The 57,671-nt window shown below is 45.2% G+C and carries 51 protein-coding genes and 1 pseudogene (1 of these 52 cut by a window edge); 32 read left to right on the top strand and 20 right to left on the bottom strand.

From position 1 onward, the window contains the following. Positions 1 to 534: 534 nt before the first annotated feature. Complete coding sequence (locus tag ACJJIT_RS06155; protein ID WP_444900311.1) at positions 535 to 1,401, top strand: glycosyltransferase; 867 nt, start codon at positions 535 to 537, stop codon at positions 1,399 to 1,401. Positions 1,402 to 1,534: 133 nt separating this feature from the next. On the opposite strand, the gene ACJJIT_RS06160 is transcribed toward ACJJIT_RS06155, so the two are convergent. Beyond that, on the bottom strand, positions 1,535 to 2,689 hold the full coding sequence (locus tag ACJJIT_RS06160) for a hypothetical protein (protein WP_444900312.1): 1,155 nt from the start codon (positions 2,687 to 2,689) through the stop codon (positions 1,535 to 1,537). Between the two features lie 2,061 nt (positions 2,690 to 4,750). Between ACJJIT_RS06160 and ACJJIT_RS06165 the strand changes: the two genes are divergently transcribed. Continuing rightward, a complete protein-coding gene (locus tag ACJJIT_RS06165; protein ID WP_444900313.1) occupies positions 4,751 to 6,238 on the top strand; it encodes an APC family permease in 1,488 nt (495 codons plus the stop codon). Positions 6,239 to 6,342: 104 nt separating this feature from the next. On the opposite strand, the gene ACJJIT_RS06170 is transcribed toward ACJJIT_RS06165, so the two are convergent. Further along, positions 6,343 to 6,942 carry a hypothetical protein gene (locus ACJJIT_RS06170; protein ID WP_444900314.1) on the bottom strand — a complete coding sequence of 200 codons (600 nt, stop codon included), beginning with the start codon at positions 6,940 to 6,942 and terminating at the stop codon, positions 6,343 to 6,345. 861 nt (positions 6,943 to 7,803) lie between these two features. Here ACJJIT_RS06170 and ACJJIT_RS06175 point away from each other — a divergent pair. The 4 genes from ACJJIT_RS06175 (at position 7,804) to ACJJIT_RS06190 (ending at position 10,467) form a co-directional block, all read left to right on the top strand. Then, the gene (locus ACJJIT_RS06175; protein ID WP_444900315.1) at positions 7,804 to 9,285 is read left to right on the top strand and encodes a lytic polysaccharide monooxygenase; all 1,482 of its coding nucleotides are present in this window, start codon (positions 7,804 to 7,806) and stop codon (positions 9,283 to 9,285) included. 169 nt (positions 9,286 to 9,454) lie between these two features. Continuing rightward, entirely contained in the window at positions 9,455 to 9,814 is a 360-nt protein-coding gene (locus ACJJIT_RS06180; protein WP_444900316.1) for an alpha/beta fold hydrolase, read from the top strand. An 8-nt stretch (positions 9,815 to 9,822) separates the two neighbouring features. Next, complete coding sequence (locus tag ACJJIT_RS06185) at positions 9,823 to 10,164, top strand: hypothetical protein (protein WP_444900317.1); 342 nt, start codon at positions 9,823 to 9,825, stop codon at positions 10,162 to 10,164. A 78-nt stretch (positions 10,165 to 10,242) separates the two neighbouring features. Continuing rightward, positions 10,243 to 10,467, top strand: a complete 225-nt coding sequence (locus ACJJIT_RS06190; RefSeq protein WP_444900318.1) for a GDCCVxC domain-containing (seleno)protein — start codon at positions 10,243 to 10,245, stop codon at positions 10,465 to 10,467. Between the two features lie 88 nt (positions 10,468 to 10,555). On the opposite strand, the gene ACJJIT_RS06195 is transcribed toward ACJJIT_RS06190, so the two are convergent. Further along, a complete protein-coding gene (locus tag ACJJIT_RS06195) occupies positions 10,556 to 11,716 on the bottom strand; it encodes a patatin-like phospholipase family protein (RefSeq protein WP_444900319.1) in 1,161 nt (386 codons plus the stop codon). A 462-nt stretch (positions 11,717 to 12,178) separates the two neighbouring features. Here ACJJIT_RS06195 and ACJJIT_RS06200 point away from each other — a divergent pair, with 462 nt between their 5' ends. Together ACJJIT_RS06200 and ACJJIT_RS06205 are read left to right on the top strand one after the other, a co-directional pair. Further along, positions 12,179 to 12,661, top strand: a complete 483-nt coding sequence (locus tag ACJJIT_RS06200) for a hypothetical protein (protein ID WP_444900320.1) — start codon at positions 12,179 to 12,181, stop codon at positions 12,659 to 12,661. 259 nt (positions 12,662 to 12,920) lie between these two features. Next, the gene (locus ACJJIT_RS06205; RefSeq protein WP_444900321.1) at positions 12,921 to 13,250 is read left to right on the top strand and encodes a cupin domain-containing protein; all 330 of its coding nucleotides are present in this window, start codon (positions 12,921 to 12,923) and stop codon (positions 13,248 to 13,250) included. Positions 13,251 to 13,274: 24 nt separating this feature from the next. Here ACJJIT_RS06205 and ACJJIT_RS06210 read toward each other — a convergent pair whose 3' ends face one another. Beyond that, positions 13,275 to 14,318: an alpha/beta hydrolase gene (locus ACJJIT_RS06210; RefSeq protein WP_444900322.1), complete on the bottom strand. Its 1,044-nt coding sequence runs from the start codon at positions 14,316 to 14,318 to the stop codon at positions 13,275 to 13,277. Positions 14,319 to 14,842: 524 nt separating this feature from the next. Here ACJJIT_RS06210 and ACJJIT_RS06215 point away from each other — a divergent pair. Together ACJJIT_RS06215 and ACJJIT_RS06220 are read left to right on the top strand one after the other, a co-directional pair. Next, the gene (locus tag ACJJIT_RS06215) at positions 14,843 to 15,031 is read left to right on the top strand and encodes a hypothetical protein (protein ID WP_444900323.1); all 189 of its coding nucleotides are present in this window, start codon (positions 14,843 to 14,845) and stop codon (positions 15,029 to 15,031) included. 72 nt (positions 15,032 to 15,103) lie between these two features. After that, entirely contained in the window at positions 15,104 to 15,427 is a 324-nt protein-coding gene (locus ACJJIT_RS06220; protein WP_444900324.1) for a hypothetical protein, read from the top strand. Here the strand turns inward: ACJJIT_RS06220 and ACJJIT_RS06225 are convergent. Both ACJJIT_RS06225 and ACJJIT_RS06230 read right to left on the bottom strand, forming a co-directional pair. Then, positions 15,408 to 15,851 (bottom strand): annotated as a pseudogene (locus ACJJIT_RS06225) (IS5 family transposase); the annotation flags it as partial. The gene ACJJIT_RS06220 and the pseudogene ACJJIT_RS06225 overlap by 20 nt on opposite strands. Beyond that, positions 15,737 to 16,186, bottom strand: coding sequence for a transposase (locus ACJJIT_RS06230; protein WP_444899177.1), 450 nt, complete (start codon positions 16,184 to 16,186; stop codon positions 15,737 to 15,739). The gene ACJJIT_RS06230 and the pseudogene ACJJIT_RS06225, both read right to left, overlap by 115 nt. 165 nt (positions 16,187 to 16,351) lie before the next feature. Between ACJJIT_RS06230 and ACJJIT_RS06235 the strand changes: the two genes are divergently transcribed. After that, the gene (locus ACJJIT_RS06235; protein ID WP_444900325.1) at positions 16,352 to 17,779 is read left to right on the top strand and encodes a jacalin-like lectin; all 1,428 of its coding nucleotides are present in this window, start codon (positions 16,352 to 16,354) and stop codon (positions 17,777 to 17,779) included. 53 nt (positions 17,780 to 17,832) lie between these two features. Here the strand turns inward: ACJJIT_RS06235 and ACJJIT_RS06240 are convergent, their stop codons facing one another. After that, positions 17,833 to 18,735 (bottom strand): EamA family transporter, encoded by a 903-nt coding sequence (locus tag ACJJIT_RS06240; RefSeq protein ID WP_444900326.1) that lies wholly within the window; start codon positions 18,733 to 18,735, stop codon positions 17,833 to 17,835. Between the two features lie 142 nt (positions 18,736 to 18,877). On the opposite strand from ACJJIT_RS06240, the gene ACJJIT_RS06245 reads away from it, so the two are divergent. Together ACJJIT_RS06245 and ACJJIT_RS06250 are read left to right on the top strand one after the other, a co-directional pair. Further along, entirely contained in the window at positions 18,878 to 20,281 is a 1,404-nt protein-coding gene (locus ACJJIT_RS06245; RefSeq protein ID WP_444900327.1) for an aminotransferase-like domain-containing protein, read from the top strand. Between the two features lie 197 nt (positions 20,282 to 20,478). After that, positions 20,479 to 21,252 carry a hypothetical protein gene (locus ACJJIT_RS06250; RefSeq protein ID WP_444900328.1) on the top strand — a complete coding sequence of 258 codons (774 nt, stop codon included), beginning with the start codon at positions 20,479 to 20,481 and terminating at the stop codon, positions 21,250 to 21,252. Positions 21,253 to 21,823: 571 nt separating this feature from the next. Here the strand turns inward: ACJJIT_RS06250 and ACJJIT_RS06255 are convergent. Further along, positions 21,824 to 22,450 carry a hypothetical protein gene (locus ACJJIT_RS06255; RefSeq protein ID WP_444900329.1) on the bottom strand — a complete coding sequence of 209 codons (627 nt, stop codon included), beginning with the start codon at positions 22,448 to 22,450 and terminating at the stop codon, positions 21,824 to 21,826. Between the two features lie 566 nt (positions 22,451 to 23,016). Between ACJJIT_RS06255 and ACJJIT_RS06260 the strand changes: the two genes are divergently transcribed. The 3 genes from ACJJIT_RS06260 to ACJJIT_RS06270 all read left to right on the top strand — a co-directional run bounded on the left by ACJJIT_RS06260 (position 23,017) and on the right by ACJJIT_RS06270 (position 27,850). Continuing rightward, the gene (locus tag ACJJIT_RS06260) at positions 23,017 to 23,481 is read left to right on the top strand and encodes a GNAT family N-acetyltransferase (RefSeq protein ID WP_444900330.1); all 465 of its coding nucleotides are present in this window, start codon (positions 23,017 to 23,019) and stop codon (positions 23,479 to 23,481) included. 781 nt (positions 23,482 to 24,262) lie between these two features. Further along, a complete protein-coding gene (locus ACJJIT_RS06265) occupies positions 24,263 to 26,131 on the top strand; it encodes a carotenoid oxygenase family protein (protein ID WP_444900331.1) in 1,869 nt (622 codons plus the stop codon). Positions 26,132 to 26,188: 57 nt separating this feature from the next. Continuing rightward, a complete protein-coding gene (locus ACJJIT_RS06270) occupies positions 26,189 to 27,850 on the top strand; it encodes a D-arabinono-1,4-lactone oxidase (RefSeq protein ID WP_252082302.1) in 1,662 nt (553 codons plus the stop codon). A 65-nt stretch (positions 27,851 to 27,915) separates the two neighbouring features. On the opposite strand, the gene ACJJIT_RS06275 is transcribed toward ACJJIT_RS06270, so the two are convergent. From ACJJIT_RS06275 to ACJJIT_RS06285, 3 genes are all read right to left on the bottom strand, one after another. Further along, positions 27,916 to 28,698 carry an alpha/beta fold hydrolase gene (locus ACJJIT_RS06275; RefSeq protein ID WP_444900332.1) on the bottom strand — a complete coding sequence of 261 codons (783 nt, stop codon included), beginning with the start codon at positions 28,696 to 28,698 and terminating at the stop codon, positions 27,916 to 27,918. A 96-nt stretch (positions 28,699 to 28,794) separates the two neighbouring features. Continuing rightward, on the bottom strand, positions 28,795 to 29,235 hold the full coding sequence (locus tag ACJJIT_RS06280; RefSeq protein WP_444900333.1) for a hypothetical protein: 441 nt from the start codon (positions 29,233 to 29,235) through the stop codon (positions 28,795 to 28,797). A gap of 253 nt (positions 29,236 to 29,488) precedes the next feature. Next, on the bottom strand, positions 29,489 to 29,971 hold the full coding sequence (locus ACJJIT_RS06285) for an Lrp/AsnC family transcriptional regulator (protein WP_152456185.1): 483 nt from the start codon (positions 29,969 to 29,971) through the stop codon (positions 29,489 to 29,491). A 569-nt stretch (positions 29,972 to 30,540) separates the two neighbouring features. Here ACJJIT_RS06285 and ACJJIT_RS06290 point away from each other — a divergent pair. Further along, positions 30,541 to 34,053 (top strand): indolepyruvate ferredoxin oxidoreductase family protein, encoded by a 3,513-nt coding sequence (locus ACJJIT_RS06290; RefSeq protein ID WP_444900334.1) that lies wholly within the window; start codon positions 30,541 to 30,543, stop codon positions 34,051 to 34,053. 112 nt (positions 34,054 to 34,165) lie between these two features. Here ACJJIT_RS06290 and ACJJIT_RS06295 read toward each other — a convergent pair whose 3' ends face one another. Continuing rightward, positions 34,166 to 34,849 (bottom strand): ChrR family anti-sigma-E factor, encoded by a 684-nt coding sequence (locus tag ACJJIT_RS06295; protein WP_252082294.1) that lies wholly within the window; start codon positions 34,847 to 34,849, stop codon positions 34,166 to 34,168. Between the two features lie 7 nt (positions 34,850 to 34,856). Continuing rightward, entirely contained in the window at positions 34,857 to 35,474 is a 618-nt protein-coding gene (locus tag ACJJIT_RS06300; protein WP_444900335.1) for a sigma-70 family RNA polymerase sigma factor, read from the bottom strand. 147 nt (positions 35,475 to 35,621) lie between these two features. Between ACJJIT_RS06300 and ACJJIT_RS06305 the strand changes: the two genes are divergently transcribed. From ACJJIT_RS06305 to ACJJIT_RS06345, 9 genes are all read left to right on the top strand, one after another. Then, positions 35,622 to 36,053: a nuclear transport factor 2 family protein gene (locus ACJJIT_RS06305; protein WP_252082292.1), complete on the top strand. Its 432-nt coding sequence runs from the start codon at positions 35,622 to 35,624 to the stop codon at positions 36,051 to 36,053. A gap of 3 nt (positions 36,054 to 36,056) precedes the next feature. Continuing rightward, a complete protein-coding gene (locus tag ACJJIT_RS06310; RefSeq protein ID WP_444886651.1) occupies positions 36,057 to 36,833 on the top strand; it encodes an SDR family NAD(P)-dependent oxidoreductase in 777 nt (258 codons plus the stop codon). After that, positions 36,833 to 38,086, top strand: a complete 1,254-nt coding sequence (locus ACJJIT_RS06315; RefSeq protein WP_444900336.1) for an NAD(P)/FAD-dependent oxidoreductase — start codon at positions 36,833 to 36,835, stop codon at positions 38,084 to 38,086. Before ACJJIT_RS06310 ends, ACJJIT_RS06315 begins: the two co-directional genes overlap by 1 nt. Continuing rightward, positions 38,083 to 38,913: a DUF1365 domain-containing protein gene (locus ACJJIT_RS06320; RefSeq protein WP_444900337.1), complete on the top strand. Its 831-nt coding sequence runs from the start codon at positions 38,083 to 38,085 to the stop codon at positions 38,911 to 38,913. Before ACJJIT_RS06315 ends, ACJJIT_RS06320 begins: the two co-directional genes overlap by 4 nt. Further along, the gene (locus ACJJIT_RS06325; RefSeq protein ID WP_444900338.1) at positions 38,910 to 40,163 is read left to right on the top strand and encodes a class I SAM-dependent methyltransferase; all 1,254 of its coding nucleotides are present in this window, start codon (positions 38,910 to 38,912) and stop codon (positions 40,161 to 40,163) included. The genes ACJJIT_RS06320 and ACJJIT_RS06325 overlap by 4 nt, the downstream gene beginning before the upstream one ends. 1 nt (position 40,164) lies before the next feature. Next, complete coding sequence (locus tag ACJJIT_RS06330; RefSeq protein WP_444884339.1) at positions 40,165 to 40,671, top strand: DUF2878 domain-containing protein; 507 nt, start codon at positions 40,165 to 40,167, stop codon at positions 40,669 to 40,671. A 304-nt stretch (positions 40,672 to 40,975) separates the two neighbouring features. Then, on the top strand, positions 40,976 to 41,371 hold the full coding sequence (locus ACJJIT_RS06335; RefSeq protein WP_252082282.1) for a glycine zipper family protein: 396 nt from the start codon (positions 40,976 to 40,978) through the stop codon (positions 41,369 to 41,371). 174 nt (positions 41,372 to 41,545) lie between these two features. Next, on the top strand, positions 41,546 to 42,562 hold the full coding sequence (ahr, locus tag ACJJIT_RS06340) for an NADPH-dependent aldehyde reductase Ahr (protein ID WP_444886646.1): 1,017 nt from the start codon (positions 41,546 to 41,548) through the stop codon (positions 42,560 to 42,562). A 781-nt stretch (positions 42,563 to 43,343) separates the two neighbouring features. After that, entirely contained in the window at positions 43,344 to 46,856 is a 3,513-nt protein-coding gene (locus ACJJIT_RS06345) for an amino acid adenylation domain-containing protein (RefSeq protein WP_444900339.1), read from the top strand. Between the two features lie 208 nt (positions 46,857 to 47,064). Here ACJJIT_RS06345 and ACJJIT_RS06350 read toward each other — a convergent pair whose 3' ends face one another. Together ACJJIT_RS06350 and ACJJIT_RS06355 are read right to left on the bottom strand one after the other, a co-directional pair. Beyond that, positions 47,065 to 48,363 (bottom strand): type II toxin-antitoxin system HipA family toxin, encoded by a 1,299-nt coding sequence (locus ACJJIT_RS06350; RefSeq protein WP_444900340.1) that lies wholly within the window; start codon positions 48,361 to 48,363, stop codon positions 47,065 to 47,067. Beyond that, positions 48,357 to 48,740, bottom strand: coding sequence for a helix-turn-helix transcriptional regulator (locus tag ACJJIT_RS06355; RefSeq protein WP_444900341.1), 384 nt, complete (start codon positions 48,738 to 48,740; stop codon positions 48,357 to 48,359). Before ACJJIT_RS06355 ends, ACJJIT_RS06350 begins: the two co-directional genes overlap by 7 nt. Positions 48,741 to 49,474: 734 nt before the next feature. Here ACJJIT_RS06355 and ACJJIT_RS06360 point away from each other — a divergent pair. The 4 genes from ACJJIT_RS06360 to ACJJIT_RS06375 all read left to right on the top strand — a co-directional run bounded on the left by ACJJIT_RS06360 (position 49,475) and on the right by ACJJIT_RS06375 (position 52,343). After that, a complete protein-coding gene (locus tag ACJJIT_RS06360) occupies positions 49,475 to 49,939 on the top strand; it encodes a hypothetical protein (RefSeq protein ID WP_444900342.1) in 465 nt (154 codons plus the stop codon). A gap of 64 nt (positions 49,940 to 50,003) precedes the next feature. Beyond that, complete coding sequence (locus ACJJIT_RS06365; RefSeq protein WP_252082272.1) at positions 50,004 to 50,306, top strand: DUF1330 domain-containing protein; 303 nt, start codon at positions 50,004 to 50,006, stop codon at positions 50,304 to 50,306. A gap of 649 nt (positions 50,307 to 50,955) precedes the next feature. Further along, complete coding sequence (locus ACJJIT_RS06370) at positions 50,956 to 51,546, top strand: hypothetical protein (protein WP_444900343.1); 591 nt, start codon at positions 50,956 to 50,958, stop codon at positions 51,544 to 51,546. A 212-nt stretch (positions 51,547 to 51,758) separates the two neighbouring features. Continuing rightward, entirely contained in the window at positions 51,759 to 52,343 is a 585-nt protein-coding gene (locus ACJJIT_RS06375) for a hypothetical protein (protein WP_444900344.1), read from the top strand. A 507-nt stretch (positions 52,344 to 52,850) separates the two neighbouring features. Here the strand turns inward: ACJJIT_RS06375 and ACJJIT_RS06380 are convergent. The 5 genes from ACJJIT_RS06380 to ACJJIT_RS06400 form a co-directional block, all read right to left on the bottom strand. Beyond that, a complete protein-coding gene (locus ACJJIT_RS06380) occupies positions 52,851 to 54,017 on the bottom strand; it encodes a patatin-like phospholipase family protein (protein ID WP_444884347.1) in 1,167 nt (388 codons plus the stop codon). A gap of 126 nt (positions 54,018 to 54,143) precedes the next feature. Continuing rightward, positions 54,144 to 55,016 carry an AraC family transcriptional regulator gene (locus ACJJIT_RS06385; protein ID WP_444900345.1) on the bottom strand — a complete coding sequence of 291 codons (873 nt, stop codon included), beginning with the start codon at positions 55,014 to 55,016 and terminating at the stop codon, positions 54,144 to 54,146. Between the two features lie 157 nt (positions 55,017 to 55,173). Next, positions 55,174 to 55,716 (bottom strand): hypothetical protein, encoded by a 543-nt coding sequence (locus ACJJIT_RS06390; RefSeq protein WP_444900346.1) that lies wholly within the window; start codon positions 55,714 to 55,716, stop codon positions 55,174 to 55,176. Beyond that, on the bottom strand, positions 55,716 to 55,991 hold the full coding sequence (locus ACJJIT_RS06395) for a hypothetical protein (protein ID WP_252082264.1): 276 nt from the start codon (positions 55,989 to 55,991) through the stop codon (positions 55,716 to 55,718). Before ACJJIT_RS06395 ends, ACJJIT_RS06390 begins: the two co-directional genes overlap by 1 nt. Positions 55,992 to 56,265: 274 nt before the next feature. Continuing rightward, positions 56,266 to 56,799: a mechanosensitive ion channel family protein gene (locus tag ACJJIT_RS06400; RefSeq protein ID WP_444884350.1), complete on the bottom strand. Its 534-nt coding sequence runs from the start codon at positions 56,797 to 56,799 to the stop codon at positions 56,266 to 56,268. A gap of 389 nt (positions 56,800 to 57,188) precedes the next feature. Between ACJJIT_RS06400 and ACJJIT_RS06405 the strand changes: the two genes are divergently transcribed. Both ACJJIT_RS06405 and ACJJIT_RS06410 read left to right on the top strand, forming a co-directional pair. Further along, entirely contained in the window at positions 57,189 to 57,578 is a 390-nt protein-coding gene (locus tag ACJJIT_RS06405) for a LexA family protein (protein WP_252082261.1), read from the top strand. Further along, a protein-coding gene (locus ACJJIT_RS06410; protein ID WP_444900347.1) for a Y-family DNA polymerase crosses the window boundary here: on the top strand, positions 57,579 to 57,671 show its start. Its footprint extends 1,161 nt past the window's final position; only the first 93 of its 1,254 coding nucleotides appear in the window; it begins with the start codon at positions 57,579 to 57,581; the stop codon falls past the right edge of the window.

The raw sequence follows: 57,671 nt of genomic DNA on the forward strand, positions 1-57,671 counted from the left end.
AGCCTACCTTTGTGTATTAGGGAAAGTGTGATCATGACCACTTAAGATTCCATAATAATTGTGATGTAAAAAATCAACATCCTCTTGGTATATGCCGGCTTGTCCTTTAAGGGATAGGAATGAGAACTCCTAAATTTTTGAGCTGCAACCTATAGTTAAAAGGTGATATGATGGTTGCTATATTCATGGATATAACACTAGTGAATATCTATAGGTTGTGATATGAATTGATCTATTCACAATCTCCGCTATATTGTAGATCACTAGCTACCAAACTGCATTGATTTCATCTTGAGGCGGCTAGTATTGTATTTCTACTACTGCAGAAGTAAGATTCAAATGAGTAATATTATCTGAGAAATTGATACCTTAACGATTACTAAACCTACAGGGATGATAGGCGAGAGTGAGGGCTTGTCCCAAAAACAAATCGCTGAATTACATTCACAGGGAGGGAGTTAAGTTTGCTTAAATACTTTATTGAGTATTATGTAGTAAAAGTATATTTCATAGTAACAAGTGGTGATTGATAGTATGAAGTCTCAATTTAGCGTAATCGCCCCTTGTTATAACAATTCGGATCTCTTGCGCAACATGCTGAAAGGGTTCTCTGTCCAAAATTACCCAAAAGATGATTTCGAAGTTATTGTTGTCGATAACAATTCAAGTGATCCAGGTATTTATTCTTGTTATAAGGAATATAAGGATAAATTGAATCTAACCTTACTTTATCGCCAGATTTTAGATAATCCTTTTGCCCTTAATTCTGCTCGTAATTTAGGAGTAAGGATTTCTAGATATGACTGGTGTGTTTTTACAGATAGCGACTGTATTCCATCCTCCAATTACCTAATGCTGATTAATAATATAATTAATAACAAGGGGAAGAACATCTGTATGGCAGGGTTGAGGGAGTTCATTCACTTTAAGGATGTTGAGGTTGATATGATAGACGGAACTGATATACATCTAAGTGCTTGCCCCAGATTTAAAAGCCCATCGAATTATGGGTTAACAAAAGATAGAAGGATCGGTAAGATAGAAGACTTACCTGATACGGAGCAACCCTGGGGTCATTTCTATGGTTGTAATATGATCTATAAAAAAGAAGATATTATCAAAGTGGGAATGTTTGACGAATTTTATGATGGTACATGGGGGTATGATGATATTGATATGGCTTACAGGGTTATCAGTGAATTAAATATTGAGCCAATTTTTGCAGATAAAGCCGTTGTTTATCATCAAGATGAGGTTGCACCGGCTGAGAAAATTGACAAGTCAGTCTCAAAGACTGAAAAGCTAAATAACCCAAACTATCAGTACATTTGCAAGAAAATTAACGGATACTATGAATTTAGTACTCGTGAGTTCAGGCGTTTTGGTTTAACAGGTTTTTAATTGACTGAAGTTGCTAAAATTTTTCTGAGTTGTTTTGTGTCTATTGGGGGATAGTGCTAGATCAAAATAGCAATTTACTGGTTCTTAATAAGATATGATTCACAATATTAGTGAAGAAATGAGACTTCAGCCATTAGATGCCCGTTACATTGCATTCAACTGAAAATTTTCTTAAGAAAAAAGTTATCTTTTTTATGTCAAAGGCCGCTTTATTGACAGTGGTGTATATCCAATAGCCCTTGTCATATTTGCTTATAGTAAAGTTCAAGGTATCTCTAGCGACTGCATAGACTGCAATGAAGTCATCATCGTCAATGGGTAAGTAACTCAGCATAAAATCTATTTTTTCCGGCTGGTCAGATCTTTTCTTCACTCCAAGAACATCAAGTAAAACCATTCCGTAGTAGGCTATATCATATTTCTGCAATAGATGAATCTGCTGACGCGCAGATTTATTTAGTGTGCTGAAGGAAAATTTAAACCCGCAAGCAGTATTACCGATTCTTTTCTGAATGATGTGTTGTTTAGGTAAATTTTGTGTAAATTCCTGTGTTATTATTATATTTGCTTTTTTTCTGCCCATAAATTTTGTAAAACAAACGATAAACTTTTCAGTGATATCCTCAAGAGAAGGTTCTTCAGCTCTCACTTTAGCCGATATCATTACAATATCGTCAACGTCTCCTTTTGTATTTCTATACCCCTTCAAATGAAAAGGGTTTTTTTTAGAGTCCCTCCTGTTGTACAAAATTAGTCCAACAATGAGAAATAAGGCCTTGAGAAAATCTATTGAGTACTTCAAAAGAGAGCGATTTCTACTCCCATGGTAGAGTCTTTTTAACTTTAAATAATATTTTTCGGATCTGGCTTTTTCTCCTTGCAATATATGTTTTGCACATTTAACAACCAGTAGCCCCGTATATCCTGAGAAGAATTCGTGATTAATAATGAAGTAGGTACTATCTTCGCTAAAATGAATGTAAATTGGAGTCCTCATCTTTTCTAGGCTTCTATAAACAAAATTTCTACTTGAATTTTTGGTTGCCTGATTTTGTAATTCTTTTATTTGTGAAAGATAATAAGGCTTAGAGTGAGGAGCAGAAGTGAGCTCTACCAGATCATAAAGTATGCTCAAGCAACTCGTAACTTCTTCCTTTCCATATTTTTTAAAGCGATAAATCATTAATGTTGTTGCAGTATCATTCTCTTTTAAAAACTGCTGTACAAAACTTTTTGGAGTTTTTACTGGAGTAAATAGATTGATCAATATTTTGGTGAAAAGTTGCATTAGATCCCTCTGCGAGTGCGAGCTAATATCTCAGTTTTAAGAAACCATATTTTAAAGCTCTAAATAAGCTTAGTTTGTCATTAGAAGAATTGGAGGTCTCCTTATAGATCATTATTAAATTTATAACATTCAATGTGGAAAAAATTTCATCGAGTATTTTATTTGGGCTGTGTGTCAGATGTTGTGTTTAAATAGGTGTCTATAACTCTTATTTCAAAAAGCTATTTCCACGCTTCTTAAATCTCTTTTAGTTATTTATAATGATATTTTTTATTATTGAGAGCTATTACATAATGTGAAATTGGTTGGTCTCACGTAATCACAAAAAAATAAGACCGATAATTGAGAGCCGATTCATGTCAAGATTAACAGGTGATCATTGGTAATGATCAAACCTTGCCTTTCTGCGCTTAAAAGAGGCACAAAGTCCACTGATCGGCTAGGAAGCATGTTATGAATTTTTCCCTCCTGAGCCCAATGGAAACGTCTTCTTTTATACTATCCCCATCGAGCACTTGCTGGAAAAGGTACTAACTATAGGAAGAGCAAGGTACTTGTTAAGGAGTCGATGAAAATTTCTGGGACAACTTAATCAAAGGTTTCTGTTTGAAATGGGGCATCATTTCCGATTACAGCTTTTCTACAGCAAGAAAATGAGGGCTGAAGTTGGGAAACTATTCGGAGTTAGGATACAAAGTAGATGATAGTAGTCGGCTGCGAAGACATTTTATTACGGGTTACCGTTAACTCATTAGCTGAAGTAAATTTATTGCATCCTAATTCATATTATGCATTGAAGTAAAGAAATTGGTCGCTTTGTAAATTCTAAAGTGACTGCCCCTAACTTTCGTCGAGATTATTTAGTGAGTTATGGATTGGATCTTACTTGCCGGCAGAGGAGAAATAGGAAGCAGCACAAGACAGGAGGGTGAAAAGCTCAGAAGTTATTAGATAGCTTCGAAGTCTAACTGTTGGTTGGCTATATCGTGTTTATGCTTTTGATAGGAAATCCTCTTCTTCTCCAATAATTTTTTGGGGATGTGCCATTTAGCAATCAAATGTACTGCTTCTGTGCAAGGTTTTACATAATTATTTGTTGGTATACCCATTTATCTTAATAAATTTCTCGATAGCTGTAGTTTTAGATTTTTTAACAATGTTTGAAATCTAATACTCGACAAAAGTAGGGTGTTGTGTTTTAAGCTTGTATGTATAAGTATTTAATTTCTTTGAAATATTAAGCTAGGGAAGATGTTTGAATGGAAGTTGAATCAATCCTTGATTGATATTAATTGGTTGAAAAATAACTTAATAATTTTTCAGAGGAAACCGTACAATACTTCACTGTCTTACATAATCAATTTAAGGTGGTGATCGCACAATTTTTTAAAACAAAAGATGAACTTGTATGCCGATCTATTGAAACAGTTGCAGGTAGTTAACTTAATAGTATTACATTGCCATATGAGCTGCCGGTTTTTATAGTTTTATAATTATTAAGATGATGGCTTTTTTTGTTGATACTTACTTAAAGTCTTGAATCCAATGTTAGCCAATACAGGTGAGTTCCCCAAAAGTTATTTGCTATCAATTGTGACCCTAATACGTTTGCAATATGTTTGTACCAGTATAGATATTTTAATCAAATATATTTTCCTTATTGGGTAGGCTAAAGGTAGATAGAAAATATAAATATATTAGTAGATAAATGACGAATTCTATGCCTTTTAGAGGTATTACACGACGAATGATTCTTATTTGATGTCGGTTGATAGTTAAACAGTATACTAGGTGCTTCAATTGATCGGTATTGAATTTGTTAACCACAGAATATCTAGGGTCAATAGTTAAATATTAGGCTTTATAACTTCTTAGAGGTTATGAATCTGGTAATTTTATATAAGGTCGAAAAAAACTATTGGACGCTACGAGCTGTAGATAAGTAGATGCAAAAGCTTGTGTGTATTTTTTTGATCAGATGGGTGAATAAGAACTATTGATATTCTTCGATTGGTAAAATGGTGATCTACTCAAAATATAAATTATAAAAATCTACCAAATATGCATCATAAGAAGGGTGGTAAGAAAAAAGCGACACTGCTAAGCGCAACATTGCTCAGTGCAACTTGCATGGTAGGCTCGGGCTGGCTGTTTAGCGCCCAATTAACGGCTAGATATGCGGGTAACTGGGCATTTGTGGCATGGATACTCGCAGCAGTTTTAGTTTTGATGGTAGGTTTGTGTCTTGCGCGCGTCGTGTCGATTTATCCGGTCCGAGGTGCACTAGCTCAAGCCTGTGCTTATTCTTATAACAGTATCTTTGGTATGCCTTTTTCCTTTGCCAATTGGTTTGGCATTCTAATGGTGGTTGCAACGGAGGCTCAGGCTACTACACAATATCTTTCTTCTGCTATTGGCTCTTCTTTACTGATTGAAAGTCATAGTCTTACCATTTGGGGAAAATTACTTGCCCTTAGCATCTTAGCGTTATATCTACTGATTAATTTTTATGGTATTCGTTGGCTAACTAAAATCAATAATATTGTAACTGTACTCAAGATTTTTACTCCACTATTTGCTCTGACAGTTTTACTCATTGTAGTTTTTACCCGAAATCACATAGGTTCAAATTTTTCTCTTCCTTCCAGTCAGGAATTTGAGTTCCATAGTGCCTTTTCAGCCATCATTGGTGCAGGTTTGATCTATTCCTACAATGGGTTTCAAGTAAGTGTTGCTTTTGCTAGTGAAATCAAAAATCCTAAACGCAATATTCCTTTAGCGATAACACTGTCGATAGTAATCATTACTTTGGTTTATTTGTCATTGCAATTTGCTTTTATGGAGGCCGTTCCACATCAGGTGTTGATGGAGAATGGTGGCTGGCAGGGGTTGAACTTTGCTTCACCACTGTTAGATCTAGCCACTCTGCTTGGCCTCCACTTTTTGGCGTTAATATTACTTGCAGATAGTATCACTAGCCCCTCAGCTTCTGGATATACGTACCTTGGAGCTTCATCAAGGATTTTATTTGCGATGGCCAAGGTAGGGCAAATGCCTCGCTGGCTAGCGGTGCTAGATCCAGTGCACAATATTTCCAGACGATCCATTCTAGTTAACTGGGTATTGGCAGCTATTGTTTTGGTTAATGCGGATAGTTGGGCAGCACTTATGGTAATAGTAACAGGGTACCATATTGTTAGTTATATGGCTGCGCCTATCAGTATGGGAGCGCTTGAGCCTAACACTCGTTGGTTTGGGTTGATAGTTTTTATCCTACTGGGTTTATTAATGCAAACATTACAGTCTTCTTCGCTGCTTTTAGTATGTGCATCTTTATCAGTTTTGGTCTCTATATATGCAGGGCTTCATATAACAAAAGCTGGATTTGATAAGCTAATTATATTTACTTTTCCATTTTTGGCATACTTATGGAGCTTGTACTTTATATCAAATATTTGGTTGATAATAAGCGCATCTGCAGCTTTTTATCTGTTGATATCTTCGCGTTATTACGTTGAATTCTGCAAAAATTATAAGGCAAGAGATTGAGGGTAAAAGATGCTCTCATAAAGTGGGCATCTTCATAAAAATTAGGTCTGAAAGGTTTGACCTGACAGCATTGGTGAGATATCTGCCAGGTCAAGTTTTGAAGGTCAAAACATAGAATTAATCATCTTGTTGGCTTTCGAGTTGCCTGAACCATGATTGAGATCATCCCAGGTTACTCTTCCGCTGGCAAGATCTAACTTAACACCCTGATGTCCAACATAATTTCCACCTTGACGTAAAGTCATCTCAGTGAAAACTCCCTGGGTAGTGAAATTAAATTTTTCCATATTCGTAATATTAAAATTAACATCAAACATGCGATTAAATTCCAACACGCCACGTACGGTATCAACTAACGCTCGTGTGTGTGTCAAGCTGGATCCATTTCCAAGCATGGTTTGATGTGAAGAGCTACCATTGAGTGATACGCCACCAAAAACCGATCCCCGCCACTTTCTTCCCGGCGCAATAGGGCAGACTGCTGCCATTATCTCAAGGGCATCATTTCTTACCTGCGGAGCTTGCATTGATCCTGAAAAATGAGCGACTACACCAATCTTTCTAGGGGCGCCGCTATAGAGCACTAGCCCCACACAGGAACCATAACCATCAGAACGCAGCTCTCCTGCATTGGTGCCTGTCACCCAGGTACATTCCGGTCTGAATCGATAAGCAGCATAATTACCACCTAGCTGAACTGCCATAACATTGCCTCCTTATCGGATAATTATCAATTATTTGACTGATTGGTCAGAAACAATATAACCGTACATCACACAGTGACCTTGATCAATATCAGTTAATTACAAATTGAAAGAGAAATATTGCTTGGGATTTTATTGGTGAGTTCTTTCAGTTTTTTAAGGTGGAGATAATGTCCTTCCTGTTCGAAAGTATAGGCGTGTGGTTTCGGTTAGTGGTTTTGGGTCCTTCACTTAGAAGGCAGAGTTTTCAGAGTGCAATTGACGTTATATAGCTCTATATATTTACACTTGTAGACTTTCAACTATACATAGATGCGCTCGCTCAGATTTTATTTATATCCCGGTTCGAATTGGATCAAAGTAGAGTTGTGAAATATCTTTTTGTGTGCGGTTTGCCTGTCAGTCACTAGGATTTATTGTGCTTGCGGGTAGAAGATAACTATGGATGGGCCTCCACAATTGGGCATTTTACAGCGTAATTGTGCAGGAAATATGGAAAACATGGCTACTACTCCTTGTTTTTTATTGGCTTGTTTTTTTGCGCCAAAAATCTGGCCGTAATTGTCGTTAGTGTTCATTAATTTTATCAAGGCATTGTGAATTCGAATCATAATTTCAGTTTTTTATGCTCTCTTGGCTTTTTTAAGTGGTTTTATATTGCTTTTAATGAATTTTAGTGAGAGCAGGGTTCTATTTTTAATCTAAATGGTTTTTTGCTTGGTTTCTAGGAACCGTGTTAATCAGTGGCGGTCCATAGCTTTGTCGCTAACGCTACTTCTGAAGTAAAACCTGCTTCGGTAAGTGAAGGATCTAGCTTAACTGGGGAAGGACATCGGACAAGATTGAATAACAGGCAAAGATATGATTTACCGAAAAACCAAATTAGCTTCTGTATTTAAACAACCTTTTTTTAGTCATACATTAATGGCTGTAGTTTTAACTGGAATTAGCTCTAATGTACTTGGCCATGGTTATGTAGAAGCTGCTGATGGCGGGGTTGCATCCGCACGTGGGACACTATGTAAATATCCTCTCGACTCTGGAGAGTTGAATATAAACTGCGGTGCAGTTCAGTGGGAACCACAAAGTGTAGAGGGTAATGAAGGCTTCCCGGAAAGTGGACCCGCTGATGGGCAGATTGCCAGTGCGGGGAATAGCTCTTGGTCAGAGCTAAATGAACAGTCTTCTGATCGCTGGGTTAAGAATTATATCAGTTCTGGTTGGCAAACCTTTAAATGGCACTTCACTGCGAACCATGTAAGCAGGGATTGGAAATACTATATTACCAAAGAGAACTGGAATCCAAACGTGCCCTTAACCCGTGATCAGTTTGATCTTAATCCCTTTTGTGAAGTGGATGGAAACTATGAGCAACCTCCAACAAATATGACACATGAGTGTCAGGTCCCAGATCGTGAGGGTTACCATGTCATCCTCGCTGTTTGGGATGTTGGTGATACAGTGAATGCTTTTTATAACGTTATCGATGTTGAGTTTGATGGTGATAATGTTACCAATACTGCGTGGAGTGCTGTAGGCACAATTAATCCAACACAAGACTTAAATATTGGAGACAAGGTATATACCCGTGTGTTTGATAGCTCCGGTGAAAATAGCTCTTATTCTACACTTCTGGAGATTGCCTCAAGCGAGCAAGGGATCGCAGAAAATTGGTCTCACGACTTGGCTGAATTGATTAACCGAGAGCAAACCAGTATTAGAGCTGGTGATTATGATGGTAGCAGTAGCTTTGAACCCTTGTACGGTATTAATAGTATTTATCTGCTAGAAAATAGTGGCCTGAGAAACGTTGAGATTGGGTACGAACTTAGTGCTGATCAGGGGGATGGTACTTCAGATACCAATGACAATGATTCAGATGATACTGGAAACACCGAAGGTAGTGGGAATACTGGGACTGCCTCTTGTGCAGTATTTGAGCAGCCCTACGCTGGTGATCCGGGTTACGCGATTGGGGATATCGTTATTTTTGATGGTATCGCTTACGAATCCAAACACGAGCCCAATTGGTGGTCTCCAAGCTCGGCGCCAGCACTTTGGATTGAAACTACTTGTGAAACAGCAGGGGGTGAATCAAACAACGATTCTGATATGGGATCAGGCAATACTTCCTCTAATAACAATTCTGATGACAATACCAGCACAGAGGGCGACACGGCAGCTTCCTGCCCGGAATTTCAGCAGCCTTACGCAGGCGATGAGGCCTATCAGTCTGGTGATCGTGTAACTTTTGAGGGCCAGGTATATACTTCCACCTACGGGCCAAACTGGTGGTCTCCCACTGCTGCACCCCAGTACTGGGAGCAGAGCTCATGTGAGTAACTTAAACATTCTCAACCGCTTCCATATAATGAGAGGGAGGCGGTTGAATATAGGTGGCTCATTTCCTTAGTATTGACAGCATGAAATGCTGCTTTCCAAGTCATTTCATACCAGCCTCTTTGGCCGGTTATTACATGTAAATTCATTACGTACATAAAGGTGGCAACGGATGGCAACCTTCGTTTTGGTACATGGCGCTTGGCAGGGAGGTTGGTGTTGGCGGCGGGTTGCGGATCGCTTGCGTAATTTTGGCCATTTGGTATTTGCTCCTACATTAACAGGTCTAGGAGAGAGAGTTCACCTTTTAAATGATAAGATTGACCTGGACACACATATTCAGGATGTTCTTGGTGTCATTGAATCGGAAGAACTCTCTAACATCATTTTATGTGGTCATAGCTATGGGGGAATGGTCATTACCGGTGTTGCTGATAAGGTACCCAGCAATGTCCGCACTCTTGTTTATCTTGATGCTTTGGTGCCGGAGAGCGGGCTATGCACTTTAGAACTCTTACCTAAGGAAAAATAGGTTCTACCTTGCTTGAAAGTGCTAGGTCTACAGATAAAGGCTTTCTGGTAGCCCCAGATCAGGCTAAAAACTTTGGAGTAAATATTCATGATCAGGCCTGGGTAAATAGGCGCTGTGTAGACCAACCCCTCAAGACCTTTGAGCAACCAATCTTTTTGGAGGGGGCTTGGAAACTAATTCCTTATCGCATTTATATCTATGCAACAGGGTGGGCTCCGGGAATTGGTAAGCCATTTTATGAAATAGCACAGCGAGATAGCGGATGGCAGTCCAACTCTATTCAATGTGGACATGATGTAATGATTGATAAGCCTGAGGAATTAACGCAGATACTAATAGCCTCTATTTAAATATTCTTATCAGATTGCTGCTTGAGAAACTCAGGACTTGTCTTTATAGCCTAAGTCACAAATGTTAAAGGGATTGATATGACAAAGAGTGCGCAGGTTTTAACTTCCAGGATCACCTGCCCTTTATGTGGTCATGATCATACGGAAACTATGCCGATTGATGCATGCCAATGGTTCTATCAATGTAAGAATTGTGGAGAGCTATTAAGTCCCAAGAAAGGCGATTGCTGTGTATTTTGCTCTTATGGAACGGTTGCGTGCCCACCGGTTCAAAAAGATGGAAAACCCTGTTGCTCCTCGTAAGGGGCAGCCATAATTTTAGTGGTAAGAAAGTATAAACAGGTAGGCTGTTGGTTCAAGCGGGATCGAAAGTATAGGCGTTTAGCCCATTCTATTCTGATCTCTCCTTTAGGTGTTCAATGGCTTGATCAATTTCCGGCTTATTTTCTTCTATTAATCTATCTGCATGAATTTTTAATGAATTGATTGATTCGTAGTCAAAAATTCCGACTTTGGGATTGTTTACTTTTACGTTTAAGTAGTCAAATTCTATCCTCCCTTTTGGAGATAATAATTTTGCAATTCTTAGAGCGTAGAGCTGCTGCGTATCCATAGATCGTTGTACATCTGTGATAAGGTCAGGAAACCATTGCAGTCGTCCCCAGTTTTTTATGTCTTGATAACTATCCTTTGCGCTACGCAGAGGCGGGGTACCCGATCCCATTATAAGTATGTAATAATTTTTATTTGGGTATTTTTCAATAATGTCCAGTAATATCATGCTGGTCGGATCATTTTCTGATACCGCGGCATCTGCAAAATATCGATGACTGAGGTCCCTGTTTGATGTTATAAAGTCTACAGGAGGGAATACCCCTTCCGCGCTGGATGCAGCAACCACTAGCTGATAGACACTGTTTGAAGGGAGTTCAGCAATTTCTTCACCATAATTTTTAAAAAGATGTACCCTTCCAGTGTAGATATCAAGAGAAGGCACAATGACTGGTTTTTCTAAATCAGTAAATTTTAAGATTTCTGAGTAATGAAATTTTAAAACTTGATGGAGTCGATCTCCCATGAACCTCGGTGAAAACATTCCAGCTCCAGTCAATATTTTATGATACCAGGGTGTTGAGAATAAATATTTACTTTCAGATTTGTAAAGTTTTATCAGTAGGTCTATTTTTGAGCCGTAGTCACCATATTGTTCACGTAGTTGTTTCATGGGAATGTTGATTCCTGTAGCAATAATAGCTCCGGTGGATACTCCACTGAAAACATCAAATATTTCATTTATAGGCTTGCCTACTTGACGTTCAATATATTGAAGAACATATAGTGGGATAAGACCTCGAACCCCTCCACCATCCAAAATTAGGATGTTAATGGTTTCTTTATCCTTGAGGGGGGCTTCATAGATAATGGCTTCTTCAGTAACCGGTATCCTATGGAACTTAGTTTTTTCAGTAAAGCGATGATTGTAGATATAAATTGTGATGCCAATTGTGGCTAACAATAGAAGTATAAAGAGTGTAAGTTGCCAGGTCTTCATTGTGTCACCCAAGTAGCCTGCCAATAATTCAGGCATAATTTAAGCAATAATATTTATTTTCAAGTGGCTTTTAGCGATGTTTTTGATTTAATTTTTATTTTTCTTATTCATAAATTATATTGTTGGTAGGGTTGTTGGTGTTTTGATCGGAGTGGCTGAGATGGCTATTCCCTCTGGAATTCTATCGAAATGCATATATTGCAGAAGAGTATATAAGCTGGTTGGTCTTGTGATATCTACATAGTCAATATTCTGACTGTCTGTTAACGTTTTACACAGGTATTGAGAACAACTACCTTTCAAAAAGATGATATTTAGGATAACCTCCTAGACTCACTGTATTCTGCTGATCGAATTATGACTTATGCTAAGATAGAGTCATTATAGATGTGTACCGAACCCTAGATATAGACCCACTGGTTTTGTAAAGAATTCTAAGCTGTGAGCTCTAGGCTAATAATTATGTTTAAATATTTTTTTGTGGCCCTTTTGTTGTTGATTTTGGCTTCATGTGGCAGGCCCGAGTCACTTTCAGTTGAATCTGGGGCGGAAGCTAGGCTTGGTACTGAAGAGGTCGTTGAGGGGACGCTGGAGCAGGAAAAACAATTACAGGACTTTGTTAGTTCCAGTGAGCTATCTAAAGATGATATTTCAAGTGTAGAAGATCACACTGAAACTCCTGATAACCAACATGGCCCTCAAAGCGCTCTCGCCACTGAAAAAAGCTCTAGGCCGATAGATATCAGTGCAGCTTTCGAGAAGGGCGTATCTTCAGTTGAGAAGTATGATTTCTCCAGAAAAAGCACATTGCCTAATCTTTTTGAGACGCAGCAAAAGGCTGAGAATGTCTCTTTTAGTGGTAAGCTAATAAACGATCCTGAAAATCCTGATTACCTTCAGTCATTGGAGGGGGTGGAATTCTCAATAGAAATTAAAACACGATAGAATAAAATAGAAAGGCAATTTGCTGCATCTAAGGTGGTTGCTGTAATATGTCAATATAATTGCTTCTCTAGTGTTTGTTTGGGTTTTGCTTTATCAAGCTTTTGCCTCTCTTTGATTAACTATTTTTTCTCCATAGGTTAGATACAACCACTAATGTCTTGTGTTACTTTGTTTCGAATAGTGCGCTTTTTATCATCCTGGGCTAATATTTTATTTGCAGGAGCGAGGCTCAAAGTTTAATACATGGAGTGTATCCAGAATGTCAGGAAGTTATCCAGATAGAATTAAGCAGCTACCTCTTTATGATGGTCGGTTTGATGCCTGCAAGTTGGAGGCAAAAGGAAGTGATGTTCTTTTTGCATCATATCCGGCGGGAACGGTTATTCCAGATCATACGCATGCGACTGATAATTATGGGGTGATTACGAAAGGCGAGTTGATACTAAGTATGAATGGTGCTGTTCAGCGCTTTGGAATTGGCGATTGGTACCATGTTCCAGCAAATACTGAACATGCTGCCTCATTTGAAGAGGATACAGATGAAATCGAGTTTTGGTTTCAAGCTAAAGATAAAGAGAAAAGCCTTTAATTTCCCCAGCAAAATCTATTGAGTTCAAACAGATTGAATAACCCGAATACGGTCATTCATGGCTCTAATGGAGATTGGGATTGTAGGTGCAAATACCTCCCATGCGTGATTAACGCCTGGACGCAAGTGGAACTCTGTACTTACCTCGTCATTGGCGAGTAAGCGTGCATATTCAATATTTTCATTGCGAAAAATGTCCAATTCCCCAATTTCAATATATGCGGAGGGCAATCCTTCCGCGTTTTTTAAGTGAGCTGGAGCGGCAACAGCGGTTACTTTACTTGTACCCATTGTTTCTCCGAGATAAGCCTGCCAAGCGGTAAGGTTGTCATCATTAGTCCAAAGTACATAGGGAGCCAGCTTTGGGTCCTCAACAGTATTCCGGTCATCAAGCATTGGATATATAAGAATTTGTTTTGCTAAAGAAGGGCCATTCCTGTCCCTTGCTAAGATGGTCAGTGCCGCAGACAGCCCTCCACCAGCACTATCGCCCATAACAGCTAACCTGTCGGGGTCTACTTGCAGCAATTTGGCATTCTTATGGAGCCAGCACAATGCCGAGTAACAATCCTCAATGGGGGTTGGATAAGGATATTCTGGCGCTTTGCGATAATCCACTGAGAGAAATGGCACGCCACTCTTTGAGACATAGTTTGCGACTAATCGGTCGTATATTCCTACATCATTGAAGATCAAGCCCCCACCATGTAAGTAGAGTACCGCTGACCCCGGCGTTGAGTTTTGTTTACAGTACCATCGCAATAAGATGCTGGATTCATCGGGCAGATTTACCAGAAAATCTTCTATTGATACATCGGTTGGCATGGGATGGGTTTGAAATACCTCTCTGAGAACATGCTCACCAACCTCACGTCTTGTGGCCACATCACCTACTGCTATTGGCTCTATGGATTCCAGTAAAGCCCTAAATTGCTCGATTGCTTGGCTGAATTGGCTGTCAAGGGTATAGGCCATGATTTTTCCGTATCTTGTGGCTTGGTACTGACGGTAGGGTATTTCTATTGGAAAAGGTTGGACGCTTATAGCTTCGTCTATTTTTTCATCCATGTGTTGGAAATGCTGCCTGAATCCAGTGTTGCCTCGGGGGGTAACATTCATCCAGATGGGACGTTCAGAAGTAAAAGTGAAACTTTACAATCATACCTAAATGATAGCGTTCAGCGCTAATTTATTTGTGCCTATTGTGAAATTTTATGAAAAATAACTTTATAGATTGACTGTGAGCAGCTACTAGGTGTGTGAAGTAATAGTTAAAAATAAGAAAGATCCAGAGTGATAATTTTCAAATTACCTCTCAATCTCCTGTCCAAAAATGTGTACGCATTATGGAATGGTTAAGTAACGTTAAGGATACACTTTTACTGCGGTCTTTTAGGGTAATTTTCCTATTGAAACGCCAGCGCTAGTCAATCCCCGAAAAACTGGAGAGACACTCTGTATTTGTGTTTTCACTATCAAACATCTGTCAGGGATAAATAACGCTAAGAATAATTAACTCGTTATCTATTTTTTTACTGGGAATCTCAGTATGGATGATGGCTGCTGGAGAAATTGATTCAGGGGATGCAAAGGTGCATCGGTTGGATTTGCAGGGACAAATTGATACTAGGGCACCGTTGTCAAAAACGCTGTGGGCAGGGGCACATAATGCCTATGCTTCTTTCCAGTGGGATCAGGGAGTATATACCGATGTTAATCAATGGTATGCCCCTGAGAAGCTGTTCCATCGTGGTATCCGCCTAGTGGAGTACGATACCTAACCTTCATCCACGTTTAGCTCTACTCCACACATGTGTCATATGGGACTTGAAGAGGCCACTATGTGCATATACATGGCAGGCACAGCGGCAACTCTCGGGGATGGCTTTGATGAGATCACGGATTTTCTCGAGGATAATCAGGATGAAGTGCTATTTATAAAATTCGAGGCTTATGATTCAGATTATCATCAGAATTTTAGGAACAAAATTGGTGAAAAGATTGAGAGTCGCCTGGGGGACTATGTTTTCAAGCCAACTGACTGGGGTTACGCGGAAGGGGATTGCGCTTCATTGCCAGTGCAAACTTTAAGCAAGCAAGATGTGCTGGATACAGGGCGAAACATTATTCTTTTTACTCAGGTACCTAGAAGCTGTTTCATAACTTCTTTAACGTAATTAACATGCATGCAATATAGAAAAAAGCACGATAAGTGGACAAATATCGCTCCCATCTAACAACTAAACGGCGGTAATTTCCCAACCACGCAAAAGTCCTCTCAACTTTCCAACGGCGAGCGTACCTTCTAAGCTTTCTGCCATCCTGCCTTGAGACTTTTTTCCTATTTCTCCTGTGTGGACAGATAAGGTCAATTCCACGACTCAACAGGCTATCTCTAAGAGGATCCGAGTCCGCCGCTTTATCATAAACTAAGCGATGAATCTTTGTGTTTTTATACGTAACATCAAGTAATGGGTGTAATAACTTCACTTCTGCTGGTGAGGCCGAAGTAATGGTGCCTCCCAGTGGAATACCTTCGCCATCGACCACCACCATCCACTTTGAACCCTTGCCCCGCTTGGTTTTCCCGATTTCGAAGCCCCTTTTTTTGCTGGTGCAAAGCTGCCATCAGAAAAGACCTCCTCCCAGTTAAGCAAAGACTGCTGATCCAACAGCTCCAGAAATCTTCTCCATGCCTGTAACCAAGCTCCTTGCTCTTCCCAAAATTGAAGCCTTCTCCAGCATGTACTCGGTGATGGATAATGTGAAGGAAGATCTTTCCATCGCGCTCCAGAACGCAAAAGCCATAGGATGCCCTCAAAACAAGCTCGATTATCAATGGGTTTTGGGCCTCCCTTTCCTCGTTTTAACTCAGGAAGACAAGGTTCGATCAATTTCCATTGATCATTGGTTAACTCTGACTTGAATCGGCTCACTATTGCTGGCCTTTTTTCTATGTAATTGCGTGAGAATAGCCGATTTCAAGTTATGAAACAGCCTCTAGAGAGTATCCGCACACAGGGGATAATAATCTTTGCGATTATCATGATGAATCCAAAACAAGCAAGTATTTAAGGAATGTCTGGATTGGCGTAGATGAAATGGATGCTGCTGGCAATCTAACCTCCAATGAACCTTTGGCTCAAAATTCCAGCCAGTTGACAGCGGATTCTGATGGTAATAGCAGCGCTACCACCCACTATAAAAATGGAAATTTCAGTGTCGTACTGGATGCAACTACGGAGTACAGTAAGAACGATATCAAAATTTATGGTGATACCGTCCAAGAAAAAGCACAGGCAGGTTACCAGCTGATAGAGTTGGCTTTAGTTGAAGCCAATGCAACAACCATTGAAGCATCCAAAGCTCCACAAATTGAAGATTTCCTTTGGTCTTGGCGAGATGACTCACCGGGTACCGAGCACAGTTGTAGTTGGCTAACTAATGATGGGGAGATTAGAGATTATGATTGCTCTACGATCCGTGTATTTGCGTGTGTAGATGCTAATAGAAATTGGCACATCAGTGAGTCCACCGGTGCCTGGATTGATGGCTATAGCGCTTGTGCTGCAGAGGGCTATCAATACGGTATGCCTTATAATGCCCTTGAAAGTACTGAACTCTATGCTGAAAGAAATACTAAGGGCATAACAACTTCGGTTTGGGTAAATTATTATAAGGTATTTGAGGATTTTTGGCTTGCCAGCCAGGATGCTTACTCTGATTATGGCTACCTCAAAAAGGATGCGATTGGTGGCACTGGTGGTGCTGCATTTGATTCCATCGATTTAATCAAGCGTAAACTGCTTGGTAGCGGCACTATGAATTTGAAATCGGTACAAATTCGTTCTGGAGGTCGTATTGATGGGTTAAAGGCTTGTTATGAATTCCAGCAGGCTGTTAGCCATGCAAATGCGAGTGATCGTGAACTTTGCATTGAGTATGGTGACGGAGATGGTGGCTCAATGGGCTCTGTCCTTAGTTTTGACTCCGCCAGTGGTGAATATCTCGATGATGTTAAAATCTGCTGGGATGATGAAAAGTACAGTTCCGGTAGTATTTATTATTTAAAACTGACTTCCAGTACAGGGGAGACAGTTTCAGGTGGCATGCAGCAGGGTTCCTGTAAGAGCTATTTTTCTACCTCTACCCAGCAGATATTTGCTTTCCATGGGCGCCAAGGGGATGAAGTTATTGCTTTGGGTGTGCACAAGCTTTCCAGTTCTTTGATCAATGCTGGCTATTACGCAACGGAATGGCTCAATAATGACAACCCCTCCTCTGGTGGCATTGACTACGAAAGTTTTAATGAACACAAAGCGGCAGGTAATATCTCCAATACCTGTGAAGTGAAAGATGTCGTAAATGTTGTTGGTCGCTTGGCTGATTCCAAACTGGATTACAGGTTTATAGGAGAGAGTATATTAGTGGGGAATCACGGTTCTAATTATCGTTTCTTCTGTGCAACAGAGAATTGTAGTGATTACGAGGTAAAATACTTCTTTACTACGCCTTCTTGTTTGCCCTAGGTGGCGGAGGTGAGGGCGGGTTGGGAGGCCCAATCCGCACTTACTCTAAAACCTTATTGAATATTTATGGGCACATTTGGTTGCTTCTTTTTGCTCAATTTCACTTTATCCCACTTTATGACTCCCGCAATGAGCCCAGAAATGATCAATAAGCTTGAACAGATTTTCATTATCCCAAGAGGCTCTTGATAAACAAGCCAGCTAGCCAAGAGACCAAAAAATGGTACCAGTAAGGTAAGAGGAGCGATAGTCGATAAAGGGTAAGTGACAACCAAACGATTCCAAATCCAATAGCCTAGTAAGGTGGTGGGCCAAGCCTGAAATAGAATTGAGGCTAGGGTAATCTTATCAATTTCAAAAAGGTTGTTTAAAACCTCTTTACCTTCCAGGGCCAACGCAAGAACCAGTAAAGGGATGGGAGCAAACAGAAGGCTCCAAACAATAAAAGCGAAAACCTCCTTGGTATTGGCCGCTTTGACAATCAGCCCACTGATACCCCAGCAAGTTGCTGCCAGAATCACTAGCACCACACCAAGGGGACTGACACTGCCATCTTCAATAAGGAAAGCAATCCATAATCCTAAGATTGCCAGGCTGGATCCCAATATTTTTTGTGCACTGACCGTCTCTTTAAGGATCAGCCAGCCAAGTAATACGCTAATTGCTGCATTGAGCTGGAGCAGCAGTGATGCCATACCTGGAGAGAGCCCAGCAGTAAGTGAGCAAGTAGCAAGTCCCCAGATCCCTGTGCCAAAGACCAAGCTATAGCTGAGGATATAGCGCCAGGCAACGGGCGGCTTGGGAATAAAGAAAATGGCCGGTATTGCTGCAAGAGTGAAGCGCAGCGCGGTAACTAGTAGTGGATTGAGATTTGTCGTACTCACTTTAATGGCAATAAAGTTGACTCCCCAAATAGCCATCACGAAAATTCCAAGACTCAAATCTTTGTATCTCATAACTACTGTCCTATTGATATCGGGATAGTTTCTGTGCATTCTGAGGTTAGAGACAGATACAGATTTCAATTAAAAAAAGTATACAGTTTGTTACTTTCTGCCCAATAAGGGGCTGGAAGGTTAATTGAGTTTGGGGAGTATGATGCGGTACAAGAAAATGGCTGATCATTTAGTGGAAGATATTCGCCAGGGAAAGGTGCAGCCTGGACAAAAGCTTCCTTCTCTACGTCAGCTTGCTAGGGTGAATGAGGTTAGCCTGACTACCGCATTGAATTGTTATCGTTATCTGGAGGAGACGGGATGGATTCAGGCTTTACCGCAGTCAGGTTTTTATGTAAGAAAACCATTGGATGTTTCTGGGCCTCCTGAGATGCCCGCTTTTTCTTGCCAGACTACGACACCGATTGCGGATCATTTCTTTCATTCGGAGGAGCCAGGCCCACTGGGAATAACTCAGTTATCTGTAGAGTTGCAGCCTGTTTCTAAGTTAGAGCGAAGCTTACGTCGCGCTTCACGTAGTCAGGGGAGCCGGGTGTGTCTTTATCCTAATGTGCAAGGAGAATTGTCTTTGCGTCGTTCTCTCAGTGAGCACTTTGGCGCTTCGGGTTTCCATTTCCAAGCTTCTGATCTGGTGATAACCAATGGCTGTCTTGATGCTGTACGTACAGCACTGGAAGTAACGACAAAACCTGGGGATGTAGTAGCGGTCAGCTCTCCTTGCTATAGCGGTTTACTTCAGCTCCTCGGGGGAATGGGGCGGACTGTCGTAGAGATACCATCCACAATGGATGGTTTAGATTTGCGACAGATGGAGTTACAGATGCAAAAAGGCGGTTTTCGGGCTGGGCTTTTTACCTCTAGCCATATGAACCCAACCGGTATTTGTCTCAGTGTCGAACAGAAACAGCAGCTGGCTGGGTTAGCGAATAAATACCGAATCCCGATTATCGAGGACGACATCTACCATGAGTTAGATCACCGGGGAGCCCCTCCACTCCCAGCATGCCATTGGGATACCGGGGGATACTTATTATGGTGTGGATCTATATCAAAAACACTGAGTGCTGGTTATCGACTGGGTTGGTGTTTGCCTGGACGATATTTAAATGATTACAGACAGCAACGTCATCTCGAGAGCTTGGGAGTAAATTCACCACTCCAATTGAGCTTGGCTGATTTTATCAGTAGTGGGCAATATGCTAAGCACCTGGCGACATTGAGACCCCGGTTGCGGGAGCAAGTTGATCAGTATCGTAATTTCCTGACCGACCACCTCATCCCAAAGGTGCGGATTAGCATGCCAACAGGAGGATTGGTTTTATGGCTTCAAGTTCCCGGGTTAAATGAGGATGAATTCGCGATTCTTTTAAAGAGGCAACTCTTGGATATCCGAACCGGAGTATGCTTTAGTACCTTGAATTACTATAAAGACTGCTTGAGGATTAATTGTGGTTTTCCATTGAGGGATAATAATGGTGAGTATTCCCAGGCAAAAAAACAGCTGGAGCAGTTGGTCGAACTGATCAATCGAAGTGTTGCTGCATAAACTATACAGCTTAGTCCGGAAGGCATCCGTAAGTTTATTGTTATGTTCCTGCACCAAGTAGCTACTGACTTCAGAGGGATCAACTTTAGTTAGCAATGGCTGCTCTGTCACCATATTACAAAAATGTTTCATTCGATGGCTTCCCTTTGCTAGAATCCGCGACGATTTTGAGAGAGTAAGTTCATGGAGGATTTCGAATGAAAACCATTGCATCCTTATCTGTAGTAGCTATGGCTGTTGCTGCTGCTATTCCTGCACAGGCCAACACAACGTTTGATTTGCCGAATTTTAGCCAATGCTCCGAGGCTGCGACCCAGAGCAATACAAATGACCGTGAGGTGTATCGCATTTTTTCAGATTTCTACTATGAAATTGAAGATAAGCGCGAGTATGCCGTTACCGCGGTGAAAAACTGGGCAAAAAACTTTGCCTCTAGCTGTATCACTTCCACCACTCAAATCACATTAGATGATGTACAGTGTGATGATTTTATCGGCGGTGCGCCAGTTTGCCGTATAGAAAGTGATGAAGGTGACTATGTTGTTGTAAAAGACTACGTTGATTCCACCAATGTAGTCCTTTCCAAGCATGACCAGCAAAACTGGCCTGCAGTTCACACCTCTAATGACATGGACATGCTGTGGATGGCCAATCCTGCGAAGTGTTACTCCGACCTTCTAAAGTCTGGTGTGGATTCCCAGGCGTATTACCTGGATGCCTATAATTACCGTTACTTTGGTGATTTCCGATTTGTGTTGGCTAGAACTACACGTGATCTGGTGCAAAATCTGGCTGGACAATCTAATCAATGTGCCTATGAAACGATAGGTATTGAAGCCAATAAAATGGAGTGTTCCGAGACCTCTGGCGGTACTAAAATATGTGCTTCCAGGCACACCAATGCAGGTTATTTCGTATTTGTTAGTGATGACAACCACGGAATGCATGTGGTATTTAATCGCTGGGACTGATAAGTATTGATGGTTGTGAAAGCTCCTCAAGTGGGAGCTTTTTTGTATCCTTATAGTGGTTTCCAGCTTTTCGTTTTCTGATAGAGTAGGCTTATTGTTCTCCAATACACTTGACCCTGCCTAGTACTACTTCAAATTTTTTCTCTTCCGCCAGAATAATTAACCCTTGTTGCAAGTAATAACTACAATTCTCATGTGCTGCAAGCACATCAACTTGCAGACCCATATTGTTGTAACATGCCATCGGTCACTTTCTATGTCCTATAGGCTTGCCCAGAGTGATCTCCTCGCAAGCCAGTATTGTGTTGTAGCTCCCGACTATTCGTCGAGAGATGCCTTTCCAAAAATTCCGCAATTGTTTTCTGAGAGTGTTCAGATTGTAGGTCTGGTATCGTTCGTTTTCGCTCAGTTAGTAGTAGCTTATGAGTGTCTTTTTCTTGGTCGGGAAAGATGCCGGCTCTACCAGCTGAATCCTCCCTTGTAAATTGTACTTATTATCGGAGGCCAAGCGCACTAGAATGTGAAGAAAAACTAAATATTTAGACAGGAAGAATAACAATTTATTTGAGCATCAGTTTTCCAGGCGAAGAATTCCTTTTCGACCAATATTTTCAAGTGCACATTGTAAAATTTTTCCATTTCTAGTCAAAGTATTCTTAGTTTGTAGAACACACAGTTCCCATCCAGATCTATCTAGCCTAGTGAGATCTTTAATTGATGTGCGCATATTATCAGGATTTGTCTCGCCTGGCTTATATGCACCTAAAGAGGCCAGTATAAAGCGAGCATTTTCATATCTTAATGGGTAGCGTCGTTGAATATTCTGAATTTGACTCACTAATAGGTCGGTGCAGTTTGAGCAGGGAGTTCGGCTTACACCAAGGATTACATTGAATTTCTGGCTGAGTCCTGAAATAGAGTTGTCAATTGCTGAAGGAATCCAAACCTTCCATGTTAAAGATTTCATGAGTTTTTCTTCAGCGTGAGAACCGTTTCCACTTGTTGATGTAAATACTTCTTCAATGCTGGAAGGAGAAAATAAAAAGCTATAAGTCGGATTTTCCGCCTTTAGATACATTTTCTTGTATTCAGACCAGAATTCAACGGCACTCCATTCTACTTGCCTAGTCCCACGTTTGGGTCTCGTAATCTCTCCATGCCCATAGTGATGTACAATTTGATCCCAATGCAAAATCACCCTTAGTTCCTTCTATAATTAACAATTGATAAGTTGGCACAGGTCGATATAAGTGGTACGTAAGATTGCCTCAAAATACTTAGATGCTTGATTTCGTTAAAAACACCAAAGTTAGTACCGTTTAACTCCCTGCGACCAATTGTTTAGTGTAAATTATCATCTAATAAATTAGAATCACAATGTGATAACTTGTAATAACATTTATGGAATCTATTAATTTGAGCCTATGTTTTTAACTTCAAAATAACCACGGGTAAGGGATCCCTGATCTTTTCAATCCTGGCTGCAATTATTTGTTTATTTTTACCACATTCCAAAAGTAGCAGGGGCAGTACTACACTCATTTTCTACTGCTTACTGTAAATATAGTTCCTGTTAAGCTTTGATTGCTGTCTTTACATCCGTCTGAAAAAATACTCCCTTTCATTGGTGGTAGGTTTAAGGGTAAGCATTCGATTGGCTTGCTATAACTCCTACAGGCTGATAGCCTAAAAATGTGATCACATTTATATGGGCCAGGGAGCTCAACTAGCCCCTTTAGTACGGAAAAATTTGGGAGTAGAACTATGCAGGGTGAAATAATAACTGCCACGCCAAGGCATGCCGATATAGTAGCGCATCTAGTTGCCAAGCTATTAATGGCTTTGGTGGGGCATAAGCGTGAAATCAAACCTGATCAACTCATTGAGGCAAGTAACAAGCTGCTGGTAAGGGAGAGTGCTTATAATGCTTTTCTTTATAGAGTTGAGGGTGAGATTGTTGCTGTTATTACCGTTTCCAGGTCTGCAGCTATTTATGCTGGAGGGTATTATGGCGTAATTGAAGAGTTTTACGTAGAACCTGAATGCCGAAGTCAGTCGATTGGTAAAAAAATGCTGGACCGAGTGGTTCAGTTTGCAAGAGAGCAGGGGTGGCCACGTTTGGAGGTGAGTACACCAGAGAAAGACGAGTGGAGCAGGACAGCAGATTTTTATCGTCGGGAAGGATTTTCAGATAACTCTAATGGGGAGAGGTTGAAGCTGGAATTATAGCCCTTATTTTTCTATAAGGTTCGGTACCTTCTGTATGTCTATTTTCCTTGCGGTTTTTATTGATTGTATCGGGCCCTATATAGGCTGAGAAATCAGTGTGTATTAAGGTGGGAAAGCTTATATTAATTCGCTCTCATCGTTTAAATTTAGGACTTTGTAAGGGTGCCTCAACAAGCTTTCTCCAAATAATACTTCTATAACATTGAGCGTTGAGAGTGGACGGGAAATATATGCTATGCCGATTAATGTAAATATTTGTTTGGTGGTGAAAAACTCCCTGTTTTAGCCTTTAAGGCTGAATGAATCGTTGTGGCGTCATTAAGTTGCACGATTTTTTAGTGGTGAATATTTAGGGGGTTGCGGTGGTTGTAATAAAAATAGAGTTTGGCTCTTTGAGATTTTCTAGCCTAGGCGTTCGGAATTACAATAAATACTGAAAAAGATTCTCATTTCCGTCTGAGTTAATGCTTGGAAATATGATTTAGTAGATGTTTTATTGATATTATTTTGCCTGACTGTTTAGTTCTGTAGGGCGCTTATGCTTTACGGAAAAACTGGTTAACAGTGTCATCATCTCGTTCTTGATTTTTGCGGTTTAATATAATTAACTGCCGCTCGGGTTTAAATGTTTTCACCTTTGGTGTGTTCGCCAAGCTGGGAAATAATAAATATATATCGCTTGGTGAAAAGGGTGTTAAAAATCAAATATGAATACATTGCACTAAATTTATAAACATAAGGTCAGTTAAAGCAGTCGGCCGTTTTTATTACAAGGAAAATAATGAAACGTCGCGATCTTCTGAAAGCCGCAGGTGCTCTATCGGCACTGCCACTGGCTGGTATGACCAGTTCTACAGCTCAGGCAAGTAATCGCCTAGAGGATTCCACCTTCCCAAAGTCAATTATGCATGGCAGCCTGCAGGATTCTTCCGGTTTCCTTAAGGTGGTTCAAGGTAACTTGCCTGATGATGTTACCGGCCATTTGTTGATGGCTGAGGGGATTCCTCTCGCTCCTAACCATTTGACTCCAAATGGAAAAGGTGCGCTTACCCGGTTGGATTTCAGTGGTAGAGCCAGTAATGGCAGTGTGGCTTATACGCGAAAAATGATCAGAACCGCCTCTGCAATTATGCAGGAGCAAGATCTGAGTGGTTTCGATAAGTTTAATTTGCTGGGGGGAACTATCTATTCCAGCCCAAATCTTGGCTTTATGAATTATTGCAATACGGCCCCCAATTATATGGGGGAAAACCGCTTTGCGATGAGCTATGAGGGGGGGGTGCCCTATGAGTTCGATGCTACCACTCTGGAAATGATAACCCCTATTGGTGAGGTGGGAGAGTGGGAATCCAGTCTTCCTCCTCTATTGGATAACCTAACGCCAAAGAAGTGGTTGTTCCCACAAATTCGCACTACTGGCCACCCCTTCTTTGATTTGGCGTCCGGTGAGTGCATTACCATCAATTATGGTGGCAATATGGGTGACTCCGGTCGCTCGGGCTTTATTCGCTTGATTTCCTGGGATCAGCGGGGGGCTTTCAAAAGTTGGAATATTCGTGACCGCCAGGGAAATAACGCTTATATCGCGGCCAGTTCCCACTCCCTGGGAGTTACTCGTAACCATGTCATTATTTTTGAGACCGCGGCGAGGGTCGAATCCACTCGTATTCTCGGTACCCATATTGTGCTTCCGCAGGAGCACAAAACTCGCTGTTGGGTGATACGCAAGTCAGATATGGTGCCTGGGCGTGAGGATATTATTGCTGACTACCTGGAGCTGGGCTTTGATACCTCCGATATCGTTTGCAACTATGACGACAGCGCCGGTGAAATCACTCTCTATGGCCAGTATATGGGAGCCATGGACAAGTCTGAACAGCTGTTCCGCTATGAAATATTCCAAGAGGGTGGGCTAGTGCCCAAGTGGTTGTCCGGCTATCCGGCGGCGCCTGTGGATGTTGGAGGTCTGGTGCGGGCTAGAATTCAGGTAACGTCTGACTTTGCACGGGAGATCAAAGACGATTACCGGGTTATCCGCGATGAAAACCTCCTTTGGGATATGAATGACCCAGCTTATCGAGGGCACTTTCAGTTTCCAGAGACATTTGAGCATCTGTATTGGGCTGCGGTGGGCTACCGCCCAGATTTGGTTTCTATGCGCGTTTCCTGGGCATACCGCAATTACCCAGAACGTTTTTATAGTTATTGGGATATGCCCGAGCAAAGTAAGCCATCTGCTTTGGTGCATATGGATTGCACCCGCATGCAAATTGCCGATGCTTATCAGTTCCCCGATGACTGTGTGATGCGGACACCGCAGTTTATGGCGCGGCCTGGTTCCACTGCGCAGAATGATGGTTATCTAATTGCTGCGGTTGTTCGGAAAAATCCGAGTAGTGCGCAATCCAACGGTAAAGAGTTCTGGATATTTGATGCTGCCGCACTCAGCCGAGGGCCACTCTGTATCCTCGCCAGTGAGTCTTTGGAATTTGCTACCACCAACCATGCCCTGTGGGTGCCCTCTATCGGTCGCCGTCCAGCTATGTCTTACCGTTCTGGATACGGGGATTTCCTGCGTAGTAAAGCGCCTGATCACAGTCGCAATGTTCAGGAAATAATCGATCGGGAGCTGTTACCTAGATTTGGTTAATTTTTCCATTAATTGAAATACAACAACTCAATAATGCAACAACAAGGAAGCAAAGGCATGTACCATCCACTTCTCTCCGGGCGAAGTCATTTGTTGCGCCGGGCTACCAATTTCTTGTGTGCGGCAGGTTTGTTTTTTGCTGCGGGGGCTTCGGCGGAGCAGTTACCTCCCCCCATTGATGTACCTGAGGTTTTGAAAAACTATCAGGACACCCAGGATTGTTTTCCCGGTGTTATTCATGACCCTTCAACAATCGCTGAGGTACAGTCGATAGTGCGCGATGCTGCCGCTCAGGGGCGTAAGGTCATGACCGGCACTCGGCGCTTTAACAGCCAGATAGACGCGGCTTGTGCGGGCAACGGCGAAGTGCAAATCACTCTGGAAAATATGAACCAGGTGGTTAGCCTGGATAAAGAAAACCGCTTGGTAACTGTTCAAGCTGGTATGCGTTTTAATGATCTAGCAGCCTATTTGCGTGAGCATGAACTCAGTGTACCGATGGTTACTGAGCTGGCGATCTTCTCGATTGGCGGGATGCTCGGCAGCGGCACTCATGGATCCACCTTTACTCAGAAAAGCAATATGATTTCTGACTATGTCACCGAGATAAAGCTCGTTGATGGCAAGGGGAATCTGCGTGTAATCACTGGTGAACTACTCAATGCTGCGCGGGTTAACCTTGGTGTTTTGGGGGTTGTGGTTGAAGTGACTATTGAAGCCGAACCCGGCTACAAGGTACAAGCCAAAGTGAAGGGACACCGGGATGACAGCGATCTGGAGAATGTCATTTTGGGCTTGGCTCGGGATAACCACTCCGCAAATATTGCCTGGTTCCCAGGTCTCGGCCGCTATACGGTTACTACTTATAATAAGGTTCCTTTGGACACCCGGGGCAATGCTTATAACGCTCAAGCTGATGTCTCGGATTTTTCCGAATATCTCTTTGGCCTGATTTTTGATAGCTTGCATGAAGCCGACAGTGCTGCCCTGCAGTGCTTTGCCGCATCTCTGCGCTATACGGCCCGCTCCAGTTCTTATTTCCGCGATGTAAATACCGGTCTAAAGAAATTCATCAAGCCCACGGGGCACGCGGATCTGATGCAGCATTTTGTCTGTAAAGAGCCGAACAATTGTGTCTGGGATAAGTTGCCGATTGCCTTGCAGGAAGTGGCCATACCTTTTGAGGAGCTGCCCAACTGGATTGCCGATGTGCGCCAGATTATTGCCCACAGTGAGCGCACCTGCTTCCCCTTGAACGGTATTTACTTCCGCTTTGGTAAGGCCTCCGATAGCTATCTGGGAATGAGTGCTGGGCGCGACACCGCTTTTGTAGGTATCGAGTATACTCTGCGCCAGCGCGGTGAGGCGGTGCCTAAAAACTACTTTGTAAACCTGGAAATTGAGCAGATGTCGCTACGCAAATATGGCGCCAGACCGCACTGGGGTAAGAATTCGGTGGCTATTTTTGAGGATATGCCCTCGCGCTTCCCGAAATGGTCTCAGTTCCTTGATGCCAAGGCGGAATTGGATCCTGAGAATGTCTTTACCAATCCATTCTGGCAGCGGGTTAGTGGCCAAGACCCTCTTGAGAATTATCTAACGCCCCAATGTAATGCTGACGGGCAGTGCTATTGCAGAACCGATGCACATTGTGAGCAAGGGGCAACTTGCCAAGCAGGTAATTGGTATTCCGAGGCGCGGATATGTAAGAAAGATTAGGCTTGTATTGATACAAAAGGAGTGGTGGTTTCACCACTCCTTTTTATTTTATTGATGATTGAGTGTTAATTCTTTGAAAGGTGCTCTTTAATATACAGGCAAAACTTTTCTGGATTTTCTATTGGCAACATGTGATTTTCTGAAGCCGCTTGCAATAATTTAGATGAAGGAGTGTGACTGGCAGCAGATTTGGATACTATCTGAAAGAGATTTCTGGTATTACTGCCGTATCCAATCGTAGTGGGGATTTGGATTGTCGACAGGTGCTCTTTATCCAGGCAGGGCTTTTCAGTTTGAGAGAGTTGCAAGGGCAGGGTGTGAGCATTCTCCAGTTGCTGGGCCCGAAGCGCTGGTGCTTGTGAAGAGAAGTAGCCAGCTCTGTTCCCGGAGCCATCAATTAGAAACGTCACAGCCTCCTCAAGCTCACCATTGGCAACCGCTTCGAATACCTTGCCAAACATGGCTTCGGCATCCTGCATAAACGCCTCCATTTTCTTGGTATCCAGATGTCCTGGATAGCCAGGCTCATAGATAAATAAGCTTTTGAACAATTTGGGGGCTTTTATTGCTGCGCTTAAGGCAACATCAGCACCATAAGACCAGGCGATCAAGTGAATGGGGCCATCGCCAAGCGTGGCTGAGAAATTAATTAAATCATTGGCATGAGTTTCAATGCCAAAACTTCCACTCGAGCCTTTATTATCAACACCAAAATGTCTTTGGGTAAGAGAAGCAACCCTGTATTCTTTTGCGAGTATACGATGGTGTGGTTCCCACATTCTTTCATCGGCAAGTGCACCATGAAGAAAGAGGACAGTTTCTTTAGGTTTTTCTAGTGAGTGCTTCATCTTTGGTATATAAACTTTATTATTTATTTCTAACTTTTCACTCTCTGAATTAGAGAGCGCTAATAGCTTGGGTCTGCGCTTCTATGCCTTAAAGTTTTACTCTTTGTAAAGTCTGATAAGGGCCAAGAAGCTGATAGCGGCCAAGTTTACTCCAATCCCCCAGGTTTGTTTACTTAATGGGGAGAGTGAGTATTCAGCACCGATGCTCAGGCGATATGTATCACTGAAGGGTGGATATATCAATAAAAAGGATGCGCCTACTCCGGTGGCAAGTTTAAAACTCAGAATAGGAGATGTGATCCAGGGGATCTGTGCGATAAAAACCCGCTCAAGGTGCTTAATGTTTGAAGGGAATCTCAAAAATTTTATGCCCGCGTATACTGAGTATACAAAAAAGGCAAATACTAGGCTGCTACCAATTACTTTATTGAATGTTAATTCTCGTGAAATCATGGTATCTGCTGCAACCATAATGCTTCCAATAGAGCCGCCTGCAATTGACGTGGCCAGTAAGATCTTTCTGATTATTGCTTTCAATGACTTCCCTTAAAACACCAGTTATTCATATTCTTTTTTGCGGATAGCTTTTCCCAGACCAAGTATATTGATAATTCAATGATCTATGAGAGTCTGTCTCTCAATGAGTTAGCCTGATGGACCCCATTAACAAGAGCAAGATTAATAAACGATCTGCATCGCGAGAGCGCCCGGGTATAACTCAGGCGCTTTAAACTGGAGGATTGCCTTAAAAATTTATCAGGACAGTGGCAGGAGGGTATTTCTGTCTAATTTATTTTTCCAACAACTGATCCAACGGTAATTCAGTGCGGTAACGTACCTGTTTTAGGGAAAAGCTACTCTTAATATGATCAATACCCGGTAACTCCGTCAGTTTTTTATCGAGAAATTCCTGGTAGGCCTGTAGGTTGGGAACAACCACGCGGAGCAGGTAGTCGAAGTCACCGGTCATTAAGTAACATTCCATAACCTCCGGCCATTGGCCGATAACAGATTCAAAATCCTGTAGCTCTTTTTTCACTTGGTGGTTGAGGGTTACCTGAATAAAGACACTAACTGGAAGGCCTACTTTTTCGGGCTCCAAAAGGGTCACGGCGCGCTTGATAAATCCCTGTTCATTGAGATTTTTGACCCGCCGCGAGCATGGCGAGGGGGAAAGGCAGACTTTTTCTGCCAGCTCAATATTGGGAATAGTGGCATCCTCCTGGAGGATCTCCAGGATTTTTTTATCGATGGCATCCAGTAAATAGGCCATGGTTTTTTCCGTATCTCTTCTCTCTGAACGAACACCGGATTATCCGGCTGCTTCACTGCCATGCCGGCATGACAAAACATCCCGGTTGAGTCCTTTCTGGGCAATTATCCTGTTTTATGACTGCGCCGTGAAACCGTTTATTCTTTGTTATCAATATCCGCTCACTAGATCTGTGCTGAGTGACCAGCCGCCAACTGCTCGTTCACTCAGCTTTCCTGTAACCGACTTGCAAACTAGGAAGGTGGTTACGTGTGGGGGTAGATTCTGCGTCTCTCACAGTGGCGCCCCCGCGTAGGGCCTATTCGATGAATCCCTAAAAAACTGACTTTTTGAGTGAATTGTTGCTGGTAGTTTGTGATCTTTAGCGAGTTGTGTCCGTATTATGCCCTAGCCAGGCTTATTTTGGTATGACCTGCCCGGCCGGGCGGTGTTAATTTTAGCGGCTAATAAGCAGATGCTTCGGTTTGGCTTTGAGCTGTTTCAGTAGGTGCCGAGAGAAATGTGGCACCGTGGCTATCGTCATCAAACCGGGCAAAAGAAAAGCAATAATGAATTAATAGGTGGTACCCATGGCAATGGTCGAAGGCGATCAGGAGCTGGGCTTTGATACCGAGTATTCTCTCAAAGCCGCATTTACCCGTGATTCTGGCCGAGTCTTTCTGACTGGTATTGATGCGCTGGTGCGCCTGCCGCTCATGCAGAAACGTATGGATGAGCTGGCTGGCCTGAATACTGCGGGCTTTATTTCCGGCTATCGGGGCTCCCCTCTCGGCGGTTACGACCAAGCGCTCTGGCGTCATAAGAAGCTACTCGCTGGGCACGATATCCACTTTGAACCGGGTATTAACGAAGACCTTGGGGCCACCAACATTTGGGGTACCCAGCTAGTCGATCACTACCGAGAGCAGGCTACCCGCGATGGGGTCTTTTCCATTTGGTATGGCAAGGGCCACGGGGTGGATCGCACCGCAGATGTATTTCGCCAGGCGAATATCCAGGGTACCGCCAAACTCGGCGGTGTGCTGGCATTGTGTGGCGATGACCACACCGCTGAGTCCTCCATGTTTTCCCACAACACCGATCAGATTTTTGAATCGGTAATGATGCCGTTGCTGTTTCCCGCCAGTATCGACGAGTATCTCACTCTCGGTCTCGCTGGTATTGCACTTTCGCGCTTTTCCGGTCTGTGGGTAGGGTTCAAGGCCATTACCGAAACGGTAGAGGCCGGTGCCTCTCTGGTGGTTCCAAGCTTGCCACAGTTCACTATTCCGGCGGACTTCCCCATTCCTGCCCATGGCTTGAATTATGACCCACACCTGAATTGGCCCGCTGAGCGCCTGGAGTACGAGCGCCGTATGCTGGAGGAGCGTTTGCCGGCGGCGCAGGCCTTTGCCTATGTCAATCGCCTGGATAAAACAACGCATGAAAGCGAGCGCAAGCGCTTTGGAATCGTGACTGTGGGCAAGGCCCATGGGGACCTGCTGGAAGCGTTACAACTGCTCAACCTGAGCGAGGAAGATCTGCGCCAGGCGGGCATTGCCATTTATAAGGTGGCGATGTCATGGCCCCTGGAGCCTCGCGGTATCAGTGAGTTTGCCGACGGTATGGAACGGCTGCTGGTGGTGGAGGAAAAACGCCCGCTGGTGGAAGACCAGTTGAAGAACCTACTGTATGGCTGGGAGGACAACCGCCGCCCGAAAGTGGTCGGTAAGAAGGACCTCAAGGGTGAAGATCTGCTGCCGGCGATCTGGGGTTTTGGACCAGATCAGGTGGCCAAGGCGATTACCCGCTGGCTGGCAGATACTGACCTCGCACAGCGTTTGATCCCCCTGGCAGAAAAATTGGGAGGCAATGTACCTCAGCGAGCACAAGGCCTGTTGGCGCGGGAGCCAATTTTCTGCGCTGGCTGCCCCCACAATACTTCCACCAAACTGCCGGAGGGCAGCCTCGGCAGCGCCGGCATTGGCTGTCATATCATGGCGCTGGGCAAGGGGCTGCGCACCGATACTTACTCCCATATGGGCGGTGAAGGCGCCCATTGGGTGGGGTTGCACCGCTTCTCGAATGCCGAGCATATTTTCCAAAATATGGGAGATGGTACCTATAACCACTCCGGTTTATTGGCGATTCGCCAGGCAGTCGCCAGTAAGGTCAATATCACTTACAAAATCCTTCTCAACGATGCGGTGGCTATGACCGGTGGCCAGCCTGCCGATGGCGAGGTAAACGCTCCAAGTCTGGCCGCGCAGCTGCTGGCAGAAGGCGTTGGGGTGGTGGTTCTGCTCAGTGAAAACCCCGATCACTGGCATCAGCACCGCGGTCAGTTGCCGGCGAAAGTGGAAGTGTTAGACCGTTCAGAGCTGGATGCCGTCCAGCGCCGTCTGCGTGAAACGCCGGGTGTCACCGCCATTATTTACGAGCAGGTGTGCGCCGCAGAAAAACGCCGGCGCCGCAAGAAAAAACTGATGGTGGATCCGCCCAAGCGCCTACTGATTAACCAGCGCGTGTGTGAGGGTTGTGGTGATTGCAGTGTGCAGTCGAGCTGTATCGCCGTGGAGTCCCTGGAAACCCCCTATGGCCGCAAGCGTCAGATCAATCAGTCCAGCTGTAACAAAGATATGCGCTGTGCCGATGGCTTCTGTCCCAGTTTTGTCACCATCGAGGGTGGTGAGCTGAAAAAACCGCCGGTTCAGTCTCTGGCCAAGTCCCTGGATTCTGCCATTGTCGATTTGCCGCCAGCGCCGGTGGCAGCCCTGGAACAACCTATTAGCATCTTGGTGGCCGGCATCGGCGGCAGCGGTGTACTCACTGTGGCGGCACTTTTGGGTATGGCCGCGCACCTGGAAGACAAGGGCAGTACCACGCTGTATTTCACCGGCCTATCACAGAAAAATGGTGCGGTGGTCGCCCACGTAAAAGTGGGTGCACGCCCGGAAGCCATTACTACTGCGCGTATCCGCGATGGCGCCGCTGAGCTGCTGCTCGGTTGCGATATGGTCACCGCTGCGGGCCAGCGCCCGAAATTTGCCACGGGCAAAATGCGTGCGCTGGTGAATACGGCCGAGGTGCCGGTGGCGGCCTTTGTGCGAGACAACGAACTAGCTTTCCCGGCGGATGCCACCCAACAGAGTATTGAGTCCCTTTGTGCCGAGTATTTCGCCTTCGATGCGAATAAGTACGCACAGGCACTGTTTGGCGATACGGTTGCCAGCAACCTGATGATTATGGGCTTCGCCTGTCAGAAGGGACTGCTGCCAATTGGTGAGGCGGCACTGGAGCGGGCCATCGAACTGAATGGTGTGGCGGTGGAAAATAACCTGCGCGCATTCCGTGCAGGGCGCTTGTTGGCGACGGATCCGAGGGCGATAGAAAAGCTGGCGGTACCGGCGCAGCCCGTAAAAATGATCGAGCCGCAGGAATCTGTGGAGCAATTGATCGCACGTTTGAGCCGCGAGCTGGTTGAATATCAAAATGCCGCTTACGCTCACCAGTTCACACAGGGTATCGAGCATTTATACCGAGCGGAGCTGGCTCTTGCCGGCACGACGGGGGAATTGACCCGCACTGCAGCCAACAGCTTGTTCAAAGCCATGGCCTATAAGGATGAGTACGAGGTAGCGCGCCTGTACAGCGGCGAGGATTTCCAGCGTCAGTTGCGCGAGACTTTTAGCGGTGATTATTCCCTCAAGTTCCATATGGCCCCGCCATTGCTGGCACGCCCCGATGCCAGTGGCCGGGTGCGCAAGATGCAGTTTGGCCCTTGGATGGGCCGCTTAATGCCATTGTTGGCGCGTGGTAAAGCGTTGCGTGGTTCCGTGCTGGATGTGTTTGGCTACACCGAAGAGCGCCGCGCCGAACGGGACTGGGCACGCCAGGTGGCGCGAGCGGTACAATCGGTAGCGGCTCAGCTGAGCGCTGACAATCTTGCCGAAGCCCAGGAATTGCTGGCAATTCCTATGCAAGTGCGCGGTTACGGGCATGTGCGTGAGCAGAAATTTGCCCAGGTACAGGAGCGCTGGCAGCAGTTATTCAGCCAGTTTACCGCGGGGAACAAGGAGCAGGCGCCGGTGGCGGTTTCCTGAGCCCCTGGGTAAGCAACGTAAATAGTGCATCGGAAATAAGTAAGGAATGGATGTATGGCAGGGACGCCAGTGATATTCCTTACCGTGTACCTGGAGGCAAAATCTATCGGGTCTAACCCGGCCGAAAGGGGATCAGCGGATTGAGAAACAGACCGCGGACTCCAGTGAGTGAAACCGGAGCTTCTACTGCGGAAAAGCACAGGCAGTCCATGTCCTGAGTGGCGATGGGCCTGTGTACCTGCCCCGGCTCGCGCAGGACGAAATCCCCCCGCCCATAGATACCGTTGTGATCGGAAAAGCTGCCGTGCAGTACCAGGGCGAATTCCCGCCCACGGTGATCGTGTTTCGGTAGTCCGCTGCCGCTGCGCAGGCTGTGAAAAGCCACTTCATACTCTCTCTGTCCAGACTTGAGCCGGCATATTTGTAGGTTGCGAGTCAGGGTCTTCCAGCGCCTGTTTGGATTGCTGGCCAATAATTTATTTAACACTTTGGGTAAGTGGTCCATAGCCGGTTCCCTGCTGACCGGGGCCGGGGTGGAGCTTTCTTCACTTTTGTGGAGGATTTTCTCCGGAATCTGGCTGATGCGTTCCATCAGGCGCTCGAAGGCGTTGGCTTGCAATGGCTGCGCCGGGCTCCCATTTAGGAGGGAGCCACCGAGATTGTTCAGGGTATGCAACTGGGATCGGCAATCAGCACACATCTGCACATGGGCTGCAACAACCAGGCTGGGGCCCCTGGCCAAGCTGCCTGAGGCGTATTCCAACAGAAGGTTTTCATCCGGGTGATGGCGAATCATTGGACGTTTACCTGACGAACCGAGCTTGCAATTTCTTCATGGCCAGGCGCACCCTGGATTTGACCGTGCCAAGGGGGAGGCGCAATTCTTCGGAGATCTCGCTGTGGGATTTTCCCTCCATATAAGCCTTTTCCAAAATGTGGCACTGCTCAGCGGGTAGGGCGCTGAGTCCATCGGCAATATCGCGCTCGTTGCGCTTGTGTTGTAAGAACAGCAGCGGCTGGCTTTCCAGGTTCTCATCCCAAATATCGGCCACATCAATATCGTTGTCGCGATTTTGATGGCGCTGGTTGCGGCGCAGCATGTCAATACGGCAATTGCGCATAATAGTGAATATCCAGGTGCTGGCCGAGGCCTTGCCCTGGTCAAAGCGGGGGGCTTTATGCCATACCTTGAGCATAACTTCCTGCACCAGTTCATCGGCCGCTTCGGCGTTGAGTGCCTGGGTACTGCGGCTGTGGTGGAAGCCCTTAATGAGCGGGGCAAAATGTCGGAAAACACGCTCAAACGCCTGGCGGTCGCGCTGAGCGCCAACCTGCGTTAGCAGCCTGCTCCAGTCATCCTTGTAGTCCTGGGAAGCTTTCACCGCAATTCCATTGCCGTTTTGTCTTTGCCTATGCGCCATATTAGCGCTCTCTAATGTTGTGTCGATCCTTACTACGCATCTGCGCACTAAATGGATTGGGTTATTTTTATTTTGGCGCTGTGATCTGCCATTGGCAGGCTAACGTAAATCAGAGGGGTAGCGCCGCGGAATACAGTGGAAGGGAAAATGAGCAGCCGCACATTAGTAAAAGAGGTCCAGTCTTATTATCGGGATTTTTTGGTTAGAGACCCGGCGGAACTGTCAAATATGTACAGTGACAAAATTGTGTTTCGCGATCCTCTGCACCGAATCGAGGGGCTCCCCGCCCTCAAGGCCTATTTCTCTGATATGAGCCACGGCCTTACCCAGTGTCGCTTTCGCTTTGAGGAGGCTTCCATTACCCGTGATAGTGCCTGCCTGCCCTGGTATATGCACTATGCACACCAGTCTTTGAAGGGCGGCCGGCCGCTGCGTTTACGCGGTTGTAGTTTGGTGCGCTTTTCCGACAAAGTGTTTTATCACGAAGATTTCTATGACATGGGGGCAATGGTGTACGAGCAGGTGCCCCTGCTGGGATCCCTGTTGCGCAGGATTAAGTTGCGTCTGGAGCGGGGCTGACTGGTGACGGAGATTCGCAACAGGACACTATGGGTTACTGGAGCCAGTTCCGGCATTGGCCGTGCCTTGGTCTTGCGCCTTGCCGAGCATAATAACTTTGTAATTGCCAGTGGACGCCGGCGTGAAGCGCTAGAAGAGCTGCAACAGCTCGCTCCCACACATATTCGCATACTCGACTGCGATGTGGCCGACGACAGCGGTATGGCCTCTACCTTCGAGCGCCTCAAGGATTTAACCGATCATCTGGATACGGTAATTGCCTGTGCTGGCACTTGTGAGTACGACGATGATTTACAGCTTGATACCACAATGTACCGGCGGGTTTTTGATGCCAATTTCTTTGGTGTAGTGAATACATTGCATTGTGCTTTACCGCTGCTGGCTGTCAGTGCTTCTCCGGTTTTTGCCGCATTGGGCAGCTTATCTTCGCTAGTGCCATTCCCCAGGGCAGAGGCTTATGGCAGCTCCAAAGCCGCGCTGGATTATTTTCTGGCATCGGTACGTGGGGATGTCTGTCATACCAACCTCAAGGTCGTGTTGATCCGCCCTGGTTTTGTCGACACCCCGCTTACCGCGCAGAACGACTTTGACATGCCTTTTTTGATTAGCGCGGAGCAAGCAGCGGAGTATATTGAGGTGGGGTTGGCTCGCAGAAAATCCATAATCGATTTTCCTCTGCGCTTGAGCCTGCCACTGCGTTTTCTCGGATTTTTCCGTTCTCTTTGGTTTCGTTTTTGCACACCAAAAATAAGTAGGATTCGTACCTTAAGGAAGAGTTGATGCGTATTGCCATCGTCGGGAGTGGAATTGCCGGCATGACGGCGGCTTATCTTTTGAGTCGCAAGCACGAGATTACCTTGTTTGAATCACAGGACCGCCTGGGGGGGCATACTGCGACTATTGATGTAGAGGAAGAAGGCAAACGAACCCTGGCTATTGATACCGGTTTTATCGTGTATAACGACTGGACCTACCCAAATTTTATTCGTTTACTCAATGAACTGGGTGTCGAATCCCAGCCGACCTCTATGGGTTTCAGTGTGCGCTGTGATCGGGAGGGCTATGAGTATGCCGGCAACAATCTCAATACATTATTTTCCCAGCGCTCCAATCTTCTCAGTGCCGGCCACTGGCGCATGTTATGGGATATAGTGCGGTTTAATCGCACTGCTATGCGAGATTGGCGCGAGGGGCGTCTTCACGAGGGCCTGACCCTGGGGGAGTATTTACCGGCAAATGGCTATTCGGCCGAATTTGCCAACCGTTATCTGGTGCCCATGGGTTCGGCAATTTGGTCGGCCAGTGTGTCGCAGATGCTGGAATTCTCGGTGAGCTTTTTTGTGCGCTTCTTTTTCAATCACGGGCTGCTCAATCTGCTGCGGCGGCCACAGTGGCGCGTGATTAAAGGGGGCTCTCGCTCTTATATTCCTGCGCTGAGTGCGCCCTATGCCGACAGGATTCGGCTCTCCACTAAAGTGAAATCCCTCTGGCGCAATGAGCAAAGCGTAGAGCTAGTGACCAGTAAGGGCGAGCAGCTGACGTTTGATCAGGTAATCCTTGCCTGCCACTCGGATCAAGTGCTGGAATGCCTTAAAGATGCCTCTAATTTGGAGCGACAACTGCTCAGTGCCATCCCCTACGCGTGCAATAGTGTGGCTCTACATACCGATTCCACTTTATTACCACAGCACAGGCGCAGTTGGTCCAGCTGGAATTACCGCTTGCGTGCCGAAAGCGATGAGCTGCCGGTACTCACTTACAACATGAATATCCTGCAGGGATTGGCAACGGATAAAACCTATTGTGTCACCCTGAATGCTGAGGAGCGTATCAACCCTAAAAAAATTCTCGCTCGCTTTGAATACGCGCATCCCCAGTTTTCTGTGGCGGGTAATCGTGCCCAACAGCGGTGGGAGAGGATAAACGGAGTGAATCGTACCTGGTTTTGTGGCGCTTACTGGGCCAACGGCTTTCATGAAGATGGGGTATGCAGTGCGCTGCGGGTTGCCAAAGGGCTTGGGGTTGATTGGTGAAGGAAAAGCCAAAGGCTATCGTTTCTGGCGCGGCCATGAAGAGCGCTATTTATACTGGTTGGGTTCAGCATCGTCGTTTTGCGCCCCGTCAAAATCAGTTCCGCTACAAAGTGTTTATGGTTTATTTAGACTTGGCGGAGCTGGATGATTTTTGCTCGTTATCGCGCTGGTGGTCCAAAAAGTCCTGGGCACTGGCTCGATTTCGTCGCGAGGATTTTTTTGGCGATCCGAAACTCAGTGTCGAAGAGGCTGTATGTCTCAGAGTTGAGCGGGTTGCAGGAGAGCGCCCGCAAGGGCCCATACGCGTGCTCGCTAATTGGCGCTACTTTGGCTATAACATGAATCCCATCAGTATTTATTACTGTTTTGATGCCGAGGGCAGGGAAGTGCATTGGCTATTACTGGATGTTCATAATACTCCCTGGAAGGAGCGTCATAGCTATGTACTCGATTGCCGCTCTGGGGCTCGTGTACAGAAAGTAGCTTTTACAAAGACTTTTCACGTCTCCCCATTTATGCCGATTTCCCAGGGATATCGCTGGAGAAGTATTACTCCCGGCGATCGCCTAACCGCTTATTTACAGAATTTTGATTTAAGCGATGAGGAGCAGGAAGAGCGCCCCTTATTTGATGCCATTCTCAGTCTGCGCCGCAGTGAGCTGAGTGGTGACCTGCTCAATCGTATCCTGATCCAGTATCCATTTATGACCGTAAAAGTGATTGCCACAATTTATTGGCAGGCGCTGAAATTATGGTTCAAGCGCACACCTGTCTATGCCCATCCCGGTGGCAGGGGTGAAGTCCAGGGAGGGAAGAAGCGTTTATGAATGCAAAAGAATCTTCACAGGTTATTGTCGAAGGAGAGAGCCAGTCCTGGTTGATCAGGCTCGCCCGCAAGCTGGTTTTGGGCAAGATGCAAGTGATAGAGCGCGGCCATCTATTGATTGAAGAAGGGGGTAGCCATTACCGTTTTGGTCAACCAATTGAACAGGCAAAAGTTCGGGCGCATATTCGTGTGCGGGATCCCATTGCCTATGTACAGGTATTGTTAAACGGCACTATTGGTTCCGGTGAAGCCTATATGGAAAAGGTTTGGGACTCCCCGTGCTTATTGGATGTCATTCGCCTGATGGTTGACAATATGTCCCTGATTGAAAGTATGGATAGCCGCTGGAGTAAATTGCCCCGTGTGCTGCTGCGTGTCCTGCATTGTCTCAACAGTAACAACCGCAGTGGCTCACGCAAAAACATTGCTGCACATTACGATCAGGGAAATGATTTTTTTCAGTTATTCCTCGATAAAACCATGCTCTACTCCTCGGCGATATTTCCCTCAGAGCAGACAACCTTGTACCAGGCTTCCATCCATAAAATGGAGCATATTTGCCAAAAACTGCAATTAAAGCCCGGCGACCACTTGCTGGAAATAGGCACTGGTTGGGGGGGCATGGCCATTTATGCGGCAAAACACTACGGCTGCCAGGTAACCACTGCGACTATTTCTGAAAAACAATATCAATACGCTCGCCAATGGGTGGAGCGTGAAGGACTGCAAGATAAAGTACACGTGCTGCTACAGGACTACCGGGATTTAGAGGGACGCTTTGATAAACTGGTCTCTATTGAAATGGTTGAGGCAGTAGGGCACGAATACCACCACAAATTTTTCTCAATTTGTGGGCGCCTGCTTAAAGAGGATGGCCTGATGTTGATGCAGGCCATTACCATTTCGGATCAACGCTACCATCAATATCGCAAAGATATTGATTTTATCCAGCACTATATTTTTCCCGGCGGCTGTCTGCCATCCAATCAAGTGATTGCTCAGCAGATTGCCACGGCTACCGATATGCAGATTGTGGGGTTAGAGGATATTACTGCAGACTATGCGCGTACCTTGCAACATTGGCGCAAAGCATTTTTGAATCAGCTGCCGCAAGTGCGCAATTTGGGCTTTGACGATCGCTTTATCCGCATGTGGGAATTCTATTTGTGTTACTGCGAGGGTGGCTTTATGCAGCGGGTGATTAGTACTGCTCAGTTCGTCTTCGCCAAGCCACGCGCTCTTATCGACTGATATGTGGCGGTTGATAGTCAACGCTTTATTATTTGATATTGCCTGGCCTCTCTGTGTGATTGTCGCACGCCCCTGGATTGTAGTGCCCTTTACCTTGATCAATTTGTTCATCCACTTAACTTTTGTGGCAAACCTGCGTAGGGAGCCTTTGTGGTTGGGGGGTGTTTTTCTATTTGGTGTGGGGGTGGATTCCATTCTATTCCATTTAGGTGTCTTGCAAAATCTCAGCGGTATTTCTTGGCCACCCATCTGGCTGGTGTGTTTATGGTTGAACTTTGCGATGACATTGCGTTACAGCTTGGTGTTTTTGCAGCGTAATTTGTGGTTGGCAGTGTTGCTGGGTGGTTTTTTTGGTCCTTTTAGCTATTACACCGGCGCTTTTCTGAATGGCACCGTAGAGCTGGGTCAGCCCCTGTGGCAATCACTGATGATCCTGTCTCTAATTTGGGCATTGATATTGCCGGGATTTAGTTACTTGGCTCGCGCTATTAATCCCGCTTATCGGTAAAGAGTTTTAGCTCTGTTCACGGGTGAATTTTTATGTGAAAGCTTGTTTTTAAGCTTTTGCTTGGCAGGTAGGCCCCTTTCCTTGAAGACTCCCTAAAGACCTCTTAACTTTTTCCTCCAGGCAATCACAATGGCTTTGGCAGGTTCGAAAGCCATATCAAATTCCGATTGTTAGGCTATTTGGTCACTCTTTTCTTCGCTTTTTCTCACTGTCGACTGGCGCCATCTTCAACCAACAGCTAAACCTAAAGATGAAAAGCGTGACATATACGCAATCTCTAGGCTCAGGCTGTAAGAGGTGACCGATGAAAACTGGTATTAGCGCAACTGCAGGATTTTGCATAGCTCTATTAGCTGGCTGTGCTGCTCAACCGGAACAGGTACCTGGTGCCGGTGGCATTGTGATTGATACCTGGGGCGTCAATATGAACCAGTATCAAATCGACCTCTCTGAGTGTAAGGGGATTGCTTATTCCACCTACAGCGACCAGGGGCGCCGGGGGTTAACCGGTGCTGCGGGCGGTGCTGTAGTGGGCGGCGCGCTGGGCGCTATTGTGGGTGATAGCAGTCGCGCAGCGGCGGCAGGTGCTGGAGCGGGCGCTCTGGTGGGTGGCCTCTCTGGTGCTGGCAGTGCCGGTGCAGAAGCCCAGCAGATTATCAAGAACTGTCTGCGCGGACGCGGATATCGCGTGCTCAATTAATTCCCCTCACAGGAGTTAGCCAGGTTTTCTCGTGGGTCCTCTGATATTCGGCAACCTCACAGGACTTGGCTTGGGCCGGGAAACCCCCGGCTCTTTTTTTTCACTCTTCTTAGCCGCGGCTTTTTAGGCCGAATGCACAGGGTTGATCTTCAGTGAATACCACGGGAGTAGGTTATGACCAGTGGGACTACCATCAATGCCTATGGGGTTATGCAAGCCGGCGGGCCCTTTAAACCGTATCAGGTAGAAGTGGGGGATCTGGGAGCAACAGAGGTGGAGTTGGAGGTGCTCTACTGTGGTATTTGCCACAGTGATCTCAGCATGATTGAGGATGAGTGGGGGGTGTCCAAGTTCCCCATAGTTGCGGGTCATGAAGTGATTGGACGGGTGTTGGCTGCGGGAGAGCAGGCCGGGCACTTTAAGCCCGGTACGGTTGTCGGCCTGGGTTGGAATTCCGGCTATTGTGAGACCTGCCACTACTGCCGGCGGGGCGATCAAAATTTGTGTGCCGAAGCTCGCTTTACCACCCTTACCGGCGGGGGCTTTGCCGATAAAGTTCGTGCAGATATGGGTAGCCTGGTGGTTATTCCAGAGGGAGTAGACCTAGTTTCGGCTGGGCCTCTCCTGTGTGGCGGCATTACGGTATTTAACCCTCTGATACAGTTTGATATTCAACCGACGGCTAAAGTGGGGGTGATTGGTATAGGAGGCCTGGGGCATTTGGCCTTGATGTTTTTGAATGCCTGGGGTTGTGAGGTAACGGCATTTACTTCCAGTGAGCATAAGCGCACCGAAGCTTTGTCTCTCGGTGCTCACAAGACATTGAATTCACGTGATCCGGAGGAAATTAAATCAGCCTCCATGAGTTTCGATTTCATAATCTCCACGGTCAATGTCAATCTGGATTGGGATTTATATATTCAGGCTTTAAAACCAAAAGGGCGCCTGCATTTTGTCGGTGCTGTTGTGGATCCAATCCAGTTTACCCTCTTCCCCATGATATTTGGCCAGCGCGATATCTCAGCTTCTCCAGTGGGTAGCCCTGCAGCCATTGAAACGATGCTCGACTTTGTCGCACACCATCAGATCAGGCCGCAGGTGGAAATTTATCCTATGAGCCAGATAGAAGAAGCTTTTAAGCATTTGAAATCGGGCAATCCGAAGTATCGTATCGTGCTGTCCAGGGAGTAATAGGAGGGATTGGGGTGCTATTAGGGTCAACAGCAGGGTATTGCGATCAATGGCGACCTTCTCAAACCTTTCGATACGCGGGATCTGATTTTATTTTCTTTATTTGTTCTTAGTGAGCTGTAAATAAACCGCTTAATCTTGATGGCACTTAAGGTGCCTTTTTCTGGTTGTTATTCCTCTCTGTGAACATTTTCGAAATGCAGGTAGGCATGCATGTACCATTTATTTGGATGCTCAATGAGAGGGAATCATTTTCTAGTGAATTTTTAACTGTGGGTGCAGTCGTATAAATTTCTTTGGCAATAAAAAATAAATATAAGGTGATTATAGTAAGGTTGAGCTGCAGGGTTGCGAGGGAAGGGGTTTAGGTGCTTGTTTATAAAATTTTTCCCTGAAAGATAACTAAACAATTTACTTGCTAGAGCTTTTGTCTGTGTAGCGTTTGTTTGTTGGTTTAGAGTTCTTGGAGGTACTTATTTAAAAGATGAAGCTTTGGTGTAAGCTAAAAACTTCTCTAAATAGAGAATTTAGTATCAGTTTGAGTGTTACACTTTTTGTAAGGTTCAAATAAATATTTGTACTTGTGCGTTTGGTTTTAAATTTAGGGGAGCTCTAAAAAGTAAGAAACTTGACCAAGTTTGAAAGACATTAATTTGCATTGAAAGTTAATTTCCAGATCTTTAATAAAGATAAAAGGTAAGATTCTGTGAGTAGTCCAGTTAAAAACTCCAAAATAAGATCCCAGTTCAATATTTCAATCTGCCACTTGATTGCACAGCAAATGAAAGCAGCTCCTCATCGCATAGCGATTATTGATGGGGAGGTCAGAGTTAGCTACGAGTGCCTGCTGCAGCGGGCCGGCGCGATTGCGGCGGAGCTTGAGCGCCGGGATATTCAACCCGGCGTCTTGGTGGGGGTATGCATGAAGCGCTCCTGGGAGCTTGTGGCAACTTTAATTGGCGTAATGCGAGCAGGGTGTGCCTATGTACCTTTGGACCCAGCTTACCCTCAAGATCGTGTGGGTTACATGCTGGAACATTCAGGTGCTGTGGCAGCTATCGTGGATAGTGATAGCTCTGCGGACCTATGTCGCGAAGCGGGCGAATTAATCTGGATCAACAGAGTGAGTGATCAAGACAAAGAATTTTCAGCTGATTCTGCGGGACCATCAGCCAGTGACCTGGCCTATGTGATCTATACCTCTGGTTCTACCGGCAAGCCAAAAGGTGTTGCGGTTGAGCATCGGTGTATTGTGGCCATGTGCCACTCTATGGATGAATTGTTCAGTGAGGAAGAACTCCGGGGGGTCTTTGCAGGGGCCTCAATCTGTTTCGATACTTCTGTAATGGAAATCTTCGGTACCTTGTCACTTGGGGGCACAGTAATACTGGGTAAGAATATTCTGGAATTACCAAACCACCCGGCAGCAGATCAAGTCAGAACTTGCGTATCTGTTGCCTCCGCAATGCAGACATTATTAGCTTCCGAGAAGTTGCCAGCTGGACTTCAGTGTCTTGTATTTGGTGGAGAGGCATTAAAGCGGTCTCTGGTTGATCAAGTTTATACCTTGAGGCCAGGGCTGCGGTTGTTTAACGCCTATGGTCCTACCGAAGATACCGTGTACTCGACCATTGCCGAAATTAAGCCTGGCACTAAGTCGATCACAATTGGAAAATCAGTACCAGGCTCCCGTGCCTATATTTTAAATAAGTCCATGCAACCCGTTTCTTCAGGAGAAGCCGGTGAGTTGTATCTTGCAGGAGGTAAGCTGGCAAGAGGTTATTTATATGACGAAGCCCTCACTATAGAACGTTTCATCGAAATAGAATCTAGCGACCTTATCCAAGATAGCCGCTTATATAAAACTGGGGACCTGTGTCAGTGGGCGGAAAATGGAGAGATCGAATTTCTTGGCCGAATCGACCAGCAGGTTAAGGTCAGGGGGTTCCGCATTGAGCTTGGGGAGATAGAGTCGATGCTTGAGACTATGCCGGGTATTGATGCTGCTGCAGCGGCCGCTGTAGATGGTGGTATTGGCCAGAAAATGCTCGCGGTCTATATTGTTAACCAGGATAAAACGGTAACAGATACAGCCGTTAAAGAGTTCCTGGCACAGCGACTTCCAAAATATATGGTTCCGCAAATTGTGAGGCACCTTGAAGTATTACCTATGCTCCCCAACGATAAGCTCGATCGCAAAAAGCTTATGGAGCTAGAGGAGGGCTATGCTGGTTTGGAATTAAGTGTTGATACAGAGAATAATTCCAGTGACTTGATGCAACGCCTGATTGGTTCCAGCTCAGAGCAGCAAAGCATCTTATTATCGATTATTCAAAGAGAGGTGGCCGTTCTCCTGAATTTTCCTGATCCGAAAGAAGTATCTCCAGAACAGTCCTTCTCTGGTCTCGGCCTCGATTCCCTCACAACTCTGGAATTGGCCAGACGTTTGAGCAACAACTTGGGTCGCTCGGTTGCTTCCCAGGCGATTATTAATTACGCCACTCCTAATGCCCTAGCGAACTACATCCTCGGTACTTTGAGTGATGGCGAAGCCAAGGGTTCGGATGAAAAAGTGAACCGCACTGCATCGGATTCACTTGCCAGCTTCCAATCGCATATCCAGTCCAGCCATCCTACATTCCAGGCTGCAAAAGCGCCGTCCTGGTCTGCACTGGATAAGAGTAAGCTGGTGCAGGAAGTCATGTATATGGTGAACGACCAGCGCAGAAATCCCTACAGCAAAGTCTTGCGCACAGGTAGCGCCACTCATGGCACGGTGAGTGATGTTTACAACGATGAAGAACAGGAAGCAATAATCTGGACCACCAATCTATATCTTGGCCTGAACCGAGATAAGAAAGTTATGCAGGAGGCCGCTTCCGCAGTAGCAAAATTTGGTACTGGTATGGGGACCTCTGCGGCAGCATCAGGCCTCACAGATCTTCACCTGGAGTTCGAGACCGAGTTTGCACAGCTGGTTGGAAAGCCGAGCGCTTGCCTGTTCCCAACAGGTTATACCGCTAATGTTGGAGTGGTTGCAGGGCTTCTTGGTAAAGACGATGTAGTGGTTATCGATCAGCTTTGTCATGCATCTATTGTGGATGGTGCTCGTCTTTGTGGTGCCACGATAAGGACCTTCAAACATAATGATGTGGCCGACCTGGAGTCTGTGCTTGAGTCGGAAGTATCCCCATACCGAACGGTCCTGGTTGTTCTGGAGGGCGTATACAGCATGGGAGAGGGCGCCGCACCGGTAGCCAAAATTGTCCGCGCGGCCAAGAAATATGACGCGCTTGTCTTGGTAGATGAGGCACATTCTTTCGGTTTTTATGGTGAAGGTGGCGCGGGCATTTGTGCCGCTCAGGGAGTTACCGATCAAGTAGACTTTATTATGACAACGCTCAGTAAGGCACTTGGTAGCCTCGGTGGCGTTATTGCGGCGAAGGAAGAATATGTAGATCTTTTGAGATCATCATCCAGAGCTTACATTTTCCAGGCTTCGATCAGTCCTGCAGATATTGCCGCGGCATTGACTGCTTTGCGCAGGCTCAGTACTGATGATGGTTTACGGGAGCGGCTCTGGGATACGACACGCTATATGCGGCAGCGCTTCGAACAAGCTGGCTACGATTTGGGAACAGGGGATGGGCCTATTGTCACGCCGCACTTTAGTAGCAAAGACAAGCTGTTTGCGATAGTACAGGAATTATATAAGCGTGGTGTTCAGACATCAGCGGTTACCTATCCCATAGTGGAGAGTGGGCGTGGCCGACTCCGACTTATTTGCTCGGCAGCCCACACGAAAGAGGATGTCGATAAAACTGTTGAAGCTTTGATTGAGGCGGAGCGGGAAGTTGATAGCTCATTGGTGGCAAGTAAAGAGCTATCGATGGATTCAAACTCTGCACAGTCCGAAGTAGAAGATTGGGCTCATAGTTTTTCCAGCTATCTTAAACGATCACTGGCCAAGCGCTCTGGTCCAACGCCAAACTTGTCTTTATCCATTCGTGTTTCTGACCAGTCAGAGCCAGTAAGGATTTTGTATTACGACGGCAATATCACTTTGAGCGATCATGAAATTTCCGGTCTGCCCACGTGTTCAATACTTTTTAAAAGCAGCGGGGCTATTTCCGCCTTGCACTCCTCCGATGTACAAAGTCTGCTTAAGAGCATCTGCGAAGGAGGCTGTGTGTTAAATGGCCAAGTGGAAGTGTTTATTTGGTTTATCGCGCGCATGGTCGATCTGCGGCGAGGCTCTAAAGAGTCGGCGCGCCGCGAGCAAGCCGTTTGCTAGTTGAGGTGAAGAAATAACTTAGCGCCAAAAAGGCTCTAGATGTTTGGCCCCTAGGCAAATGCTGCGGGGCCTCTATCCAAATTAAGATGGTAGCTGGGAAGCTCAGATAAGAGTATCTACAGAAGCAGAGGGGTTACAGGGTTTCTACAGTTGTGTTTCTCCTCTGTAGGGCCGCGCTCCTTGCAGGCTTTACTATTTTGCTTATCTATCAGCAGAGTTGTCGAAGGTTTTGACTGATTTCGACTGTCCAGCTTTCAGAAACCCCAGCGCGTTCAGCAAAGCCCTGCCACTGCTTCACGGCTGCTGCTACCTCTTCAATAATATCCATGGGCCGTTTAATACTGATTGCTCTTCCCACGGCAAGCAAATCCTCAAGTTGGAAGTGGTCGCGTTTGCCATTGATGCTCATCTGATGCTGGCTGGTCCAGGCGCCGCCCGGATTGTGGGCATAGGTTACATCGAATGCTGGCGATAGAGACCATTCGCCTTCGGGGTTCATCAGGAACGCGATATTCTTTGTATGATCATCCTGGTTTCTGGCTAAAACATTGAATACCATTCGGCGATATTGCTGAATCGCCTCATTCTTGGGCAGGTAAAGTTCACGCATAACGCTAAAGGCTTGTTCGTATGAATGGGCACCAGCCATGTTGAAATCCAGGTGCGCGATGCCGCAGAGAGACTGCATATGTAGTTTCTTGCCATTTACCCGATCGAAGCGCCGCGTCATAAAGTGCGCTCTGCCATTTTCTTGCAAGAGCTGGCAGTCTGCCATGTTAATACCGGCTTCGATGGCCATCAGATGATAAGCATATTCAATGCGTCCATACCCATCGGTTGTACCGAGCTCAAGGTCTCCGGCACCATCGAATTTTAGTAGCCAATAATCGTAATCACGGGATGCGGGAACTTGGCCTGAACGTATATCTCCTTTGTTATTGATGGCAATAACTGCTTTTGCTCTGGCGCCCCCAGCGCTAGTGCCCACTCTTAATATGTCCAGCAGTGCACCGGATTTCTCCGCATCGCTGTTGCCAAGTTGGGCGTTAAGGTCCGTCTGCTTATGAGTGATTGTTGCTGCTAGTTTTACCAGCTCTTCAATATTGAGATCGACGGAATCCCTAAAACTACCATCTACTGCAGGCTGAAATTCCAGTGCGCCCATTCCACGGGTACCGGTATAACAAAGTCGCTCAATAGGGTTAAAGCTTTCCGGAGTTCTCCCCTGCCGGGCGAGCCAGGCATCAATAACGGCATTACCGAATTTGTCCGGCAGGCAGTCTGCAAGGAGCCCCGGTAAGCCCTTAAAGGTGTCCCGGCTGAGAGTGCGGAACGTATAGGGCTCCTTTGAAGCTTCGATAGGCATGGTAATTGGAGCAATATCCAATCCACTCTGCAGAAATTCCGGTGCGTACTCAAAGGCTCCATACCCAGTACTATCCCAGTGGACGGCTCCAACTATCTCTCCCCATAATTGCACCACTGCTGTATTTGTTTGGCTTACCATTCTGGTTTACCTCTCTTTTTATTTTTGCTTGTGCGTGTCTTGGGGGGGCTTTCTGCAGAGGTCTCTTTAAGTGCTTTCTCAGCGTTAGAGGCTCTGGCTCTTTTTCGCTGTTTGCCGTGAAGAGCAAGTTGCATAGGGCTGACTGTTGGAGCCGGGAGAAAAGCTTCCAGTGCGTCCAACCGGCGTAGGACTCTCAGTGCGGCGACCAGGCTGTCTAGCCTGCCGCGACCAGCCTCTAAACCTTTGATGGTGGAGGTGGATAAGCCGGCGCGTTCAGCCATATCATCCTGGGTGAGATTCATGCGCAAGCGATACTCTCTAAGCCGGTCGCCCAGTGTCGCAAGTATCTGCTTATCGGATTGTCCATGGAAGTTCATAATAGCTGTTTTTCAATCTTTTATGAGTGAAAATATACTTTAATAGGTGATTTTTTGTCTATTATAGCAAGATTGGATAACATGTCATTAATAGGTGCATTTATACCTTTTAAGCTTAGTCTAACCTTTTTTTAGGTGTAAAAGCATCTTTTAGAGTAGTGCAGGGAGTCGCTAATTAAACTGTGAAGCGGATACCTCTCCCTCATGGCAGGGATGAGATGGGTAGGTAGGGATATCCAGTTGGCCGGGAAGAGAGTTACCGACAATGGTAAAGAGAGGCGAAACCTAATAGCTCACATCGCATTTCTTTACATAGAGCTTTCCAGTGTTGACAGATGTTGTATCTCCTACACTTTTGATCCCACAAAATCATGGCTCCACTTGTGGGGGTGACGGGCAATGGAGAGGGTGTGGGCTTGGTTCATATCAATGAAAAACAAGAATTGATGTTTGGTGGCTGGGATACCAGTGGAAGGGATTTGCTCAGCTATCATGGAGGGATTATACGGTGGGTAAAACAATGCTCGTATTTCTTATTTTATGGATTGGATAGAAGCTTCTATATCTGCAGAAGAATAGAAGTAGCGCTTAGGGTTGGCAGGAGGCTACAGGAGGTAAAAGGATGAGTTTCTGAGTTGAGTTTATTGCGCGGCATATTTGTAACTCGCTATTTGGATACTATTGTAAGAATGTTATGTATAACCAGCCACTGGCATTTTTGACACACAACACTGATGAAAATCCGATTTCGAAATTTTAATCGTGGAGAGGATCAGTATCCCTGGATTAAAAATATACCCGGTGAGCTGATACGGAAGCCGAAATATTTAGTAGCTTGGGAGTTTTTGCAGTTCTTACTTGCCGTACTCGGGAGCGCTATGGTGTATTTTTATGCGGCCTCGTGGGAGCATTGGGTGCTCATTGGCATACCTGCTAGTTATTTAGCGGCCGCTTTATTACTGGCTTTTGATAATCCTTTGTATAGAGCTGTATCACTTCTCTCTGTGCTGGCTAGTATAGTGTTTTTACTATATCTGGGTTCTCAGGAAGGGAATACCACCCTCTTATTAATTCCTGGGGGCTTTCTGGCTTGTTGGTGCAGCAGTATGTATTTGGGACGCAATGCAAAATCCTATTATGCTTGGTGTAAAGCGAAACGTTATGATTTTGGTTTAGGGGAGAGACTAGTTATCAATTAGCCAAGTTCCTTGGCAGAAATGTATCACCCAGAGAGTAATCGAAGGTTGGATTTGGAGTACTGAAATGTATGAGATGCTAGTAGGTTTGGATGTCAGTAATGATGATGTCTACCAAGTATATCGTAACGCTATGAGGCCTATATTGGAGTCTTATGGTGGTTCGTTTGGCTATGATTTTAGGGTGTCAGAGGTGTTGAAATCTGAGAGTAATTTTAAAATAAATCGTGTGTTTACAATCAGGTTTCCATCTGAGCAGATAATGAATGACTTTTTCTCCAGTCCTAAATATACGGCTGTAAAGAAAAAGTATTTTGAGTTGTCGGTTCTTAGTACAACGATTATAGCTGGCTATGAAAAGCATACTTAGTGGAGTGCGAAGTATGGGGTGCATTGTTAATTCCTGCCAGGGTTCAGATTTTTGGCCCCCAGCTTTTCTGGGCTTCTTTTACATTTTCAGTTTATATTCCCTGTATGTCAGTCGATAAATTTTTAGGGTCTGGGCCCACTTTATGATCCAATGTCATTAGTGATGCGGGGCTATATTCGTTAGCAATTTTCCACTTGGTATCCTTGTGTTATTTGTGTTGCATAGACAAATGGTACTTGAGGATTTTGGTTTGTGCTTCTGAGATTTACCTGATCATGAATTTTATCAAAATCCACATGGCAGGCTTTAGGGGGAGAAGGGGTTCAATAGAAAAAAGTGTGAGCCTCTTCTAGTTGCCCTAATAAAAATCATTAAGGATGTTGACATTCAAAGGTAAGCAAGTAATCTCGAAAAAGGTTACATTTGTCAATTCTGACATGTTGTGGCTATACCTAGCTCTTCACAAAAGCTACTGGTTTGGTGATTGGTCAGGGCAATATTATTTGGTACTGGTGTTCAGGTTCTTGTGGCAGAACCCATATGAAAGGAATGGGCTCTTGTGGGGCGGGAAACTATTGGCCTCGGCATTTAATACATAAGGTGGCCGCACTATCTGGAATTTTTCCCTTATAGATTTAAAGGACTATATATGTATATCGAAAGTGATTTCAAAAAAGAGATCGAGGGGCTTTTGAATCCGGCGGATCGTACCGCGCAACATATCGAAGCTTGCTGGCAGGTTTACAATAATGCTGCCACCACTAAGGATGGAAAGATCGTCGCTGGTAGTATTGAAGATTTGCATGAGGCATTAAAGGTTTTTGGGCCAACCAATTCAAGAGATAACGGCTCAGTGTTGAGAACAAAAACCTGGTCAATTATTTTGAATGACGCATGGATATTGGGAGCCGTACACGCCAAAGCTGAGGTGGAGCTGGTTTCCCGGCCGACTTCCTCGACTATCGCTAATAAAGACTTTAAGAGTGGTGACCCTCTGGATCGTATTTTTAGGGTGACCGGTAGAGAGCTAATCGGACTGAAAAGTTTCGGTTATTCTGTGGTTCAGGGTCCCCTGATCTACAAGAGCCACACGGCTAAGGTTATTAATATGATGAGCTGTATAGATCATCGCTTGGCTGAAAGTGCCACCTTCAGCAAGTACAAAGAGACGATTATACGCCAGGCGGGGGTTATGGCTTATAAAGGTATTACAGCCATTAATAGCTTTCTGGATGCTTAGAGCGTTTTTAGGGAGGCTGATGTTTAATTATTAGCTTCCCGGCTTTATATTTTTCTACCGTTCCGCTGTTAAAAATAGAGTTGTATTCTTTCTCTTATATCTGCACTAATAGCGCTGTAAAAATTGCTTTCCTTGCGGCCAGTTTGTTGGGTTGGGCAGGTAGTCTTGATTGCCGATTATATTTTTTATTGCTTCTTGATGAGGTTTAGCTTGTGAGTTTTATTTTTCGTGAGGGGGCCAGTGGCAAAGAAAAAGTTTATACCCTGGTATCCATGACGATAGTGCTTTTATTGATGGGTTCTGCCAGCGTTGGTAGATACCAGTTCTATGAGAATCCAGGCTATGGTGGTGTAATTGTTGGGCTTTTGGCTGCGATTTGGGTTCTACCTGCTCTCCTGGATAAGCACCCCTCAAACAAGATAATCCGCTCGAATATTGTTATTCGGGGTATTTACTGGGTTCTGTGGTATTTAATTTCTTATGGGCTGACTTGGGGAACGGTGTATTATGCTATCCCCGCATACTATACAAATACGTTTGGCGAAGAGGCTAGCTTTGAGCAGGTTGTTACCCGTAAAGGGGTGAGGACAGGTCGCTTGGGACATACTTGCTATAGTATTGATTATGGTCAGCCTTACTCTACATGTGTAAATCAACGTTTTTTTGACTCGGTTGAGGCGGGAGATACTATAAGGCTTAATGTGTTAGAAAGTCACTCTGGTTACTTTGTGCGCTCTGTCCAAAAGTTGAACTCTAAAAATGCTTCAGGAGAACTGATTGGAATATTGCAATTTTAAAGTGGTTTATTGCCTGGGTGTGCAAGGGCAGTTTAAGGCATCAGGGGTTTGAGAATGTTGGTTCTTTAATTTCTCTATTTAATCCCTCTTATCTCTATGTCTTGAGGTCTGCCCCAGAATCAACTATTAATACCAGCGGTTGCGCCTATGGAGTCGCTTTAGGTAGTCCCGCTCGCGATAATAGAGATCATCGTCATAGCAAATAAAATCACAGAATCTCTTATCGCTAACACAGTCGGCTGGAATCTCCCGGTTATTTTTAAGGCACCGATAGTAAACATGCTTGCAGGTTCTCAGGCATCTTTTGCGGGCCTCCTGCTCATTGAGGCTCCTCGCCAAGGAGAGTGAGGAGGCTCCTAAAAACACTAGGAGTATGCATATTACCAGCGTCAATTTTCCAGTTGCCATACTGATTGCCGCATCTGTGAATGTCTCACCGGGAAACAGTAATGTTTACCGTGATGAAAAGCAAACTATACCTGTGTGGAAGGTGTTTTAGAGTAATAATTACCCATTCTGCTTGAGGTTACTGATTACCTGATCAATCTCTACTTGGTTTTCACTGATCAGTCTATCGGCAAGAATTTTTAGTTTATCGATTGATTTGTAGTCAAATGGATCGACATATGGGTCGATAATTTCCACGTTTAAATAGTTATAACTGATTCTTCCTTTAGGACTTAGAGAGCTTGCAATCTCCAGAGTATATAGTTGTTGGTCATCCATGGACCTTTGCACACCGGATATAAGATCTTGAAGCCAGTTAATTTTCCCCCAACTTTTTAGGTTCCTGTAATTGGTCTCCATTGTGGCCAATGGTGATGTGCCGGATCCGAGAATCAACACATAGTAGTTTTTCCCCGGAAATTCTTTAATGATATCGCGTAATATAATACTGGTGGGGTTGTTTGCGTATATAGCGGCATCAGCGTAATAGCGGTGACGAATATCCCGCCCAGTAGTTATAAAATCGACAGGAGGGTATAGGGTCTCTGCGCTAGCTGCGGCGGTGACCAGTTGATACAGTGTGTCCGTTGGCAGTTTGTTAACCGTTTCGCCACGGTTTTTGAACAGATGTAACTGGCCTGTATGTATATTGAAAGAAGGTATAATGATGTAATTTTTTAGATCAGTGAAATTTATTTCATCGGTATAGTGTTTCTCGATGGTGTTGCGTAGGCGCTCTCCGCTAAAGCGAGGCGAGAAAAAACCATTCCCGCTCATTAATTTGTGATACCAGGGTGATGAAAATAGGTATCTGCTTTCATTTTTATAAATATCGATTACTTTCTCAGTTTTAGTTCTTGAGTCTATTTTTTCTGGGATACCTTCTTGATTTGGTATCTGGGTGACATTGAGCCCTGTGGCAATGATGGCGCCAGTTGATACTCCGCTAAAAACATCAAATAGTTCATCAATAGGCTTGCCAGTCTGTTGTTCTATAAATTGGATAACATAGAGTGGTATTAATCCACGTATACCCCCTCCGTCTATAATCAGAATTTTAATAGTATCTTTGTCTTTGAGAGAGTCATTGCTATTAATAAACTCGTCTGTAACCGGGTAAGCGTTAAATTTAATGCTCTGGGTTAGGCGATAATTGTAGAAATACAATAGCCCCACAAAAGCAATGATAACAACGACCAGGATGGTCGATATGTGGCTGGTTTTCATGGGGCGACCTGTGCTCTTTAATCCATATCATAGAGAGTGCAGGTGGTAGGATTAGTTTTATTATTTTGAGTGATTTATGGAACGCTTCTTAGCTGCATATTTATTGTATTTTCTCAACCCTTGCTGTTAGATATTTTCTTCTATGGGAAGAAATATATCTGTAATGACTTTACTCTCAGGTACTTCGGGAAAAAAATTTATCCGCTCAAAAAAGATCGGGAAATCACGAACTGCAAAAGTTGAATGATCCAACCAATGAAAGTATAGATGCTGAACAGCCGCTCCAATGGTATCGTCACTGCCTAAGTGCCTTATGACTGCGCATTTCCCTGCCGGAATTACTTTGTTGACTATATTCCTTTCACTGGCATCAATGGGGTATTGCACGGTACAGCAGACATCAAATCTGTATTGATCAGGGGGCGTGGTTACTGGGTCATCATAAACCAGGTTGAAAGTTCTGCTATTACGTGGTGAAAGCCCTTGAGCCTTCCGCCATTGGATAAACTGTTTGATAGTAGCACCCAGGTGGTGGGCTGGGCCTCTATGTTCCATGACGGCGAGTTGAGTCTTGGGGAATTCAATAATGGTTACTTCGTATTTCGCTGTATTTCCCATAAAGTGACTCCTAAGTGCTGTAACTGGTTCATAGTGCTTATGCCAAACTTCCCAGTCTGGAGCGCGGCGAAATTCTGAGGGGCTCTTGCCAAAGAGTTTCTTAAAGGCTCGTGCAAAGGCCTCGTGGCTGTCGTAGCCACTCTCCAGGGCGATATCCACCACCTTTTTGTCTCTATAGGTGAGTTGATAAGCCGCCCTTTTTAATCTCAATCGCCTGATTAGGGCTATTACCGGCATTCCAAAAAAGGCGGAGCATTGCCGGTGAAAATGATATTTAGACAAGTTGCTGTATTGGCAGAGTTTGTCGATATCGAATTCGGAGTCTAGATTTTCCTCAATATAGTGCAGTACCTGCACAAACCTATCCCTATACTCTGCCATAGCTGTCACCTCTTTCTATGAAAGTATTCTAGGACTTGTGTGTGTCTGGCACTTGACCAAAATTGCTGGATATCGCCTCAGGAGGGACTGTTGGGTTTGAGTGCGGGGAGTGGACGCGATGGCGGGGGCATAAGGCCCCCAAATCTGCTACTAGGGGCTAACAGGGGGTAGAAGACCCTTTGAAGGTATTCACCATAACCTTTGCCTCTTTGAGGCGTAATAAGTAGTCTTTTAGAGATTTAACCCCCGCCTTAACGCCAAGGGAAATCAGTTTCATCATGAGGGAAAATGCAAGTTCTGATTTCAGGTGGGGAGTAAATGCCAGGAAGGCTTTGAAAATGGAGCAGTGGATTCTTTTGAGCAGGTCTTGAATATCTTTGTTGCCGGTGGATATCTTCTCGGCTTTTTTCTCAAAGGCTTTGAGTTCATCCAGGTACTCGATAAACAGGCGGTAGTTAAAGACAACGGTTCTGTGTTCTTTGTAGCCGGCTATGATGCTGCTCAGCGCATCATTGATCTTCCTGAGGGCAATATAATCTGTTCTGGAGAGATTCTCATAGGAATTAGAGAGATACGCGATCGTATCTCTCCGCAGCTGACAAAACTCGAACAGGTGTTGGTCGTGCTTTCTTATCTCATGAAGCCGGTATAACTGAATTGCAATGAAGAGAAGAGCGATCGCGAGCAATATGGAGAGCACTACTCAAACTCCTTTTCATTAACTGGCTTTTTTGGGGCCACTTTTCTGGTGGGCGGAGAATAGGAAAAGGCATTATCCATCAGCTTGAGGAACCTATCCCGATACTCCTTATTATCTGCCGCTAGTCGATCAATTTCAACTTGACGATCTTTCAATCGCCCACTGTACATCCAGAACAATAAATAGTGTGCAAAGATGAAAAAAATGACAAACAAGCCATTTTTCAGGCCCATTTCCTGTACGAAGTGGAGTATATCTTTGAGGGTATCGGTCATGCAGTCCCTTAAAGCCAATTTCATTGAATCTTGCGCATTTTTAACTATTGAGACGGTTGAAGCAAATTACTTCGCTGGAGATGGGAAGTGGTAAGAACTTTTTTTGTGCCTTTTGTAGAGATTTTGTGGGCCTGTTTTTTTGTTATTTAGGTGTAGCCAGCCAGATGGCATGGTTTTCTGTATGGGAGAGAAGGGCGCGTTGGTACAAAAGTTCCAGAGAGGACTTGTCGCTTTCAGGTTTCCCGCCCTGAATTGAGGGCGGGAAAGTAGAGAGCTATTGCGCTTCAGTCTGGCCGGCTTCCGGCAGCTTTGCAGGTGCTTCAGTCTGCTGCTTGCTGGGGTTTTTGATTACGCCTTTTTGCAGAATTAAAGTGTTTGGGTAAGTAATTAATTCTTCGCCGCGCCTGATGAGAACATGAAATAGTGTGATCTCCTCAATAGTGCCGGAGATATCGTCGTCTTTGTCTATCACCCGAATCTGGTCGCCAACCCGGTAGGGAAAGCCAAAGAAAATAATCAGGCTGGCGGTAATATTACTCAGTATCGACCACTGAGCAAAAAGTGCTACGCCAATTACTGCGAACACGGAGGAGAGAAAAATGGAAACCTGGGTGTATTCAAACCCCAGGGCACTGATCAGCAGTACCAGATGGAATACCAAGACGGCAATACTGATGGTCTTGGAGATATATTTGAGGCGATAGGGCTTCACCGCCCTGGCCTGACCGAACCGGTTGATAGCGGAGGAGCTAAGCCTCATGCAGATAAAATAGGAGGCCACGATCAGTGCCGCTATAGCCAAATTCATTTTTTGTCTCGTCTCCGTACTGTGTTTGCCCGGGGGGCTGTTGCCTTTTTAGGGCAGGCCTTGTCATCGATCATTACCCGCCTGTTGCGCGGATCATAATCCCAGGCAGCTATGCTGCCAAGCGGCCACTTGGAGAGAGGTTGTGGCCCGTTGCTTGGTTTTACCCAGGAGGGCACTGAGTTCACAGTATGCTCGAATAGCCCGTAGAAGGTATTTACACCTTGCGGGTCCCCGCTACAGGGTACCCGTTTTAGTGTGTGCTGTGCTTTGTGGCCTTGCTATGGACCTGTTGCGAGCACGGCTGGCGGCTCGCTGGTCAGCCATCGTTCTTGCCGGAATTGGCGAACTCCCCCTAAACTGTATGCATATACAGTATCGAGTGAAATCCTATGAAACTAGCGACTCTCTACAGTCACGGTGTGGCCGCGGGCTTTCCATCCCCGGCGGATGACCACAAAGAGAAAAGCCTCAGCCTCGATCAGCATTTGATCACTCATCCGGCGGCCACGTTTATGGCTCGTGCCAATGGCGATTCCATGCAGGGCTTGGGGATCTTCGACCGCGACCTTTTGGTTGTTGACCGTTCATTAACGCCAGTACACGGCGATGTGGTTGTTGTGGCTTTGGATGGTCAACTTACCTGCAAAGTACTGGATCGCCATCATGGGCGGTTGCTATCGGCCAACGATCGTTACCCGCCGATACCGGTTTGGGAAGGGCAGGAACTGATTGTTGAAGGGGTGGTTAAAGCCTCCATTCGTTATCACCGCCCTCTCTGAATGCTGGCACTGGTGGATTGCAACAGCTGCTACGCCAGCTGTGAACAGATATTCCGGCCCGACTTAAGGGGGAGGCCGGTGGTGGTGCTCTCT

Source organism: Microbulbifer mixtoriginis (SeqCode) (genome assembly GCF_052467515.1).

Coding starts and splice junctions, on each gene's coding strand:
- ACJJIT_RS06175 (WP_444900315.1), top strand. CDS start 7,804: ATGATTTACCGAAAAACCAAATTAGCTTCTGTATTTAAACAACCTTTT.
- ACJJIT_RS06260 (WP_444900330.1), top strand. CDS start 23,017: ATGCAGGGTGAAATAATAACTGCCACGCCAAGGCATGCCGATATAGTA.
- ACJJIT_RS06395 (WP_252082264.1), bottom strand. CDS start 55,991: ATGACCGATACCCTCAAAGATATACTCCACTTCGTACAGGAAATGGGC.
- ACJJIT_RS06405 (WP_252082261.1), top strand. CDS start 57,189: ATGAAACTAGCGACTCTCTACAGTCACGGTGTGGCCGCGGGCTTTCCA.
- ACJJIT_RS06290 (WP_444900334.1), top strand. CDS start 30,541: ATGGCAATGGTCGAAGGCGATCAGGAGCTGGGCTTTGATACCGAGTAT.
- ACJJIT_RS06350 (WP_444900340.1), bottom strand. CDS start 48,363: ATGGTAAGCCAAACAAATACAGCAGTGGTGCAATTATGGGGAGAGATA.
- ACJJIT_RS06335 (WP_252082282.1), top strand. CDS start 40,976: ATGAAAACTGGTATTAGCGCAACTGCAGGATTTTGCATAGCTCTATTA.
- ACJJIT_RS06305 (WP_252082292.1), top strand. CDS start 35,622: ATGAGCAGCCGCACATTAGTAAAAGAGGTCCAGTCTTATTATCGGGAT.
- ACJJIT_RS06355 (WP_444900341.1), bottom strand. CDS start 48,740: ATGAACTTCCATGGACAATCCGATAAGCAGATACTTGCGACACTGGGC.
- ACJJIT_RS06155 (WP_444900311.1), top strand. CDS start 535: ATGAAGTCTCAATTTAGCGTAATCGCCCCTTGTTATAACAATTCGGAT.
- ACJJIT_RS06210 (WP_444900322.1), bottom strand. CDS start 14,318: ATGGATGAAAAAATAGACGAAGCTATAAGCGTCCAACCTTTTCCAATA.
- ACJJIT_RS06240 (WP_444900326.1), bottom strand. CDS start 18,735: ATGAGATACAAAGATTTGAGTCTTGGAATTTTCGTGATGGCTATTTGG.
- ACJJIT_RS06190 (WP_444900318.1), top strand. CDS start 10,243: ATGACAAAGAGTGCGCAGGTTTTAACTTCCAGGATCACCTGCCCTTTA.
- ACJJIT_RS06165 (WP_444900313.1), top strand. CDS start 4,751: ATGCATCATAAGAAGGGTGGTAAGAAAAAAGCGACACTGCTAAGCGCA.
- ACJJIT_RS06265 (WP_444900331.1), top strand. CDS start 24,263: ATGAAACGTCGCGATCTTCTGAAAGCCGCAGGTGCTCTATCGGCACTG.
- ACJJIT_RS06360 (WP_444900342.1), top strand. CDS start 49,475: ATGAAAATCCGATTTCGAAATTTTAATCGTGGAGAGGATCAGTATCCC.
- ACJJIT_RS06205 (WP_444900321.1), top strand. CDS start 12,921: ATGTCAGGAAGTTATCCAGATAGAATTAAGCAGCTACCTCTTTATGAT.
- ACJJIT_RS06380 (WP_444884347.1), bottom strand. CDS start 54,017: ATGAAAACCAGCCACATATCGACCATCCTGGTCGTTGTTATCATTGCT.
- ACJJIT_RS06270 (WP_252082302.1), top strand. CDS start 26,189: ATGTACCATCCACTTCTCTCCGGGCGAAGTCATTTGTTGCGCCGGGCT.
- ACJJIT_RS06170 (WP_444900314.1), bottom strand. CDS start 6,942: ATGGCAGTTCAGCTAGGTGGTAATTATGCTGCTTATCGATTCAGACCG.
- ACJJIT_RS06245 (WP_444900327.1), top strand. CDS start 18,878: ATGCGGTACAAGAAAATGGCTGATCATTTAGTGGAAGATATTCGCCAG.
- ACJJIT_RS06195 (WP_444900319.1), bottom strand. CDS start 11,716: ATGAAGACCTGGCAACTTACACTCTTTATACTTCTATTGTTAGCCACA.
- ACJJIT_RS06275 (WP_444900332.1), bottom strand. CDS start 28,698: ATGAAGCACTCACTAGAAAAACCTAAAGAAACTGTCCTCTTTCTTCAT.
- ACJJIT_RS06250 (WP_444900328.1), top strand. CDS start 20,479: ATGAAAACCATTGCATCCTTATCTGTAGTAGCTATGGCTGTTGCTGCT.
- ACJJIT_RS06180 (WP_444900316.1), top strand. CDS start 9,455: ATGGCAACCTTCGTTTTGGTACATGGCGCTTGGCAGGGAGGTTGGTGT.
- ACJJIT_RS06285 (WP_152456185.1), bottom strand. CDS start 29,971: ATGGCCTATTTACTGGATGCCATCGATAAAAAAATCCTGGAGATCCTC.
- ACJJIT_RS06345 (WP_444900339.1), top strand. CDS start 43,344: ATGAAAGCAGCTCCTCATCGCATAGCGATTATTGATGGGGAGGTCAGA.
- ACJJIT_RS06385 (WP_444900345.1), bottom strand. CDS start 55,016: ATGGCAGAGTATAGGGATAGGTTTGTGCAGGTACTGCACTATATTGAG.
- ACJJIT_RS06325 (WP_444900338.1), top strand. CDS start 38,910: ATGAATGCAAAAGAATCTTCACAGGTTATTGTCGAAGGAGAGAGCCAG.
- ACJJIT_RS06400 (WP_444884350.1), bottom strand. CDS start 56,799: ATGAATTTGGCTATAGCGGCACTGATCGTGGCCTCCTATTTTATCTGC.
- ACJJIT_RS06300 (WP_444900335.1), bottom strand. CDS start 35,474: ATGGCGCATAGGCAAAGACAAAACGGCAATGGAATTGCGGTGAAAGCT.
- ACJJIT_RS06295 (WP_252082294.1), bottom strand. CDS start 34,849: ATGATTCGCCATCACCCGGATGAAAACCTTCTGTTGGAATACGCCTCA.
- ACJJIT_RS06220 (WP_444900324.1), top strand. CDS start 15,104: ATGGCAGGCACAGCGGCAACTCTCGGGGATGGCTTTGATGAGATCACG.
- ACJJIT_RS06330 (WP_444884339.1), top strand. CDS start 40,165: ATGTGGCGGTTGATAGTCAACGCTTTATTATTTGATATTGCCTGGCCT.
- ACJJIT_RS06315 (WP_444900336.1), top strand. CDS start 36,833: ATGCGTATTGCCATCGTCGGGAGTGGAATTGCCGGCATGACGGCGGCT.
- ACJJIT_RS06235 (WP_444900325.1), top strand. CDS start 16,352: ATGGATGCTGCTGGCAATCTAACCTCCAATGAACCTTTGGCTCAAAAT.
- ahr (WP_444886646.1), top strand. CDS start 41,546: ATGACCAGTGGGACTACCATCAATGCCTATGGGGTTATGCAAGCCGGC.
- ACJJIT_RS06200 (WP_444900320.1), top strand. CDS start 12,179: ATGTTTAAATATTTTTTTGTGGCCCTTTTGTTGTTGATTTTGGCTTCA.
- ACJJIT_RS06365 (WP_252082272.1), top strand. CDS start 50,004: ATGTATGAGATGCTAGTAGGTTTGGATGTCAGTAATGATGATGTCTAC.
- ACJJIT_RS06370 (WP_444900343.1), top strand. CDS start 50,956: ATGTATATCGAAAGTGATTTCAAAAAAGAGATCGAGGGGCTTTTGAAT.
- ACJJIT_RS06160 (WP_444900312.1), bottom strand. CDS start 2,689: ATGCAACTTTTCACCAAAATATTGATCAATCTATTTACTCCAGTAAAA.